The following is a 55,208-nucleotide window of genomic DNA, read 5'->3' as shown; positions in this document are numbered from 1 at the left end:
GATTGTCTGAAGCTGCACCTTGAAGAAACGGCGCACCTCCTTCACATAGAGCGTCTTGAGGCCGAACCAGTTGACGCTCCTGATTATCGGGACGCCAGGATCGGACCTGACCCGATATGTTGGCTGGTCGTTCATGCGCCGTCGCTAGAGACAGACGCATCGAGCCGCAAGCCGCAACGCCTGTAAGGAAGAACAATGTCGTGGACCGATGAACGCATCGACCAGCTCAAGGAGCTTTGGAGCAAGGGCATGACCGCGAGCCAGATCGCGGACGAGCTCGGCGGAGTGAGCCGCAACGCGGTCATCGGCAAGGCGCACCGTCTGGGCCTTCAGTCGCGACCCTCGCCGGTCAAGCCGAACGAGGCCGTAGTTGTCCGGGCCAAGCCCAAGCCGGCCGCACCGGCCGCCGAGGAGCATACTGGAGAGGAAGCAGCGCCTGCGCCACGCGCGCCGCAACGCGCGCCCGAGCCGGCACCCGTCCAGGCTGCCGCCCCTGCCCCGCAAGCGCCGCCGCAGCCGCAGATCCGCTCGGTCGGCCCCGGCGGATTCCTCCGCCAGGGCCCCGGCGATCAGCAGCCGCCGATTCCGCCAGCGCCGCCCCGCCGCCTCGTGCCCGCCAAGCCGAGCGCCGAGGTCGCCGACAAGACCAGCCTGCTCGATCTCAACGAGAAGATCTGCAAATGGCCGATCGGCCATCCCGGCGAGCCCGATTTCCATTTCTGCGGCAAGCAGGCCAATCCCGGCTTTCCTTATTGCATCCAGCATTGCGGCGTCGCCTATCAGGCGCAGCTGCCGCGCCGCGATCGCCGGCCGCCGCCGCCGCTCCCGTTCGGCGGTCCGCGGATCCGCTGACCGGCCGAAGCCGGCGCCGCTCGAGGGGCGCGCCGGCACGGTGGCCCGGATTGATTTATGCCGATTGATCTGAGGCAGTAAGATTACGGGAACGCGCCGCTCGGGTGCGTGTTGATGGGTCACAGCATCGGTCACCGGCTCGGCCGGGCCGGAAGATGGAGGACCCTGAACAAGAATGTCGCACGAAGACGTCGCTTATTACGAACGACGCGCAGAAGCTGAAATCGAAATGGCCGCCAAGGCCACCCATCCCCCGGCCGTCCAGGCCCATTACCAGCTGGCCTGCGCCTATCTCGACAGGATCTATCCTGACAATCCGCGGGAGCCCTCGGCCGACAGCTGAGGGCCTTCAGCGGATTCGCTTCATTGCGGCCTGCGCGGTGACGCCCTTCAACGTCGCCGCGCGTGACCGCCGTACGAACCGCCATAAGAACCGGTAGCGAAGCCGATCGTCGAACGGCCGGAGCCCGCCGCACGCGGCGCGTGGGTGAGCGGTCCGGTCGACGCATAAAGGCTGGCGATCTCGATCCTTTTCCCCAGCCAATCGGCCAGGTCCTCGAAGCGCAGCGGGCGATTGAAGACGATCCCGGCAAAACCGTCCTGATACCAGCGCACGACGCCCTTGATCGGGCGCAGGCTCTCGACCGCGACGACCACGGCCTTACCGACGCAATTGTTGTCGTGGAGCTCGAGCTTGATGCCGCCGAGCGAAATATCCTGGACCTCGACCCGATGGTAGCGGCGACCGATCCGCACCGTGGCGCCGCACCTGATCGCGAGCCGTGTCGGTCGCGGGCGATAACCGATCCGCGGCCGGCGGTGGGCGAGGATCTCGCGAACGTCGACGTCCTCGTTGAACTTGATTCCGATGGTCGTACCGCGGGTCCACAGGATCGAGGCTTCGATCTGCTGCTCCGAATGCAATTCGACGATCACCGCAGCCCCGGCGCCGTGGCTGCCGCCGGTGTCGCCCATCAGCCCTCCCGCCGAGATGGTGCGGATACGGCAAAGATCCTGCCATTCGTCCGTGATCAGCTGGGCCACCGGCAGCAAGCTCAGCAGCCGCTGATCGATGTGGTCCTCGGTCGGCCGGGGCACGTCCGTGGTCAGCGAGAAGCGGGTCGATTCGAGCCCGAATTCGCTCGCGACCGGCTCGTGCCCCGTGATTTTCCTGCGGATCAATTCGCCCAGCATGATCGTCCCTCCACCCGAGTCGAAAATCTAGGCCCTGAATCGTAAAAAACCGTTAAGCTTTTGCGCCGGCGAGGCTTTCATCCGTGCTTGCCGAGCATCCGCGCTTGGCAGATTCCGCCGCTACGCTATAGCTGATCCATGTCAGATTTGTTCGCCGGCAACGGTCACCCCCCGCAGGATTATGATGCGCATTCGATCGAGGTTCTCGAGGGCCTCGAGCCGGTGCGGAGACGACCGGGCATGTACATCGGCGGCGTCGACGAGCGCGCGTTGCACCATCTCGCCGCCGAGGTGCTCGACAACAGCATGGACGAGGCGGTTGCAGGCCATGCCAGCCGCATCGAAGTATCGCTCGAAGCTGGCAACCGGCTGACGATCACCGATAACGGGCGCGGCATCCCGACCGCGGAGCACCCCAAATATCCCGGAAAGTCGGCGCTCGAGGTCATCCTGACGATGCTCCATTCGGGCGGCAAATTCTCGGACAAGGCCTATGCCACGTCCGGCGGCCTCCACGGTGTCGGCGTGAGCGTGGTCAATGCGCTGTCGGTCGAGACGATCGTCGAGGTGGCGCGGAACAAGGAGCTTTTCCGCCAGACCTTCTCGAAAGGCGATCCGACCTCGGCGCTGGTCAAGCTCGGCTCGACTCCGAACCGGCGCGGCACCACGATCACGTTCACGCCCGATCCCGAGATCTTCGGCGAGGATGCGAAGTTCAAGCCGGCGCGGCTGTACCGGCTCGCCCGCTCGAAGGCCTATCTGTTCGCCGGCGTCGAAATCCGCTGGCGCTGCGATCCATCGCTGATCGGCGACGAGACGCCGGCTGAAGCGGTGTTCCAGTTTCCCGGCGGCCTCGCCGACCATCTCAAGGAGCAGATCGGCGATCGCGAATGCGCGACCAGCGAGTTCTTCACCGGCCGCCAGGATTTCGCCAATGGCCAGGGGATGGTCGAATGGGCGGTCGCCTGGCCGCTGTGGAGCGAGGGCGGCTCCTCTTATTATTGCAACACGATCCCGACCCCCGACGGCGGCACCCACGAGCAGGGCATACGCACGGCGCTGGCGCGCGGCATCCGCGCGTTCGGCGAGCTGGTCGGCCAGAAGCGCGCCAAGGACGTCCAGGCGGACGATATCGTCACCGGCGCCGAGATCATGCTGTCGGTGTTCATTCGCGACCCGCAGTTCCAGAGCCAAACCAAGGACCGGCTGACCAGCCCCGATGCGGCACGGCTGGTCGAGACGGCGGTGCGCGACCATTTCGACCATTTTCTCGCCGACCACATGGATCGCGGCCGCGCGTTGCTCGGCTTCGTGCTCGATCGCATGGACGAACGGCTCAAGCGCCGGGCCGAACGCGAAATCAAGCGCAAGACCGCCACAAGCTCGCGCAAGCTGCGGCTGCCGGGCAAGCTGACCGACTGCGCCAACGACGATCCGGCCGGAACCGAATTGTTCATCGTCGAAGGCGATTCGGCGGGCGGCTCGGCCAAGCAGGCGCGGGACCGCAAGACGCAGGCGATCCTCCCGATCCGCGGCAAGATCCTCAACGTCGCCTCGGCCACCGCGGACAAGATCCGCTCCAACCAGGAGATCGCCGATCTGATCCAGGCGCTCGGCTGCGGCACGCGCGAGCGTTGCCAGGTCGAGACGTTGCGCTACGAGCGGATCGTGATCATGACCGACGCCGATGTCGATGGCGCGCATATCGCGACCTTGCTGATGACCTTCTTCTTCCAGGAAATGCCCGAACTGGTCCGCAGCGGCTCGCTCTATCTCGCGCAGCCGCCGCTCTATCGCCTCTCTGCAGGCGGCACGATCGCCTACGCGCGCGACGATGCTCACCGTGCCGAGCTCGAGCAAAGCCTGTTCAAGGGTAAGAAGGTCGAGGTCTCGCGCTTCAAGGGCCTCGGCGAGATGAACCCGCAGCAGCTGCGCGAGACGACGATGGATCCGAAGTCGCGCTCGCTGATCCGCATCACCCTGCCCCAGGAATATGAGGAACGGGCGGCGGTCCGCGATCTGGTCGACCGGCTGATGGGCCGCAACCCCGAGCATCGCTTCGCCTTCATCCAGAGCCATGCCGCCGATGTCGACGAGGAAGAGATCGACGCATGAGCCGGCGGGGCGGCGGTCTCTCCCTCCCCCTCCTCGCAGCTTTGCTGCTGATCTCCTGCTTCGCTTCGCCGGCCCATTCATTGCAACCTGGCCCCGCTGGCTCCGGCCAGGCGGGGCCCGCGCTGCGCGCACGCGCGGCCGCGCTCGTCCCGTTGTTCAACCGAAGCACCAAGCCCGAGCGCATCCTCGCGCCCTCGTTCCTCGCGCAGATCCCAGCGAGCCAGATCGACTCTCTCGCACTGCGCCTCGCCGGCCAGTACGGGCGGGCCAGAGCGGTCGAAAGGCTCGTCTCAAAATCCGCCACTGCCGGAACCGCGTTCATCGCGTTCGAACGGGCGGTGGTGCGAGTCGAGCTCGCGATCGAAGCAAGGCCTCCGCACCGCATCACGGCGCTGCTGGTCAGCGCCGCGGAGGTCAAGGGAGACAGTCTCGCCAAGGTCGCGCAGGAAATCTGGAGCCTGCCCGGCGAGGCATCGCTCGCGGTCGCGCGGCTTCGCGGCAGCGACGCCGCGCAATTCAGCATCGCCCACAAGGCTGGCAAGCCGCTCGCGGTCGGCTCGGCGTTCAAATTGTTCATCCTTGCCGAGCTCAGCCGGTCGATCGCCGCGGGAGAGCGCAAGTGGGGCGACGTCGTGCCGCTCGACCATTTCTCGATCGGCTCGGGTGCGCTCGAAAGCTGGCCGGCCGGATCGCCGATGACGCTCCACACATTGGCGGTGCTGATGATCTCGCAAAGCGACAATGGCGCGGCCGACACGTTGCTCCACCTGCTCGGCCGTGAAAAGGTCGAGCGGCTGCTGCCCGAGCTCGGCATTGCCGCACCGGACAGGCTGCGCCCGTTGCTGACGACTCGCGAATGGGCGCTGCTCAAGGCGGGCGACAGCGGTGCGCTCCTCCGGCGCTGGGCGGGCTCCTCCGAAGCCGAGCGGCGCGCGCTGCTTGCCGGGCCGATGGCGGCGCTGAAGGCCGACCAGGTCGATCTCAGCAGGTTGATCGCCGTGCCCAACGCGATCGACACGGTCGAGTGGTTCGCGTCGACCGGCGACCTTGTCAGAGTGATGAATTGGCTGCGCCGCCACGGCGACCGCGAGACGCTTGGCATCCTTGCGGTCAACCCGGGGATCGGCCGAGTCCCGGCGGAGGAGTTCGCCTATCTCGGCTACAAGGGAGGATCGGAGACCGGCGTGCTCAACATGACCTTTCTGCTCCGCGGCAAGGACGGCGAATGGCGCGCCGTGTCGGGAACCTGGAACGACCCCGCGCAAAGCGTCGACGAAGGCCTCTTTCAGCTGCTGATGAGCCGCGCGATCGCGCTGGTGCGCTGACACGGCGCGGGGAGATGCACGGCCCGTCGACGGAACGCCTCGGCTCGGCGCACGTTATGGGTCGAGTTGCAGCACTTTTGGTCGGCTGCGGCACTCTGTCGCATCTGGCCTGGCCCGGCTTTCGGGCAATTTTTCGGAATAGGGGGAACTTGCTTTGTCGAGATCGTCAATCGTGGGCAGCGCGCCCATCACGTTGCGTGTCCTGAGCCGAGCCACGGCCGCGGCGGTGGCGCTCGCCGGAGCGGCAGTGCCCGCTTTCGCCCAGGATGCAGGCGCGGCAGGAACCCAGGATGAAGACCGCGGCTGGACGATCCGCGTCGGCGCGGGGCCGCAGCTGATCCCGACCTACCCGGGCTCGGACGAATATCAGGTCGGTTTCTTCCCGGTGCTTGGCTTCCGCAAGACCGGGGACCCGCTCCCGTTCGGCGCCCCCGGCGACAGCCCGGGCCTCACGATCAATCCCAACAAGCCGCTCGAGTTCGGCCCGGTCGCCAATTTCGCGCCCGAGCGCAAGGCGGTCGAGGACGGCGTGCCGATCGGCAAGGTCGACTTCACGCCTGAGGTCGGCGCGTTCGCGCAATTCCGGCTGCACCCGAACATCCGGGTGCGCGTGGAAGGGCGGAAAGGCCTCGGCGGCCATAAAGGATGGATCGGCAGCGCCGGCGTGGATTACATCGTCCGCGATGCGGACCGGTTCGTCTTCTCGATCGGCCCGCGCGCGACCTTCGTCAACCAGCGCTATCAGCGCGCTTATTACGGCGTCTCGCCGACCGTCGCGGCGGCGACCGGGCTCGCGGTCTATGATCCCGACGGCGGCCTCAACTCGTTCGGAGCCGCCGCGGGTCTGCTCTATCAGTTCAACTACAATTGGGGCGTCCAGGGATTCGCGCGCTACGAACGGCTGGTCAAGGATGCGGCGGAATCGCCGATCGTGCGCGACATCGGTTCGCGCAACCAATATTTCGCCGGGGCCGCGCTGACCTATACGTTCGACATCGGGAAGATCTTTTAGGCAAGGTCGCGGCGCGCGGCGCGCGAGCTAGCTCAGGACAGTCGGCGCCACGAGCGGGAAGCGTGGAATCGCGACCGCGAAGCCGGTGCCGTCGTCCCCGATCATGTGATAGCGGCCTTCCATATAGCCGCTGGGGGTGTTGAGCGGGCAGCCCGAGACATAATCGAACGCGGCACCGGGCTCGAGCACCGGCTGCTCGCCGACCACGCCCTCGCCCTGCACCTCGTGACGCGCCCCACGCCCGTCGACGATCGACCATTCGCGGCTGATCAGCTGGACCGCCCGCTGCCCCTCGTTCTCGATGCGCACATGATAGGCCCAGAACCAGCGCCCCTTGCCCGGCTCCGATTGCTCGGGAAGGAAGCTGACCGAGACCCTGACGGTGACCCCCCGGGTAGTAGCGCTGTGGGGGAAGAGAGCTTTCACCGAGACGACTTTCCAGATCTACGTCGCGGCATCAACGCGTGACTCGCCTTAGCCGCTCCACAAGCCGATCTCGCGCAGCCAGTATGTCGGCCTGCCGATCGATCAAGATGTCACGCGCGAGGAAATAGCCGGTGAGGCGGAGGCCGTCAAAAATATCCTCCCAGCCGGCGGGACTGTTTTCGAGCAGGAAGCGCGGCAGGACGAAAAGCCGGTCGCGATAGGCGCCCGCCGCGCCGGCGCTGACCGCACGGCCGCTCTTCGGGCTGACGAAAGCGAGATCCTCGGTCGTGCCGGTCGCGGCGCATTGCGAGAGGTCGAGGCCGAAGCCGAGCTCGGCCAGGATCATATATTCGTAGCGCACCAGCGCCGCGCCCCAGCCGCTTGCCGCCGGCGCCGCCTCGACCGCGCCGAGCAACGCGTCGAGGCCGTCGTAGAGCCGCGGATAATGCTGCCCCTCGGGCAATGTCGCCGCCGTCAGCGCGCACACCCAATCGACGGCTGCCGCCGGCAGCGGTTCGGCCAGCAGCGGGGCGCGGCTGTGGATGAGCTCGACGCTGAGCTGCGCGAGCTGCTCGTCGGTCCGCGCGCGAAGCTCCGCCTGCACCAGATTGCCCGGCACCAGGATCGGCCTCAGCCGGCGCGAGCGGCCGCCGCGCACATAGCCGGCATGGATGCCGTCGGCCGGGGTCAGCAGCCGGACGATCGCGCCATGCTCGCCATGCGAGCGCACCGAGCAGACGATCGCCTCGCTCTCCAGCCGCATGCCGCGCTGTCCTCAGCCGCTCGGGTGGAAATAATCGTAGATGCCGCGCGCCATCGCGCGCGAGATCCCGGGCGCCTTCTCCAGATCCTCGAGCGCCGCGCCGCGCACCGCCCGCGCGGTGCCGAAATGCATCAGCAGGGCGCGCTTGCGGCTGGGGCCGATGCCGGGGACGTCGTCGAGCGGGCTCGAGGTCATGCTCTTCGCGCGCTTCTGGCGGTGCGCGCCGATCGCGAAGCGGTGCGCCTCGTCGCGCAGCCGCTGAAGATAGAAGAGCAATGGCGAATTGGGTGCGAGCGTCGCCTCGCGCCCGCCCGGGAAGTGGAACACCTCGCGTCCGGCATTGCGATCGGGCCCTTTCGAGATGGCGACCACCGGCACGTCGTGGATGCCGGCATCCTCGAGCACCTCGCAGACCGCGCTGAGCTGGCCCTTGCCGCCGTCGATCAAAAGCAGATCGGGCCAGTCGCCGCGGGTCCGGTCGGGATCCTCCTTCTCGAGACGCGCGAAGCGGCGGCTGAGCACTTCGCGCATCATCGCGAAATCGTCCCCCGGGACGGTCTCCTCGCGCTTGATGTTGAACTTGCGATAGGCGTTCTTGCGAAAGCCCTCCGGCCCGGCGACGATCATGGCGCCGACCGCATTGGTGCCCATCACGTGGCTGTTGTCATAGACCTCGATCCGCTGCGGCGGCCCCTCGAGCTCGAACAGTTCCGCGAGCGCACGCAGATTGCGGTTCTGGGTGCTGGTCTCGGCGAGATGGCGCTCGAGCTCCTCCTCGGCGTTGCGCGTCGCTTGGCGCATCATCGCCGCCTGGTTGCCGCGCTGCGGCACCTTGAGCGTCACCTTGCGCCCGGCGCGTTCCGACAGCGCCTCGCAGAGCAGGTCGGCCTCGGCGAGGGCGCGGTCGAGCAGGATCAGCTTGGGCGGCGGCAGCTCCTCGTAGAATTGGCTGAGGAAGCTGGTCAGCACCTCCTCTTCGGGGACGTCCTGCGTGTGGGCGGGAAAGAAGCTGCGATGACCCCAATTCTGGCCGCCGCGGATGAAGAAGGCCTGGATGCACATGATCCCGCCGCGGCAGGCGAGCGCGAAGATGTCGGCATCGCCGAGGCCCTCGCCGTTGACCGCCTGCGTCCCCTGGATGAAGGTCAGTGCGCGCAGCCGGTCGCGAAGCACCGCGGCGAGCTCGTAATCCATTGCCTCGGCGGCAAGGTTCATCTGCGCGCCGAGCTTGGCCTGGACCTTGGTCGATTTGCCCGCGAGGAAGTCTTTCGCGTCGCCGACCAGCTCGCCATAAGCCTGATTGTCGATGCGCCCCACGCACGGCGCCGAGCAGCGCTTGATCTGGTAGAGCAGGCACGGGCGCGCGCGATTGGCGAAGAAGCTGTCCGAGCAGCTGCGCAGCAGGAACAATTTCTGCAGCGCGTTGAGCGTCCGCGTGACCGAGCCCGCGCTCGCGAACGGACCATAATATTGGCCCTTGGCGCGGCGCGCGCCGCGATGCTTCTGGACACGCGGGAAATCATGATCCTCGCGCAGCAGGATGAACGGGAAGCTCTTATCGTCGCGCAGCAGCACATTGTAGGGCGGCCGGTAGCGCTTGATCAGCTGCGCCTCGAGCAGCAGCGCCTCCGCCTCGGTGTTGGTCGTGACGATCGTCATCGCGCGGGTCTGCGCGACCATGCGCTGCAGCCGCTTGGTCAGCCGCGCGACCTGGGTGTAGTTGGTGACCCGGTTGCGCAGCGCGCGCGCCTTGCCGACGTAGAGCACCTCGCCGCGCGCATCGAGCATCCGATAGACACCGGGTCGCACCGGCAAGGTCCGCGTCACCTGCCGGATCGCCGCGACGCCCGTCTCGAGATCGGGCTTGTCGGCACCGCGGACGGTGTAGACGGATTTCTCTTCGTTGAAACGGTCGGTCGGCTGGTCGGTCACGGGGGGAATCTAGGGGGTGGCGCGCTGTGGTGCCAGTCCTAAGGGAGGGCACCATCTCCCCTCCCGCTTGCGGGTCCGCTGCAAAAGTCCCGAGTCACCCAAAAACCGTTCGGCCTGAGCTCGTCGAAGGCCCTTCCTTCTCTGAGCAAGAAAGGAAAACGGTTCGACAAGCTCACCGCGAACGGAGTTTAGAGCGCTCCCGCGTGCGGGAGGGGTAAGTCGCTCAGTGCCGACGCCCCAGGTCGGCGATCGCGTTGTCGACCATCGCCTTGTTGGCGTTGGCGTCGAGCTCTTCGGAGATGAGCCGTTCGGCGGCGACGGCGGCCGCGGCGGCGGCGCGGGCGCGGACTTCGTCGATCGCCTGGCGCTCGGCGGCGGCGATCTTGTCTTCGGCCATGCGGGCGCGACGCTCGAGCAGAGCGGCGGTGTCCGCCCTCGCCTGCGTGACGATCGCTTCGGCCTCGTGACGGGCGCGCTCGAGCATCGTCTCGCGCTCCTTGTCGGCAGCCGCGGTCTTGGCTTCATATTCGCCGCGGAGCGCCTCGGCCTCGGCACGCAGCTTGGCGGCCTGGTCGAGCTGCTCGCGGATCACCGCGATCTTCTTGTCGAGCGCGCTTCCGATCGCCTGCGGCACCCTCTTCCAGAGGATGATCGCGATGATGAACAGGATCGCGAGCGAGATGAACGCCGGCGCGTCGAGGCCGAAAGCGGTCGGCTCGGGCCCATGGCCGCCGCCGGCATCCTCGTGGATCCCCGGCACGGGCTCGCCGTGCGAGGGCGTCGCATCCTTCTGGTTCATGCGCTCGCTGGCGGTGTCGAGCGGGGCATGCGGATTAGCCATTGTTGAGCGCACCCTTCACGGCCTGGGCCGCACGATCGCGCGACACGGTCACGCCGGCGAGCTTGGCCACCATTTCCTGCGCCGCTTCGGCGGCGACAGTCTCGATCTCGGCCATCGCCGCTGTCGTCGCGGCACGGATCCGCTCCTCGGCTGCCTGGACGCGGGTGCCGATCTCGGCATCCGCCGCCTTGACCCGGGTTTCGGATTCGCGGCCGGTTTCCTGCTTGGAAGCCGCGGCCACGCGCATCGCCTCGTCCCGGGTCTCATCCATCCGCCGCCGATAGGCCGCTTCGATCTCGTCCGCGCGGACGCGGGCCTGCTCGGCGAGCGCGAGATCCTCGGCGATCCTCCGGTCGCGCGCGTCCACCGTCGACTGGATCTTCGGCAGCATGCCGCGTCCGATCACGAAGAAAATCGCACCGAAGACGATCAGCAGCCAGAAGAGCTGCGAGGCGAAGATGAAAGGAAGCTGGGTGATCTGAGGCATTGGTCAATCCTGTGCGGCCGGAGCGCGGATGCGCTCCGGCCCGCCGGAGCTTAGATGGCGTAGAGGATGATCATCGCCACGGCGAAGGCAATCAGGCCCAGAAGCTCCGCCGCGGCGAAGCCGATGAACAGACGGCCCTGCTGGCTGTCGGCCGCGGCCGGGTTGCGCAGCGCGCTCTGCAGGAAGTTGCCGAACACCAGGCCGACGCCGATGGCGGCGGCGCCCGTTCCGATCGCCGCGAGACCGGCACCAATGACTTTCGCTGCTTCGAGATCCATGATGAACTCCTTTGAATAGATAGGTTTAGTGAAGGTTGATCGCGTCGTTGAGATAAAGCGAGGTCAGCAACGCGAACACATAGGCCTGGATCGCACAGACGAGGATCTCGAGCGCGACCACGCCGGCAATGAAGAAGAAGCTGATGATGCCGATGCCCCAGCCCATCGGGCCGCCGTTGAAGCCGGTGACGATGAAGCTGCCGAACACTTCCATCAGGATGTGACCGGCGATCATCGCGACGAACAGACGCAGGCCGAGGCTGAACGGGCGCACCATGAACGAGACGAACTCGATCGGCGCGATCAGAGGCAGCATCACCTTGGGCGTGCCGTGCGGCACGAACAGGGAGAAGAAATGGAGGCCGTGGCGCCAGAAGCCGATGATCAGCACGATCGAGAAGCTCATGATCGCGAGCACGCCGGTAATGCTGAAATGGCTGGTCGTAGTGAAGGCGTGAAGGCCGGGGATGATCGCCAGCGGCATCAGCCCGAGGAAGTTGGCGACGAGGATGAACATGAACAAAGAGAAGATGAAGGGAATGTACTTCTGCCCTTCGGGCCCGATGTTCGCATCGACCATGTTCCGGATGAAGCCGGTGAAGCCTTCGACCGCCACCTGCCAGCGGCCGGGGACCAGCTCGCGCTTCATGCCGCCAAGCATGAAGATCCAGATCAGGACGAGCGTGATCACCATCCACAACGAGCTGTTGGTGAAGCTGATGTCGAACGCGCCGAGCTGCAGCCGAGGCCCGAGGGGCTCGACCAGGAACTGGTGCATCGGATCGATCTTGCTTTCGGCCGCCACGCGCGAGAAACCCTTGTTATCCAGCACCCGGACCGGAGCCCGGGGGCGTCTTTGAAATTCGAATGACGTTCCTGATGCCGACCACGAAGCCCAGGAACAGCAACGCCAGCATCAGCAAGGGAGCCGTCTCCAGCCAGCGGTCGAGCAGCCAGCCGATGAGCGCCCCCCCGAACGGAGCCCCAATCAATTCACCAAGCACGCGCATGCCGAGACGATAATTGTCGTCCCGCTTGACCGGCCCGGACCTGATCGCCTCCGTCTGCTGCGCTGCCTTGAGCCGCTCTTCAAGCGACGTCAGCCGTGCATCCTCGGGAAGCTCAGGGTCCCTTCGCGGCTCATCTTCCGCCATGCCGCTCTCCCAGGTGAATGCCCCGCGCAAAGCGAGTGCAACAGGGGCGAGGAACATGCCAGCGGACGAGCCCGCCAAGGCGCGGTTCCTTTAGGTAGCGGCCACGCAGGAGTCAACAGCCGTGCTGCACTGCGAAAGCCCTGCCGCACAGCGGTTTTCGGGATCGCGCCGGTGGCACCAGATGGGGCCCGCCCACCCCTCGCGCGGCGCGCGCTTTGGTTAGCCGCAATAGGTCGGGCGAGCCACCGGCGTGTTGCCGTCGCGCTTGCGCCAGACGCCGTCCGGAAGGCGATAGAATTGGCCCGGCAGGACGCGCGTGGCGAGGATCTCGCAGGCGGTGGTCGCGGCGACTTCCTCGATCTTGGCGCCGCGCTTCGCGGCCAGCTGCGTGTAGAAGGCGCGGCGCTTGATGTTGACCGCGTCGACCTGCGCGCGGATGTCGCCCGAAGCCGAGCCGACGACGCCGAGATAGCCGTCCGCCTGCTCGCCGGCCTGGCCGGTGGCGCGCAGCTCGGCGCTGTTGTCGGCCTGATAATAAGCATAAGCCGCGCCGGCACCGCCGACGACCGCGGCCAGGCCGATGCCTGCGGCGAGAACGATCTTGAAGGTGCGGCTCATGTCAAAACACTCCTGGATTCTCTTTGATGAGGTCGCGCACGTCCTGCTGCAGCCGTACGACGACCTCTTGCCTGATATTGATGTTCAAGTTGATCTCGATCGGCTTCTCCGGCGCGCTCACCTGAACGCAGGCCGCGAGCATCGCCGGAAGCGCGGCGGCGGTCAGGATCTGCGTCCCTTTCATCGCCTTCAGCCTCGCACCGGGGCCAACTCTCGTCAATATCGACGCTGTCATCGCATATCCTCGCTTTCCGCAGGCTGAACGCTTTCGGGGTTGTCTTTGGGAACATTCGTGGTCGGCTGATCGCGCCATTCCGGCGGCAGCACCGATTGGATGAGCTGGGTGGGATCGTGCAGCGACCGCATCGTCCCGAGCAACGCGCGGAACGGCCCACGCACCATGATATTGAACTCGAACGGAATCTTGGCGAGCTGGCCGAGCGCACGCGCCGCGACCATGCCGCTGATGCCGCTCCCGCCGACCGGCGTCGCGCTCGGCTCGCGCGCGATGCCGTCGAGCTGGATCCGCGTCAGGAACTCGGCGTCGAGCGATCCGTCGAGATCGACCTCGAGGCGGCTGTAGCGGAGCGCCTTGAGCGCGTCGAACGCGAGCTTGCCGTAGGTGCCGAGCTGCTTGTCGGTCAGCTCGCCGATGTAGGAGACCACGCCTCCCCCAGGCCGCGCCTCGAGATGGCCGTTGGCGATCCGCCCGCCGCGCTCGTCGAAGATCATCGGGACGACGCCGTCGAACGTGCCGGTCGCCGAGATATTGCTGAACTCCATCTGCTGGACGAATGCGGCGGCATCCATGCCGACGACGCGGAACGTGAGCCGTTTCTCGCTCGGCTGGCTGAAGTCGAGGATCGTCTCCTCAAGGATCAGCTCGCCACCGGCGAACGGCCAGTTGCCGGCCTCGACCTTGACGCGAAGGCCGGGGAGCAGCTGATAGCGCACCCGCCCGTCGAACACGTCGAGGCCCGCCTGGATCTGGTCGATATCGGCCTGCTGGCCCGGTGCCGTCTCGAGGCCGAGCAGGTCGCTGAAGCGGATCGTCGTGGCGAGGCCCGTCACCGGGCCGAAGGTCGCAGCGAAATTGGCCTTTTCGGTCGAGAAGGTGCCGCTGCTCGTCGTGCCCTCCGGTCCCCAGCCGATCTCGCCCCTTCCCTTCAAGGTTGCGTCGACCAGGGCGACCACGCCGAGGGTGAGCCGCGTCAGCTCCTCGGGCTGATAGCGTTCGTCGAACTTGATCCCAGGAACGTCGAGGACGGCCTTGCCGCGGCCGCTGTCGAGCGCGTGGGCGACCGTGACGTCGGTGACGTGCGTACCGGTCTCCGGATCGGTCAGCGCGGCGGTGGCGCTGATGTCGTTGCCAACCAGGGTCAGGCGCAAGTCGCGCGTCGCGAGCGGGTAGAAGCGCGGCGGATTCGCCTCGTCGGCGACGGTCAGCGCGCCGGTGACGGTGGCCTTGCCGCCGATCACCTGCCACCGCCCGTTCCCCGCCGAGAGCAGCAACGGCACCGCCGCAAGCTTGCCGGAGCCGCCCGCGAAGGTGCCGGTGACCCCGCCGTCGCCGATCCTGCCGCCGAGCTGCGCGAGATCCAGCCGGCTGATCCCCCCGGGCTGGCCGAGCCGAACCGCGACGTTGCTGCCGGCGAAGGATTGCGAGGCGAGGTCGAACCGGAACTGCTGCGAGGCGAGCGCGATCGGCGAGGTACCGAGCCGGCCGGCGAGGCGGAGGGACGCGACCCGAGCGCCGCCCCGCATATCGCGGCCGGGCGCTTTCGAGACGAGGGCAGGGCCGTCGGGGCAGAGATTGAGCCTGGTCGGCCCAAGCTGCAGGCTCGAATAGGCCAGCGCGCGAAACGCGGCCGGCGTGCAACCCTCCCCGAACGCGAAAGCGCCGCCCCCGAACCGGCCGCGCACCGGCAGCACCAGCCCCGTGACGCGCCCATCGGGCAGCGGCCCGTCGATCGTCGCGACCGTCTCGATCCGTGTCGCGCCGCCGGGCGCGGCGAGCAGGCGCACGTCGCCGAGCGCGAGCCGGGCGCCGCCGGCCGCGAAGGGCGCCATGCGGATCACGCCGCTGATCGGCGCACCCGCGCTCTGCTGGGCAAGGCTTGCCTGCACCGTCGGCAAGCCGCCGCCGCCGAGCTGGAAGCTGCCGTCGCTGCGCAGCGCGCCGCTCGGCCAATAATAAGTCACACCTTTGCCGCCGAGGAGGAAGAGGCGTGCGCCGCTGCCGCTGGTCGCGCGCAGCCGCTCGACACGGGCACCGCCGCGTCCGGCGCCGTTCGCAACCACGATCCGCCCCTCGAGATCGACATTGCGCCCGGCCCGAAGCGCGGCTTCCGAAACCGCATTGGCCAAAGGCGCGAGCGGCGACCCGGCGGCGGCGGCCAGGGCGGCGGTGAGCGGGCGCAGGGCCTGTACGGGCGCGCCCACCCGCCTCGCCGACACATCGCCCGCGAACGCGAAGCTGCCGCGGGTCGCGGAGACATCATAAGCGCCGTCGACCGACAGCGGCCCGGCGGTGGTGGCGCCGCTGCGCCCGCCGGCGGCGGCAAGCGCGAGCGTGCCGCGGGTCCGTGTCGGGTTCCCCGCATAGGACAGGCGGCCCCTCACCCCGGCAAGCGCGCTGCTCCCCGATCGCAGCGAAGCCGACTGGACTGCGGCGCGGCCGACCCAGCCGTCGAGCGCCGGAGCGAGCGTGCCGTCGAGCGAAACCAAAGCGTCGCGGACGTCGAGCGCGTCGCCGCACGACAGGCGCGGGCTGCGCAGCGGCCCATCGAGCGACGGCCGGCGGTCGGAGATCGACACGTCGAGCAGGCCGGCAGGCGCGAGCATGACACAATTGCCGAACGCGAGCCGGCGCGAGCGGACCGCCATCTTGCCGGCGAAGCCCGAGGCGAGATTGCCGTGTCCTTCGAGCGCGAGCGCCACCCTGCCCGCGCCCGTTCGCAAGGAGAGCGCCGTATCGGAGACGTCGATCGCGAGGTCGGGCAAGCTGAACGGCGCTCCGCTCGGCGGGGGCAGCAATTTGTCGATCTGGCCGAGCGAGATCCTGCCGCCGGCGAGCCGGCCGAACATCCGCACGCCGCGCGCGCGGATCAGCGCGACGCGGGGGGTGCCGAAGCCGTAGGAGAGATGGACCTCGACCACGCGCGCGGTGAGATCCGGCCGCGCCGGATCGCCGATCACGACATTATCGAGCCGCTGCATGCCGACCCCGAGCCGCCCGATCTCATAGCGCGCCTGGACGCCGCGGCGCTCGAGCTCGCGGTTGATATAATCGGCAGCGATCGTCTTGCGCTGCAGCCAGATGACCAGCAGGAACAGCAGGATGACGAGGCCCAGCGCAAGCACGGCGATGCGCCCGCGCGAGAGGCGCCTGGAGACGACCTGCGCTTCCTCCTCCACTGCCTCGCTAGCCGACGAGTGAAGCTGGGGCGATCGAGCGGATAAGGATCATGGCAGCCAAACCTCCTTGCGTCCGGCTTCGTTCCGCCTGCGCACCAGTTTGCCTATGACCATAAGGAAGCTTAATCCAGCCTGATGGCGGACGAGCATCCCGATGCCGGCGGCAAGGCAGATCGCGCAAAGGCCGACGCGACGGGCGACGAGACGATCACGCTTTGGCGACCAGTCGGCCCCGCCGAGCTTCGCCTCATCGAAGCATCGGAGATGAAGGCCTTTCCGCCTCGGCTCCCCGAGCAGCCGATCTTCTATCCGGTGACGACGGAAGACTATGCCGTGAAGATCGCGCGCGACTGGAACGTACCTGCGAGCGGTGCGGGGTTCGTGACGCGGTTTCAGGTCCGGCGCGATTATCTGTCACGCTACGATGTTCAGAACGCGGGCGGAAGCGCACATCAGGAATATTGGATCCCCGCCGAAGATATGGAAGCTTTCAATGCGGCGATCATCGGTAGGATCGAGGTGACCCGAGAGTTCCGCTGAACGTTCCGTGACGGGCGGAAAGCAGACATTCTCTACTGCCAGTTTGCGGACCAGCGAAGCTGAACCAGAAACATTAGGACCCAGAGTGCACATCCGGCTACGAAGCCCGCGAGCGCACCAAGAGATACACCTTTGCGCCTACCTACCACGCTCGCGACTGCCACGCCGAATAGGAGACAGAGCGCCTCCAATAACAATCGCGAAATCTCGCTGTCAGACTACATATCAGTCGAAGGTTACTGACCTCGGGCGTCCTCAATTTTAAAGGAGAGCGGGGTTCTCCAAAACCACCTCGCGTCGTCCGCGCCAAAAAGGAACGAAGATGAACCGCACTTCCGAGACTATGCCCCACGCGCCATCTTCGAAAGCTTCAAGAACCGCCTTTTGCGGCAAACTGCCTCGCCACATTTCCCGGACGCGCGCTCCACCTGAGTAGCACCAGGCGACGAAGGTCAGAACTTCTTCCGCAGAGGTGAAGCTTTCGTGAAACCCAGCGTCGCCGAGGTAGACCGTAAATTCTCGCTCCGCACTGCGGAGTTCGACAGCGAAGCCGTGCGAAGTTGGAGGTTCGATTCGAATATAACCCGGCGCCTCGCTGTAGACGAGCTCCGGATGCTGCTGGAGTTTCTCCGACAGTGCGGTGCATGGGTCCATACTCACAACCTGTCTCGCTTCATAAAGGTGGAGTAAAGGTCACTCGCGGCAATGCCCTCTTTAGATCGGAAGCGGACCGTGATGTCGAGAGAGAAGAAGAGTTCCGAAAGGACTTTTGATTAGGCTGCAATGATGGCCAAGAAGACATATTCTGACGAGCTTCAAAGGGCACTTGCTCGGCCAGATGCGGACCGGATGCGCCAACAGCTTTATGCCTATGCTCTACATCACGATGGCGATTTTGACGATTTGCCAGAGGATTTCGAAGAGATCATCGCCTGTCACGTCCACGATCCAGAAAAGGCACTAGCCTATGTGATCATCGCGGCCTCGCAATCGGATGACGCCGCGTTTCTTGGGTCAATGGGCTGCGGTCCGCTTGAAGATATCCTTCGTGATCCGTCAGCAGAGCTGCTGGAACGTATCGTCGCCGAAGCGCGCAAGTCTGCACGGTTCCGCTGGTTACTCAGTAATCCATTCAAGGTCGCGATTGCTGCGAGAGCTTGGGAAGCGATCGAGAAATTCCGGATGACTGGCCCGCATGAGGAAGCGCCGTACGAGGCCCTGCCACCACGACTCTAATGCGAGCAACGCCGTGTTTGCCCGCAATGGGTAATGGGTTGAATCGATCTACTGTGTCTGCTCGGACCCCATAACGCGCCCATCATGTTTCGTGATCGCCATCCTGATTCCGCCCCCCACGCTACCCTGGGCGCCAAACTCCGCGATCCAGATATCCCCGTGGTCCTCGACGAACCACTGTCGCTCCAAACCTTCCGGAACCTGCCCTGGATAGTGGCTCCCGCGCATAATTCTCGGCAATCATGAGCGGGTTTAGCGGGTCCTCCTTCGGGGTCGGCGCGCCGCAAGCCCCAAGCCCCGCTAGCCAAGTCATTATTACTGCACGTCTGAAGGAGAACATCGTCGCACATTGTCGCATTGAACTAATGTGGGCAACTATTGGGCATTTACTCGACGGCCGCATATTATAGCTGCCTCAGCTGAGCGACGAGAGTCCTGAGCGGACGAGTCGACATGTTGCAGCGCTAAGCGCGGACCCTGTGAATATCGGGACAAAAGCGACGAAGCGTTGGATGATCTCTTGTTTCACTCCCAAGTCGCGCGGACAATGGCCTTACCACGCATCGGGAGGCGGCATTCCAACGCTGTGACCGGGTGGGTGGTAGCGGATAGGCTGACGGTGGAGACCAGCGGCCCCTTCCAGAAGGGCCAAGGCTGAGACGTCGGCCTATCCGCGCACGTCATTATGTCCGACTTCGGCTTCGACTTCCACGACTCAATGCGCTCATCGACCGCAACCTCCTCGCATCGTTTCTTCGAGTCACCGCACCGATGCGGTGCACGAGATGACCGAGGTGCCTCCGTTCGAGGAACTGTTAGAGCTAGTCGCCGAAGGACCGCCCTGCCAGCGGTTCACGGCTTCCGTTCGTGGAGCACATCGACAAGGCGGGTGACCTTGTCCGTGAGGCCATCGAGAGCCCGGATGATGTAGAAGCTGCTTATCGTGATGGTCATCGCGATCAGGATGGCATCTTTGCTCATCAGACCGTGAACCGCTGACCGTCCATCGTGACGTCGTCTAGGTCGCGCGTCTGCTCGGCCACCAGTAAGCCTGTCTCGCTAGTCTGCATTATGGGAGGCTAAGCGATCTGTGCCAACGTCCGCAATGGGCGATGCTAGTTGATGACACCGGGCGGAGCGTTCCGGAGTGTCGATTACGCACAGCTTCGTTCCGCCTGCAGGTTTGCCTATGAACATAAGGCAGCTTAATCCAGCCTGATGGCGGACGAGCTTCCCGATGCCAGCGGCCACCGCGCCCGGCTGCGCAAGCGCTTGATCGAGGGTGGGCCGGATGCGTTGCTCGATCATGAGCTGGTCGAATATCTGCTCGCGCTGGCGCTGCCGCGCCGCGACACCAAGCCGCTCGCGAAGAAATTGATCAAGCAATTCGGCGGCTATGGCGCATTGCTCGCCGCCGATGCCGAGGCGATCGCGCGGGTCGGTGGCATTTCCGAGGGCGCGGTCGCGGCGCTCAAGATCGCGCAGGCCTCGGCGCTGCGGCTGCTCAAGTCGCAGCTCGCGGAGCGGCCCTTGCTCGGCAGCTGGCAGGCCCTGCTCGACTATCTCCACGCCGACATGGCGCACAATCCCGTCGAGCGCGTGCGCGTGCTCTACCTCAACAGCAAGAACATGCTGATCCGCGACGAGGCGATGTCCGAAGGCTCGGTAGACGAGGCCGCGGTCTACGTCCGCGAGATCATGCGCCGCGCGCTCGATTGCCACGCGACCGCCCTGATCATCGTCCACAACCATCCGAGCGGCGATCCGCAACCGAGCCAGCAGGACATCCGCCTGACCCGCGACATGATCGAGGCCGGCCGGCACCTCAAGATCACGATCCACGACCATGTCATCATCGGGCGCAAAGGTCACAGCAGCCTTCGGGCCCTCGGGCTGATCTGAGCACTCCGCGTGGCGATTGCGCTGTGTTCCGTGCCGGACGCCGCGTAAACGGCGATCATGCAGCTGGGTCCCGACATCATCGCATTCTTGATGGCGGTCGCGTTCGTCGCGGGGATGATCGACGCCATCGCCGGCGGCGGCGGGCTGCTGACCATCCCCGCGCTGATGGCGGTCGGAGTTCCGCCGGTCGCGGCATTGGCGACCAACAAGCTGCAAAGCACGTTCGGGACGGGAGGAGCGGTGTTCGCGTTCGCGCGCAAAGACCACATTGACCTGCGGCGCTTCGCACTGCCGGCCGCGGCGGCCTTCGCGGGCGCGGCGGGCGGCGCGTTCACGGTGACGCAGATCGACCCAAGCTGGCTCGCAGGGCTCGTGCCGATCCTGCTCGTCGCGATCCTGCTCTATTTCCTGTTTGGCCCAAGGCTGGGCGACGAGGACCGGCACAGCCGCGCCGGGCCGCCGCTGCTGGTCGTCACGGCGCTGCTGATAGGCGCCTATGACGGCTTCTTCGGACCGGGCACCGGCTCATTCTTCACGACCGCGCTGGTGGCGGTGTTCGGCCTGGGGATGGTGCGCGCCATCGCCCACACCAAGCTGCTCAACTTCGCGAGCAACCTGGCCGCGCTGATCATCTTCGTCGCGAGCGGCGAGATCTTGTGGGTAGCAGGCCTGGCGATGGCGCTGGCGAACATCGCCGGCGGCCAGGTCGGCGCTCATGCCGCAATGCGATTTGGCGGCCGCATGGCGAGGCCATTGCTGATCATCATGTCGCTCGGGCTGACGGCGAAGCTTCTTTCAGACCCCGCCAATCCGCTGACCGCGCTGATCCTCTCTCGGCTCTCATAGCGCCGCGGGTCACCAGCCGAAGGCAACCCCTGCGCGGGCGCCGGTGGTGCCCTTCACGGTCGACCCGGCGATACCGGCATTGACCCAGATATTCTTGGTGACACGGGTCACCGCGGATCCGGAGAAGCCCTGCACCCCCTGGAAGGTCGCGAGGTTAAACGAGACCGCATGATTGCTGTCGGGCGGGATCATCGTGCCGCCGAGCGCGATCGCCACCGCCACGCCGCCGTAGCTCCGGCGCACGTCGCGCTCGAGGCCGGCGACCGAACCTTCGAGGCCGAGCGTGCGATCGCGCAAAGTTGCGATTTCGCCTGGCCCGATGTTGCTGACGCCGAGGTTTCCGCCCGCATCGGAGGTGACATAGCCGATCGGGCCCGACTGGGCGGATTGGCTGGCGGATGAGCTGAGGCCGGGGAGCGTGTAGGTCGCATCAGCCGAGCCCAGCGCGATCTGGCCGTCGCGGTTGGCGACCGCATTGGCGCCGAGCGCGATCGCGGCGGCGCCGTTGGCTTGCGACCGGTCGCCGATCGCGATCGCGCCCTGGCCGACGGCATTATTGGTGTTGCCGATCGCAACCGCGCCGGTGCCGGTCGCGACATTGTCCTTCCCGACCGCGACAGCGCCGTCACCGGTTGCCAAATTGGGATCGCCGATCGCCACCGCGCCATTGCCGGATGCGACGTTGGCGAGGCCGATCGAGACCGCCGCGCCATCCTTGGCGACCGCCCCGGATCCGATCGCCACCGAACTGTTGCCCGACGCGATGCTGCCGGGGCCCGCCGCGAACGAATCCGCGCCTGTCGCCTGCGGCGCCGCTCCGGCCGAGTTCGTCCGGATGTAAGCGCTGTTCGCATATGCGGTGTCGGCGGTGGCTTGCGCAGCCGCAGCCTTGGCGTCCGCAGCGGCAGCGTCGATCAAGGCGGTGTCGGCGGTGACTTGCGCCGAGGCTGCATCCGCGAAGGCGGTGTCGGCGACCAGCCGCGTCGCGGTCTCGCTGACCTGCACATCCTGGGCGAGCGCGAACGCGGTGTTGGCCGTCGCCTGCGCGCCATCCGCCGCGACCTGCGCAATCGCCGCATTGGCGATGCCGATATTGGCGGAGCTCTGCGCAGCGGCAGCATCGGCGACGGCACTATCGGCAGTCGCCTGCGCGGAGATGCCCTGCGCCAGTGCTGTCGCAGCAGCGACGACGGCACCATCGGCCGTGACTTGAGCGCCGGCAGCGTCAAGCAGCGCCGTGTCCGCAGTCAGCTGGGCGGCATCGGCGCTGGCCTGCGCCGCGGCACCCTGCACGAGCGCGCTCGCAACGCCGGTGACCGCAGTGTCGGCGGTTGTTTGTGCGGTGGCGGCGTTCGCTATCGCCGTGTCGGCGCTGGCCTGGGCCGCGGCTGCGTCGATCACCGCGCCATCGGCAGTGACTTGAGCGCCGGCAGCATCGAGCAACGCCGTGTCTGCAGTCAGCTGGGCCATGCCAGCGAAGGTGATTGCGCTATCGGCCGTCGTCTGGGCGGTGCCTGCGGCGGTGAGGGCAGTGTCGGCGGTGGTCTGCGCCGTACCCGCGGCGACCACCGCCGTATCGGCGGTCGTCTGGGCGGCGTTTGCGGCCGTTGCTGCGCCATTGGCGGTCGTCTGAGCCGTGGCAGCGGCGGCCACCGCTGTATCGGCGGTGGTCTGCGCCGTTCCCGCGGCGGCCACGGCCGTATCGGCGGTCGACTGGGCCGTGCCTGCGGCGGTCAGCGCGCTGTTCGCGGCGGTTTGCGCCGTTCCCGCGGCCGTCACTGCTCCATTGGCGGTGGTCTGGGCCGCGCCCGCGGCGGTCAGCGCGCTGTCGGCGGTGGTTTGAGCCGTGGCTGCGGCCGTCGCTGCGCCATCGGCGGTCGTCTGAGCCGCGCCTGCGGCGGTCAGCGCGTTGTTCGCCGTCGTCTGTGCCGCACCTGCGGCCGTCGTTGCGCCATCGGCCGTCGTCTGAGCGGTGCCCGCAGCGGTAAGCGCGCTGTCCGCCGTCGTCTGTGCCGCGCCTGCGGCGGTCGCTGCACCATTGGCGGCCGTCTGAGCGGTGCCCGCGGCGGTCAGCGCGTTGTTCGCCGTCGTTTGAGCCGCGCCCGCGGCCGTCGTTGCGCCATTGGCGGTTGTCTGGGCCGTGGCCGCGGCCGTCGCTGCGCCATTCGCCGTCGTCTGGGCCGCACCCGCGGCGGTAAGCGCGCTGTTTGCCGTCGTCTGTGCCGCGCCTGCGGCGGTCGCTGCACCATTGGCGGTCGTCTGAGCGGTGCCCGCGGCGGTGAGCGCGCTATTGGCGGTGGTCTGGGCCGCGGTCGCGCTGGTTTGCGCAGCGGTCACATTCTGGTTGGTCGCGTAGAGCTGCGAGCCGTTGACCGCGTCGGTGCTGAGGCTGGTGACCGCGCCAGGCGCCACATAGACGAGCTTTCGCTCCGCGCCCGCCGCCCCGAACGAGACGGTATTGGCTGCCGAGGCGATCGATCCGCTGCCGATTGCGACCGAGTTGGTGCCGGTCGCCTGCGCGCCCTGCCCTACGGCGGTGCTGTCGGTGCCGGTCGCGGTCGCGAGCACACCCACTGCGGTCGCCCTGTCGCTGGTGGCGACCGACGACGAGCCGCAGGCGAAGCGGTTGGTCGGGACCTGCTGGCGGCACCATGCACCATTGTAGGTCGCACCGACATTGGCCGAGACGATCTGGGCCGAAACTTGTGTCGGAGCCGCGAGCGCCGCGATCAATGTCAGCCGCGACAGGATATGTGTCGGCGAGCTATTTGGCTTGGGGACATATCTGCAGTGATCGAGACGTTTCATCGAAACCCCCAGGGTTGGTTTTCCGCTGCTGCTTCGTCGTTCAACTACCGCTTCAAAAATAACCTAGAATTCATCCAATACGGTGCTATCCCTAAGAATTAATTAAGAGATTCTTAGCCTTTCGAGGGCGCACATGCTTGTGCTGAAGCGCTCCTTGATGCATCGGTTTGCGCGCGGAAGGCCGGGCGCAGCAATTGTCCTGCTGGCCAGCATCAGCCGGCGATCCTTGCCTTGGGGCTGTTGCCGACCACGGCAAAGTCTGCGAAGCGACCATAGCTCCTGAACCTTCGTCGTCCCCTGTGAGTAGCCGAATTTGAGCAAGCCCCGCCTTAGCGCCGCCTGGCATTCAGCCTATCTGCTGTTGACGCTCACCGCCTTGTTCTGGGCCGGCAATTCGGTCGTCGGCCGGGCCGCGCGCGAGTTCGTGCCGCCGGTGGCGCTCTCCTTCTGGCGCTGGGTGATCGCGTTGCTCATCCTGCTGCCGTTTGCCTGGCCGCACCTCAGGCGCGACTGGCCGGTGCTTCGCCGCCACTGGAGGCTGATGCTGCTGTTCGGGATCTTCGGCATCGCCGCCTTCAACACCCTCCTCTACACCGGCCTGCAATATACGACCGCGCTCAACGCCGTGATCCTGCATGCGGCGCAGCCGGCGATGATCATCATCGTCGGGATGCTGATGTTCCGCGACCCGCTCTCGCGGTGGCAGTTCTTCGGCGTGCTGCTGTCGCTCAGCGGCGTGGTGATGATCGTCTCGCGAGGCGACATCCAGGCACTGCTCGCGCTGCGGCTCAACATCGGCGACGCGCTGATCCTGCTCGCCGGCCTGCTGTGGGCGATCTATTCCGTTTTTCTCCGCAAGCGCCCCAAGGTCCACCCGTTGAGCCTGCTCGCCGCGAGCATGATCATCGGCGTGCCGGTGATCCTGCCCTTTTATCTGCACGAGCTCAGCCAGGGCCGCTTGATCGTTTCCGCTCCGCAGAGCTGGATGATGATCTTTTATGTGTCGCTGTTCCCCTCGCTCATCGCCTATCTTTTCTTCAACCGCGGCGTCGAGCTGATCGGCTCGGCGCGCGCCGGCCAGTTCATCAACATCACGCCGGCGTTCGGCGCGTTCCTGTCGATCGGCCTGCTCGGGGAGCGGCTCGGCCTCCACCATGTCATTGGGGTCATCCTGATCGGCGGAGGCATCCTCCTCGCCGAGCGCCGCGCTGCCGCAAATCAACGGGCGGGGCAGCCTCCTAGCGCGCGCACCGCCAGCGAGTAGCCGAATTTGAGCAAGACACGCTTCGGCGCCGCCTGGAACTCAGCCTATCTGTTGCTGACGTTCACCGCTTTGTTCTGGGCGGGAAATTCGATCATCGGCCGCGCCGCGCGCGAGTTCGTGCCGCCGATCGCTTTGTCCTTCTGGCGCTGGCTGCTCGCATTTCTGCTGCTGCTCCCGCTCGCCTGGCCTTATTTGAAGAAGGATTGGCCCGTCCTGCGCCGGCGCTGGCCGATCCTGCTGCTGTTCGGGAGCTTCGGGATCGGCGCGTTCAACACCCTGCTCTATTCAGGCCTCCAATATACCACCGCGCTCAACGCGATGATCCTGAGCGCGGCGCAGCCGGCGATGATCCTCGTCGCGGGCATGCTTCTGTTTCGCGACAGGACGACGCGATCGCAGCTGCTCGGCATCCTGCTGTCGCTCGTCGGCGTCCTGATCATCGTCTCCCGCGGCGTACCGGAGGTCCTGCTCAGCCTGCGCCTCAACTTCGGCGACGCTCTGATCCTGCTCGGCGGCCTGTTGTGGTCGGTCTACGCCGTCTATCTTCGCAAGCGGCCGCAGGTTCACCCGCTGAGCTTCCTTGCGGCGACATTGTTCGTCGGCGTGTTGGTGGTGCTGCCCTTCTACCTGCACGAGCTCAGCCGCGGGCGCCTGATCGTGCCGGCGCCCGAAAGCTGGCTGACGATCGCCTATGTCTCGCTGTTTCCGTCGCTGATCGCCTATCTGTTCTACAATCGCGGCGTCGAGCTGATCGGTTCGGCGCGCACCGCGCAATATCTCAACATCACACCGGCGTTCGGTGCCATCCTCTCGATCCTGCTGCTCGGCGAGCTGCCGGGTGCCTATCACGCGGTCGGCGTGATCCTGATCGGCGCCGGCATCGTCCTCGCCGAGCGGCGCACGGCCGCCAATCAGCAGCCGTCGATACAGCCTGCCGGCCCAGTGCCGTGAGCGTCTCCAGGCGACCGGGTCTCCTTCTGGCGGGTCTCCTTCTGGCGGGTCTCCTTCTGGCCGGTCTCCTCCTGGCGCTGCTGGTCGCTGCCGGCTCGTCCGCTTTGCTGTTCGCCCAGGACAATCCACCCGTCCCGATCGCCGGCGCGCGCGACTCCTATCGACGCGATTATGGCGCCGACATCGCGGCGGAGACGATCGCCTGCCGTGCCCGCGCAGGCACGATGGCCTATCGCGGCCGGACGATCGAGCCGGTGTGCGTCATCCAGACCAAGGATGCCGGCAAGACCTGCAGCGCCAGCGCCGAATGCGAGGGCCGCTGCTTGATCGACATCGACAAAGCGAAGGACGAGGAGTGGCGAGCGATCGCCGTCGGCGCCGCGGCGACGGGCGTCTGTTCGGCGGAGGAATTGCATTTCGGCTGCTATATTCCGATCGAGCGCGGCACGGCGGGCCATCCGGTCTGCGCTGACTGAGACGCGGCGCGCAGCCTGTGCCGCGCGCGTTGAAGGCCCGGTGCGACTTTGCTACCCGCAGCGCACAACCCCAATAGGAAGTGTCGATGATCCCACGCTACGCGCGGCCCCAGATGGCGAGCATCTGGGAGCCGGAGGCCAAATTCCGCATCTGGTTCGAGATCGAGGCGCATGCGCTCGATGCAATGGCGGAGCTCGGCATCGTCCCGAAGGAAGCGGCGCAGGCGGTGTGGGAGCGCGGCGCGTTCGAGGTCGAGCGGATCGACGCGATCGAAGCGGAGGTGAAGCACGACGTGATCGCCTTCCTCACCAATGTCGCCGAGCATGTCGGGCCCGAGGCGCGTTTCCTCCACCAGGGCATGACCAGCTCCGACGTGCTCGACACCTGCCTCGCGGTGCAGCTCGCGCGCGCATCGGATCTGCTGATCGCCGACCTCGATGCCTTGCTCGAGGCGATCAAGCGGCGGGCCTACGAGCATAAGCTCACCCCGACGATCGGCCGCAGCCACGGCATCCATGCCGAGCCGGTGACCTTCGGCCTGAAGCTTGCCCAGGCCTATGCCGAGTTCGACCGCAGCCGCAGCCGCATGATCGCCGCGCGCGAGGAGATTGCGACCTGCGCGATCTCGGGCGCGGTCGGCACTTTCGCCAACATCGACCCTTATGTGGAGCAATATGTCGCGGCCAAGATGGGGCTCTCGATCGAGCCCGTCTCGACCCAGGTCATCCCGCGCGACCGCCATGCGATGTTCTTCGCGACCTTGGGCGTGATCGCATCGTCGGTCGAGCGGCTCGCGACCGAAATCCGCCATCTCCAGCGCACCGAGGTGCTCGAGGCGGAGGAATATTTCTCGCCGGGGCAGAAGGGCTCGTCGGCGATGCCGCACAAGCGCAACCCCGTGCTGACCGAGAATCTCACCGGCCTCGCGCGGATGGTGCGCGGCTATGTCACGCCGGCGCTCGAGAATGTCGCCTTGTGGCACGAGCGCGACATCAGCCATAGCTCGGTCGAGCGCTACATCGGCCCCGATTCAACGGTGACGCTCGACTTCGCGCTCGCCCGCCTCACCAACGTCGTCGACAAATTGCTCGTCTACCCCGAGCGGATGCAGAAGAACCTCGACCGCATGGGCGGCCTCGTCCACTCGCAGCGCGTGCTGCTCGCGCTCACCCAGGCCGGCGCGAGCCGCGAGGACAGCTACCGGATGGTCCAGCGCAACGCGATGCAGGTGTGGGATTCGGACGGGGAGCTGTCGCTGCTCGAATTGCTCAAGGCCGATGCCGAGGTTTCGGCCTTACTCTCCGACCAGGAGCTCGAGGAGAAGTTCGACCTCGGCTACCATCTCAAGCATGTCGACACGATCTTCGCGCGGGTGTTCGGCGAAGAGGCACCCTGACCCGAACCGTCATCCGCGAACCCGCGAATGACGTCGCACGGCGTGGTCCCTGCCTCGCGTGCTTAGTGGGAATGCGGCGCGGGCGGCGGGTTGCTGAGGCTCGTGTAGACCGTCTCGACGAACTGGTCGGGCTTCACGAAACCGTCCGGCATGGCGTAGCGCGCGACCGGCTTGCTCGCCTGGAGCTGCGCCAGCGTCTGCTTCGCAGCAATCGCAGCCGCGACCTTGGCGCGAACATCGACCAGCATGTCGCGATAGGCGACCAGGTCGGCGCGGGTGGCGACCGGGCCATGGCCGGGGATGATCCTGGTGCTCGGCTTGGCCAAAGCGAGGCCGCGGTTCGCGGCGGCGATCAGGCCATCGATCGAGCCGCCCGAGCCGAGATCGATGAACGGGAACGAATCGCGCAGCATGAACGCATCGCCCATGTGAAGCACATCGGCCTTCTGCCAGTGGACGAGCGCATCGCCGTCGGTGTGGGCATGGGCGAGATGGATGACGTGCAAGGTGTCGCCGTTGATGTGCAGGGTCACGCCATCGCCGAACGTGACGACGGGCAGCGCATCCTTGGGCGACGGCGGCACCGTCATGTTGAATGCCTTCATCACCTGCGCGGTCGTCATCCGCGTGCGGACGTTGTCATGCGCGAGAATCACCGCACCGCGCTTGCCGAAGTTCTCGTTCCCGCCGGTGTGGTCGCCATGCCAATGGGTGTTGATCACGAATTTGACCGGGTCAGGATCGAGCGCCGCGATCGCCGCGACGATCTTGTCGGTCAGCGGCGCATATTGATCGTCGATGAGGACATTGCCGTCCTCCCCATAGGACAGGCCGATGTTGCCGCCCGGCCCGAACAGCACGGCGACACCAGGCGCAAGCAGCTCGGTCTTGATCTCCGCCTTCGAGAAATCCTGCTGGGCGGCGGCCGGCGCGGCGATGGCCGCGAGAAGCAAAGCGACGAAATGGGCACGCATGGTCGATCCCTCCTGTTTTTCCCCATCCTAACGAGATTTCGATGGGCCCGCCAAGCAGGGATCGGCGACGCGCGCAACTTCATCGCAATGGCAGGCGGGAATCCCGACCGCGCCCCCGGATTTAGTCGGTGAGATCGTCCCACATCGTCTTGAGCTTGGCGAAAAAGCCCGATGAAGCGGGACACTCCTCGCCGGTCTCGGTCTTGCGGAACTCCTCGAGCAGTTCCTTTTGCCGACTCGAAAGCCGCGTCGGAGTCTCGACCTCGATCTGGATGACCATGTCACCGAAGCCGCGACCGTTGAGGACCGGCATTCCGGCGCCGCGCTGGTGAAGCTGCTTGCCGGTCTGCGTCCCGGCCGGGATCTTGATCGCGTGACGCTCGCGGTCGAGCCCCGGCATTTCGATCGTGCCGCCGAGCGCGGCAGTGGTGATGCTGACCGGGCAGCGCGCGAACAGGGTCGTGCCGTCGCGCTGGAATATCCGGTGACGCTGGAGATGGACGAAAATGTAGAGGTCTCCGGCGGGACCGCCGCGCGCGCCGGCCTCGCCTTCGCCGGACAATCTGATCCTGGTGCCTTCATCGACTCCAGCCGGAATCCGGATTTCGAGCCCGCGCTGCTTCTCGACCCGGCCGTCGCCGCGGCAGGCTTCGCATGGTTCGGCGATCACCTGGCCGGTGCCGCGGCAGCTCGGGCAGGTCTGCTCGAGCACGAAGATGCCTTGCCGCGCCCTTACCTGCCCGCGCCCATCGCAGGTGCCGCAGGTGCGTGCGCTGGTCCCGGCCTTGGCGCCGCTGCCGCCGCACGGCTGGCACGCCACCGTCGTATCGATCTTGACCTCGACGGTCTTGCCCGCGAACGCTTCCTCGAGCGTGATCTCGAGATCATAGCGCAGGTCCGAGCCGCGTAGCGCGTTCGAGCGCCGGCCGCCCTGCCCGCCCATGAATTCGCCGAAGATATTCTCGAAGATGTCCGAGAAGGATCCGAAATCCTGCGCCCCTCCGCCCATTCCGCCGTGGCCGCCGTTCTGGAATGCGGCGTGGCCGAAGCGATCGTAAGCGGCGCGCTTCTGCGGGTCTTTCAGGCAGTCATAGGCGGCGCTGATCGCCTTGAAGCGCGCTTCGGAATCGGCGCAGCCGGGATTGCGATCGGGGTGACATTCCATCGCAAGCCGGCGGTATGCGGACTTGATCGTCCTCTCGTCCGCCGTCCGTTCCACCTGGAGCAGTTCATAATAATCAGTATCGAGCATCGAAATCCCGGCTCCCCCAAACGTGCGGCTCCCGCCCTTCCTTGCCGGTCACAAAGAAGAGCGGGAGCCGAGCCACGATCTTATGCCTTGTTGTCGTCGTCTACCTCGGAGAATTCCGCGTCGACGACTTCCTCGCCGCCTCCGGCCTCGGCACCCTGGCCGGCGCCGGCGTCGCCCGGAGAAGCAGCAGCGGCCTGCTCCTTCTCATAGATCGCCTGGCCAAGCTTCATCGCCACCTGCGCGAGCGCCTGCGCCTTTTGCGTGGTCGCATCGACATCCCCGCTCTCGACCGCCGAACGGGTCTCGTCGATCGCCGCCTGGATCTCCGACTTGAGCGAGGCATCGACCTTGTCGCCATGCTCCTCGAGCTGGCGCTCGGTCGTGTGGATCAGGCTCTCCGCATTGTTCTTCGCCTCGGCGGCGGCACGGCGCTTCTTGTCCTCCTCGGCGAACCGCTCGGCATCCTTGACCATCTGATCGATGTCGGAATCGTTGAGGCCGCCCGAGGCCTGGATGCGGATCTGCTGCTCCTTGCCGGTCCCCTTGTCCTTCGCCGAGACGTTGACGATGCCGTTGGCGTCGATGTCGAACGTGACCTCGATCTGGGGCACGCCGCGCGGCGCGGGCGGGATTCCGATCAGGTCGAACTGGCCGAGCATCTTGTTGTCGGCGGCCATTTCACGCTCGCCCTGGAAGACCCGGATCGTGACCGCATTCTGATTGTCGTCCGCCGTCGAAAAGGTCTGCGACTTCTTGGTCGGGATCGTCGTGTTGCGATCGATCATCCGGGTGAAGACGCCGCCCAGGGTCTCGATACCGAGCGACAGCGGCGTGACGTCGAGCAGCAGCACGTCCTTGACGTCGCCCTGCAGCACGCCCGCCTGGATCGCTGCGCCCATCGCAACGACTTCGTCCGGGTTGACGCCGGTGTGCGGCTCCTTCCCGAAGAAATCCTTCACCACCTCACGAACCTTCGGCATGCGGGTCATGCCGCCGACCAGCACGACCTCGGCGATCTGGTCGGCCTTGAGGCCGGCATCGGCGAGCGCCTTGCGGCACGGTTCGAGCGTGCGCTGGATCAGCTCGGCGACCAGGCGCTCCAGATCGGCGCGGGTGATCGTCTTGACGAGATGCTTGGGGCCATTCTGGTCGGCCGTGATGAACGGCAAATTGACCTCGGTGGTCTGCGCCGACGACAGCTCGATCTTGGCTTTCTCGGCAGCTTCCTTGAGCCGCTGCAGCGCAAGCCGGTCGTTGCGAAGGTCGATGCCTTCGGCCTTCTTGAAGTCGTCCGCGAGGAACTCGACGATCTTGGAATCGAAATCCTCACCGCCGAGGAAGGTGTCGCCGTTGGTCGCCTTCACCTCGAACACGCCGTCGCCGATCTCGAGGATCGAGACGTCGAACGTGCCGCCTCCAAGGTCGTAGACCGCTATCGTCTTGCCGTCCTGCTTGTCGAGCCCGTAAGCGAGCGCGGCCGCGGTCGGCTCGTTGATGATGCGCAGCACCTCGAGGCCCGCGATCTGGCCGGCGTCCTTGGTCGCCTGGCGCTGAGCGTCGTTGAAATAGGCCGGGACGGTGATCACCGCCTGGCTGACCGTCTCGCCGAGATAGGCCTCGGCGGTTTCCTTCATCTTCTGGAGGATAAACGCCGAAATTTGCGACGGCGAATAATCCTGGCCGCCGGCGTGCACCCACGCATCGCCATTCGGGCCGCGGACGATCTTGTACGGAACCAGCTCGGTGTCCTTCTTGGTCACCGGATCGTCGAAGCGGCGGCCGATCAGGCGCTTCACCGCGAAAATCGTGTTGTCGGGATTGGTGACCGCCTGGCGCTTGGCCGGCTGGCCGATGAGCCGCTCCCCATCCTTTGCGAAAGCGACGATCGACGGCGTCGTGCGCGCGCCTTCCGCATTTTCGACGACCTTGGGCTTGCCACCTTCCATCACCGCGACGCAGCTGTTGGTGGTGCCGAGATCGATACCAATTACTTTTGCCATATGACCCTCTTATGCCCCTCAAAAATAACAAGACCCGCGCCCTGCAAACAAGGCACGCGAGTGTTTCGCATGCGATATAGGTGCCGTTTGCGTTGCTACAAGAAGTCGCCGCGCCTAAGGGCCGGCCGGTGAACGACATCATTGCTCGCCCTTTGGTCACCGCCGCAGCCGTGGCTTCCGTCTGCCTGCTTTGGGGATGCGAGCGCCCGCCCAAGACGGTCAAAGTGACCGTCGAACAGGCCTGGGTCCGCCTTCCGGCTGCAGCCGGCGTGCCCGGCGCCGCTTACTTCACCCTGCGCAGCAACAGCAGCCCGATGGCGCTGGCGAGCGTCAGCAGCCCCCAGGTCGACCGGATCGAGCTGCACGACAGCCAGATGGACCGGGGCGTGATGCGGATGCGACCGATCGCGACCGCCGAATTTCCCGAAACGGGAGAGATGGAGTTCAAACCCGGCGGCAAACATGCGATGCTGTTCGGCATCGACCCCTCGGTGAAGCCGGGCGGCAAGATCAGCCTCACGTTCCGCTTCAACCCTCCGCGGCAGATCGTTGCCGATGCCGATGTCGTCGGCCCAGCCGGAACGGCGCCCGGGCACGGCGGCCACTGACGCGGGAATCGCGCATGAGACACGGACGCTGAATGACGTCGCGCGCGCTGACCCAGGGCGAACGCGCCCTCGCCCGCTCGATCTTCGGCGATGCGCTCGATTGTGCGCCGGTGACGGTGCGGCGGCGGCGGTGGTTTCCGTTCCAGCCGCGCGGCATCGTGATGGCTCCGACCGGCCATATCCATGTCCACCCGGCTGGCGAGCAGTGGAGCGAGGATTACAGCCGCGAGCCGCTCCGGCTGCAGGCGCTGTTCGTCCACGAGCTGACCCATGTGTGGCAAAGCCAGACGCGCGGGAAATATTATCTGCCGCTGATGCGCCACCCTTTCTGCCGCTACAGCTACCGCCTGAAGCCTGGCCGGCGCTTCGAGGATTACGGGCTCGAGCAGCAGGCGGAAATCGTTCGCCACCTCTTCCTGCTCAGGAACGGCCAAGACGTCGCCGGCGCTCCGTCGCGCACGGCGCTCGAGGCGCTTGTCCCGTTTGGAGGCGCCTATCACCAGGATGGGGCGAATTCGTCACCGCCGCGCCCGAGCGGATAGACAAGCGGTTCGCGCGGCTTAGAGTGCACGCGGGGTAGAGCAGGAAGGGGCCTGGTGACGGTGCACAAATCGAAATCGCGCGCGGCACGCCTGCCTTCGTCATTGCTCGCTATCCCGATGCTTTCGGCCCTGATGCTCGGCGCGTGCGGATCGTCTGGCTCCGAGCCGACGGCGAAAGAACAAGCCACCTCCGGAGTCACGGTCGAGCTTCCCGCGCCCGAGCCTTATCGGCCCGACCCCGATCGCAACGTGAGCATTCCCGAAGCTCCAGCGCCTGTCGCCGAAAATGTCGTTGCCGTTGCGGCGCCCGAGGCGCCGGAAGCCGCGCCGGCGGAAACCAAGGCCGCGGAGAAGAAAGCACCCGAGAAAAAGGCCGCTGAGACGAAAACGGACGACGAGGAGCGCAGCACAACATCCGCGGGCGCTGCGCCCGGCGAGGAGAAGAACGCGGCCAGTGCCGGGCGCAACAAGAGCGACACGGATGCGGTCCCGACGCGATCGGGCCGCCCGCCATTGGGCGACGCCGAGATCGCGCGCACAATCGATCGGATCGGCTTCGCATGCGGCCGTGTCGTCTCTTCCGAGGCGGTCGCAAGCGCACAGGGAATCTACAAGATCAACTGCTCGTCGGGCGAATCCTATCAGGGCACGACCAAGCAAGGGCATCTGTTCTTCCGCCCGTGGACCGGCAAGCTCGAGCGCGACTGACGGCGGTCGCGCGTTCGGCGATGTCCGAGGGTCGGGCCACTGCACCCGGCTTGGTATCACGCTATCTGGCGAAGGTTGAAATCGCCTCCCAGCGCAGACGGCCGAGGTCGCAGCCGCGCGACGCGGCGACGGCGAGGATCGGCGCGCGCGGCGCGGCGATGCCCAGCCGGCGCAGCTCGCGTCCGACGAAATATTCGCTCAGCGGCAGCAGCTTGGGCGCGCGATCACTGACTCGGCCACGATAGACGAAATGGAGCGGGCCGACCGGCCGCGCGAGCCGCGCATAGGCCTGCGCGAGCGTGCCGTGCGGCGGATAGTTGCGGATCGCGAGGCGGCAGCCGTCGCGCCGCGCTCTGACCATCATCCCCAGCGGGCGCAGCTCGGCGGCGGTCGAATAACCCTCGCGCTCCAAGAAGCGCGAGACCTGGCTTGCGAAAAGCTGTTCGTCCGGCACGGGCTCGCTTCGCGAGGCGCCGAGCTTGAGGCCCAGGCTGAGGACGAGCAGCCCGACCAGCGCGCCTTCAAGCGCGTTGGGAAATTTCACGCCGCGCGCCGTAGAGGCAAATTCCCGCAACCGAAATCAGGGTCAGCCAGGAGAAGACGTGCCAGCCGATGCCGGTATGGATCTCGTCGAAATGGGCGGGGAAGAGCCCGATGGCGCCTATCCTGAGCACGTTGATCGCGACCGTCGCCGCAAGCGCGGCCAGCAGCGCGACGAGCGCCGCACGACTGAACGGCACTTCGAACCATTGGTTGACCAGAGCCCACATCACGATCGCGACCGACATGCCCTGAAGCGACGAGCAGCCCGGCGCGACCGCGAATTGACCGCTGCCGTCGGCAAAGCTGATGAAGTTGCTGACCCTTCCCATGCCGAACAGGCTCGCGACGAGGAAGCTGTCGGCGTCGAGCAACGGTCCGCTGAACAGCGCAAGCGCCAGCCTCCCCCAGATCAGCATGCCGGTGATCGCGAGGAAGATGATCGCCGCGCGGCGCAGCGTGGATCCCGGCGCGCTGGTCAGGATGGCGTAGATCGACAGCAAAGTCAGCGCCACGGAGCTTGCCGGACCGAGCGGGACCAGCACCGCCACGGCGGTCATGGCCGCGATCGCCCAGTCGAGCCGCTCGACCGGCGCCGGCGCCGTCGGCTCCGCGAGAAGCGCGATGCCAGCAACGGCGGCGACCCAGACGACAGCGCTGATCCCGAACAGATTGCCGAGCGATGAAGCGAGATCATGCTCGTGGAAAAATTGCAGCGCGAAGCCCGCCAGCGCGTTCCCGATGGCGAGCAGGAAAAGCCAGAAAAACAGCCGTGACCGGGTCTGTCGCGCGCCGGCGATCGCAACCGAGCCTTGGCTTGGCGCCATCATAATGCGCGTCTAGCGGCCAGTGACGGACGTCGAGAGTGTCAGCGCTTGCGCCGCTTGCGCATTGCCCAATATCCGCCTGCGAAGGCGATCAGCGCGGGAATGCCTGCGCCGACGATGGGTGCCGGGACCGCTACGGTTTGTTCACCTGCGAAGGAGGGCTCTATTGCGACGACGGTGGCCATCCCAATCGCGGCGATCGTGCGAATAACAGCGGTCATTGCTTGCACTGGGGTCATCTCCTTATCGACGCCGCCGCCCGGAAGATGAGCGAGGCAAGAAGCTGACGTTGTAGGCCCAACCAGCCGTTGGTCAACGGCCGAAGATGCGTCCCCGCGTCGATGTTTCTACCTGCGGCGCTTGCGGATTGCCCAATATCCGCCTGCGAAGGCGATCAGCGCCGGCACGCCCGCGCCGAGGATCGGCGCCGGAACGGCTGGCGGATCGATGCCGGCAAGCGCCGGCTCGACGGCGGCGATCAGCGCGACACCAAGGGCCGCGACGCAACGGATTGCGGGGATGAAAGACGGCATTCGAGCCTCCTCTGGAGATGAAACCGCGCTTGCGCTAGACTGACCAAACAGGGCTAATTGCTCGTCGTTGGACTGTCAATTCGCTCTCTCTGGAGAGAATGTGCCCGCATCAGCAACCGACAGCATCGCTGGAATACCAATGGAATGGCTGCCGTTCGCAGCATTCTGGCTGTTGTTCCTCGCCATCGCGATCGTCGAGCTGGCGCTGCCGATCCACCGCGAAGCGGTCGAAGCCAAAGGCCGCCTCTTCACCAATTTCAGCCTCGGCGTCGCCACCTTCGCGATCGCGGCGATCCTTCCGCTGTCGACGATCCTCGCCGCGCAATGGGCGGCCAATGCATCGATCGGCCTGCTCAATCTGGTGGCGATGCCTGCGGCCCTCCCCTTCGCATTGACCATCGCATTGAGAAGCCTCGCAGCTTACGCGCTCCATCGTCTCGAGCACAAAGTGCCGGTGCTCTGGCGGATCCACCAGATCCATCACTGCGACACCGCGATCGATCTTTCGACGAGCTTTCGAAACCATCCCGTCACGCCCCTTGTCCAGGCGGCGATCCTGGGGTCGGTGGCGGTGCTGTTGGGACTCTCGGTCCCGGCGCTCATCCTCTATGAGATCCTATCGGTCGGATTGGTGCTGCTGACCCATGCCAATCTGCATCTCGGCCGCGCCGAGCCGTATCTGAGATGGCTGATCGTCACGCCGCAGATGCACCACGTTCATCACTCGGCGGTCCAACGCGAGACCGACAGCAATTTCGGGGACGTGTTCAGCGTCTGGGACCGGCTGCTCGGCACCTATTGCGCCCGCAATGTGGAAGAAGTGCGCGCGATGCGGATCGGGCTGGGAGACTCGCACGACCTGGCCGCGGGAAGCCTGGTCCACCAGCTCAAGCTGCCGCTGCTCGGCTCGACGACAACCCGCGGCGCGTCACCCGCCCCTCCTCCTTCGGCGCCTCCTCCTTCAGCACGGGCCCAAGGAGGAGGTTGAGCAAAGTTACGGCCTCTTGGCGACGCCGACCAGTGCCGGCCTGAGCAGGCGGTCCTTGATCATATAGCCCGACTGCATTTCCTGGACGATCGTGCCGGGTTCGGCTTCCTCGCTGGGGATTTCGACCATCGCCTGATGGCGATTGGGGTCGAGCGGCACGCCCATCGCGTCGATGCGGGTGATGCCGTTGCGCTGGAACACCGCGTCGAGCTCACGTGCGGTCGCCTCGATACCGGCAAGCAAGGCGGCGAGCTTGCCGTCCTGGCGCAATTCCTCGGGCACCGACCCGAGCGCACGATCGAGGTTGTCCTTCACCGACAGCATCTCGCGCGCGAAGCCGGTCACCGCATAAGCGGAGGCATTGAGCTTTTCCTGCTCGAGCCGGCGGCGGACATTGTGAGTCTCGGCCTGCGCGTAAAGCGCGTGCTGCCGCACTTCCTCGAGCTCCTTCTCGAGCTCGGTGAGCCGGTCGAGCTCACCGCCTGCCGTTTCCGGCGCGGTTTCGCCTCCGGCGGCGTCGCCCTGATCGGCTTGTTCGTGCAGCTTCTGGTCGTCGTTCATGTCATCAATCTCGATAATGCTTGAGCAGTGAAATCCACCATGGGAACGACGCGGGCATAGTTCAACCGCGTCGGCCCGATAACCCCGACCACGCCAACCACCTTTCCGTCGCCGCCACGATAGGGCGCAGCGATGACCGACGAGCCCGAAAGCGCGAAAAGCTTGTTTTCCGATCCGATAAAAATTTTCATGCCCTGGCCGGCGTGCGCGCGCTCGAGCAACCGAGCGATCTCTTCCTTGCCCTCGAGCTCATCGAGGAGCTGGCGGACTCGTTCGAGGTCGGCCGCAGCTTCCTGGTCGATCAGATTGGCCTGGCCGCGCACGATCAACACCGGCCGGGATCCGTCCCGCGACCAGATTGCGAGACCCCGCGCCACGAGCTCCTGCGCAGCCCTGTCGAGCGCGGCTTCGCCGGCCTTGATCTCTTTTTCGAGACGCGCCTGCGCCTCCCCCAAGGTCAGTCCCGCCAGGCGCGCGCTGACATAATTGCCGACCTCGTTGAGCGCGGCGGCGGTCACCCCCGGCGGCAGGTCGACGACCCGGTTTTCCACGCTGCCGTCGCCGCCGACCATCACCGCAAGCGCCTGCGTCGCGGACAAAGGAACGAAGCCGAATTGCTTGAGCACTGGCTCGCGCTTGGGCACCAGCACGATCCCTGCGCAGGCCGAGAGTCCAGACAGAGCCGCGGTCGCGGCCACCAGTGCCTCCTCGATCGGCCCACCCTGCCCGATCCGGCCCTCGATCGCCGCGCGCTCCTCGGCGCTCGGCTCGGCCGCCTGCATCATGCCGTCGACGAACAGGCGCAGCCCGCTTTCGGTCGGGATGCGCCCCGCCGACGTATGCGGATGGCTGAGCAGTCCGAGCTCCTCGAGATCCTGCATGACGTTGCGGATCGAGGCCGGCGAGAGATTGATTCCGGGGAGCTTCGAGACGGTGCGCGAGCCGACCGGCGTTCCCGAATTGAGGTAGCTTTCGACCACCAGCCGGAAAACGTCGCGCGCGCGTTCGGTGATTTCCGTGACCGGAGTGCTGCCCATCGCCCGCTATGTAGGCGCACGCTCTCCGCCACTCAACAGCGCTGCATTTGCCTCGCGCCCGATGCAGGCGGAAGATGCGGCCTTTCAGGGAAGCGGCCCGATCAGCGCGCCGATCGGCAGCAGCGACGGCGCCTGCCCGACGCGGTCGGAGACCTCGCGATTGCGTTCGGCGTTGCAGCCGAAATCGTAGAGCAGATTCTGGCGAGGTCCGGAGCGGCCGCGCCAGCTGATCCGCACCGACGGGAAGCCCTCCGCTTTGGTTTCGCAGCCGCGCCGGCTGTCATAGGGCGACAGCCCCTCCTTCGGCCGCACCGGCGCGAGCGCGGCGGCGAATGCGGAGAATGCCTCGGCCGGAACCGCGAAATAATGCCGGCCAGCCGCCGCCGTGTTGCGTACGCCCTCGAACAGACCTTTGCCGTCGGTGCCGACGGTGACGCGGTAGACCGGACAGAGGGTGCTGCACGGCCCCGCCTCGTAAGCGATCGACTTCAGCTCCGTCGGCTGGTGCTCGGCCACACCCTGCGGATGGGGAATGATCGCGCATCCGCCGAGCAGCGCTGCCGCGCCGAGCAGCAAGGCAAAAGCTGTCCGTGCCATATTCGTGCCTTCCGACGTGGCGCGACCGAGGTCAAGCGGGCGCAAGTCGAGCCCGACGGGCGCGGTGAGCCGGCCTTCGCGCTGGACCGTCATCGGGCCACTGTCTAAAGCCGCCGCACATTGCAGGAGTGAATTTATGCGCCCATCCGGCCGCGCCCCCGATCAGATGCGACCAATCACGATGGAAGCGGGTTTCACCCGCCACGCCGAGGGAAGCTGCCTCGTCAGCTTCGGCGACACCCGCGTGCTGTGCACCGCCTCGGTCGAGACGTCCTTGCCCTCGTGGCTGCGCGGCAAGGGCAAGGGCTGGGTGACCGCCGAATATGGCATGCTGCCGCGCGCGACCCACACGCGCGGATCGCGCGAGGCGGCACGCGGCAAGCAATCGGGCCGAACCCAGGAGATTCAGCGGCTGATCGGCCGCTCGCTGCGGGCGGTGGTGGACCTCGAGGCGCTCGGCGAGCGGCAGATCACCCTCGATTGCGACGTCATCCAGGCGGACGGCGGCACGCGCACCGCGGCGATTTCGGGCGCCTGGGTGGCGCTCCGCATTGCGATCGACGGGCTGATCACGCGCGAGCTGCTCCAGACCGATCCGATGCTGCAGAAGGTTGCGGCGGTCAGCTGCGGCATCCACGGCGGAGCCGCGGTGCTCGACCTCGACTATGACGAGGATTCGACCGCCGGCGCCGACGGCAATTTCGTGCTCACCGAGAATGGCAATATCGTCGAGGCGCAGGTCACCGCAGAGGGCGAAAGCTACGACGAGGAAGGGCTGCTTCGCCTGCTTCGCCTTGCCCGGATCGGCTGCACCGAGATTTTCGCGGCCCAGGCCAAGGCGGCGGGCCGATGATGCGGCGGCTCGGGCCCGGCAAGCTCGTCATCGCCAGTCATAATCAGGGCAAGGTCCGCGAGATCGCCGAGCTGCTCGGCCCCTACGGCATCGAGCCGGTGTCCGCTGCGGCGCTCGATCTGCCCGAACCTGAAGAGACCGGCACCAGCTTCGTCGACAACGCCGACCTCAAGGCGCGTCTCGCGGCCGATCTGTCCGGCCTTCCGGCGCTCGCCGACGACAGCGGCCTGTGCGTCGACGCGCTCGAAGGGCGGCCCGGCATCCACTCGGCGCGCTGGGCCGGGCCGGATCGCGATTTCCGCATCGGCATGGAGCGCATCTGGGAAGAAGTGCTCGCCAAGGGACCGGAGGCCGGCCGCGACGCTCATTTCGTCTGCGCGCTTGCGGTCGCCTGGCCCAACGACGGCCAGTGCGAGAATTTCGAAGGCCGAGTCTATGGGCAGCTGGTCTGGCCGCCGCGCGGCGAAAAAGGGTTCGGTTACGACCCGATGTTCCAGCCGATCGGCCACCAGCAGACGTTCGGCGAGATGGACCCCGCCGAGAAGCATGCGATGAGCCACCGCGCCGAAGCGTTCCGCAAGCTGGTCGCCGACCTGGTCCAGTGACGATCGCGCTCGCCTCCGGTGCCGAGACGGGAGCCAAGCCCGCCGCCGCCGTAGCGGGAGAACAGCGAGACACATCGGGTTCGGCACTGGCGGAACCGCTGGCGCTCTACATCCACTGGCCGTTCTGCATCTCCAAATGCCCTTATTGCGACTTCAACAGCCATGTCCGCGCTTCGGTCGATCAGGAGCGTTGGCGTGACGCATTGCTCGCCGACCTCGCCCATGAGGCGGCGCGCGAGCCGGGGCGCAAGCTCGGCTCGATCTTCTTCGGCGGCGGCACGCCCTCGCTGATGCCTCCCGCGACGGTCGCGGCGCTGATCGAAGCGGCCGACGCCCATTGGGGCTTCAGCGACGAGGTCGAGATCACGCTCGAGGCCAATCCCTCCTCGGTCGAGGCGGCGCGCTTCGCCGACCTAGCGCTCGCCGGGGTCAACCGCATCTCATTGGGCCTGCAGTCGCTCGACGATCGGGCGTTGCGCTTCCTTGGCCGCGCGCACGACGTCGCCGAGGCGCTGGCAGCGCTCGAGACGGCGCAATCCCGCTTCGCGCGGGTGAGCTTCGACCTCATCTACGCATTGCCGGGTCAAACCGAGGCGGCGTGGCGCGCCGAGCTCGAGCAAGCGCTCGCGTTCGGCACCGGCCATCTGTCGCTCTACCAATTGACGATCGAGCCTGGAACCAAGTTTGCGGCGCTCGCCGCCAAAGGGGAATTGGCGGAGACCGATCCCGACCATGCGGCGGCGCTCTACGAGCTGACTCAGAAGATGACCGAGGCGGCCGGTCTCCCGGCTTACGAGACGTCGAACCATGCCCGGCCCGGCGAGGAAAGCCGCCACAATCTCGCTTATTGGCGCTATCAATATTATTGCGGCATCGGCCCCGGGGCCCATGGCCGGCGCGGCAATGCGGTCGTCCAACGCCACAAGAAACCCGAGAACTGGCTGGCCGCGCTGACGCGCAACGGACACGGCATCGCGCTCGAGCAGCCGATTTCCGGCCCGGATCGCGGCGTGGAGGCGCTGCTGATGGGCCTGAGGCTGCGCGAAGGCGTCGATCTCGAGCGCATCGCGCGGCTGAGCGGCATGGCTCCGCAGGACCTGGTCGACGATGGTGCGGTCGCGCGGCTCGAGCGCGGGCAATTGCTTGTACGCGATGGCAATCGCCTGCGGGTGACGAGCAAGGGGAGCCTGCTGCTCGACGCGATCCTGCCCGAGATCGTCACCCTCCCCGCCTGAAAAAACGTTCGGCCTGAGCCCGTCGAAGGCCTTTCCTTCTCCGAGAAAGAAGGCGAGCGGTTCGACAAGCTCACCGCGAACGGAGTTTTGCAGCGGTCGCGCGAGCGGCAGGAGGGCGACGCTGATCCGGCTCGACGCCTAGTCCGAGAAACCGCGCGGCGCCGGCGAAATCACCGTCAACCCTGCGGGCCCGATCTCCTGGACCTGGAGCGCGCGCTCCGCGACGCCGTTCGGCCGGAACCGGAACGCGCCGTCGACTCCTGCGAAGCCGCCGGGATCGAGCAACGCCCGTTCCGGGAAAGGCCAGCCGATCCGCCAGTCCGCGGCGACTCTGACGGAAAGCAGCACCGCGTCGTAACCGAGGCTCGCCAGCCGGTACGGCGTCTTCCCGTAGCGTGCGCGGTAACGGGTCTTGAACTGATTGAACATCGTATCGGAGGCGCTCGCGAACCAAGCGCCGCGCAGCGGCGGAAGCGCGGCAAGCCCCGCTTCGGTCGACCAGAGCTCGGTTCCCAGGATCCGGGCGCGGCCCGACGGGCCGGTCCGAACCAGAGCCGCGACCGCGGCGGCCGACTTGCCGCTGTCGGCGATCAGCACCGCGTCATAGGCGCCCTGGCCGTTGAGGGTGGTGACCGCCGCGCGCATCGCGGCCGGCGTGCGACCGAATTCCTGCATCGCCACCATCCGGCCGCCGGCGCGCTCGACCGCGTCGATCATCGCTTGCGACGCGCGCCGGCCATAGACGCCCTGCGGCGTCAGCGCGGCGAAGCGCTGGACCCCGCGTTCGATCGCAAAAGACACCGTTCTGGTTATGGATTGTGTAGGTGTGAAGCCCATCAGGTACATGCCGCTGCCGGCAATACTGCTGTCGTTGGAGAAAGCGATCACCGGAACACCGCGGCTGCGTGCGACCGTCGCGATCGCGCGCGCATCGTCGGCAAGCAGCGGGCCGAGGAACAAGCCATTGCCGTCGGCGAGCGCTTCGTTGGCCGCCGCCAACGCGCCGCCTTTGGCGGTATCGTAGACGGTGATGCGGATCCGCTCGCCGCCGGTGTCGAGCAATGCCAGATTGGCGGCGTTGGCGATCGATTGGCCGACCCCGGCATTGGTGCCCGAGAGCGGCACGAGCACCGCGACCCGGTTGCGGGTCTCGTCGGGCGGCAGGTTCGGCGAGATCGGCGGGCGCACCGGGCCGGTCGGCTCGGGCGGCGGCGGCGGCGCCGGCCGCCTCGGAACGACCTGGCAGCCGGCGAGCGCGATCGACAGCAGGCCGGCTCCGGCGAGTGCCAGGAATGACCGCCGCGCTTGCGGGTGATGCAACTGCTCTGCCATGACCGGAATCCTATGAGCGATAGATTGTTACCAGGCCTCTATATCGTCGCGACCCCGATCGGCAATCTCTCCGATCTCAGTCCGCACGCCGCCTCGGTTCTTGCCGCGGCGGACCTGCTCGCCGTCGAGGACAGCCGGGTCACCGCCAAGCTGCTCGCCCATATCGGCGTCAAGCGGCCGATGACCCCCTATCATGATCATAATGCCGATCGCGTCCGCCCCGGGCTGGTCGCGGAGATGGCGCACAAGGCGATCGCCTTGGTCTCCGACGCCGGGACTCCATTGATCTCCGATCCCGGCTATAAATTGGTCCGCGAGGCGCGTGCCGCCGGCCGCCACGTCACCACCGTCGCCGGGCCGTGCGCGGCGGTCGCCGCCCTGACCCTGGCCGGGCTACCGACCGACCGCTTCCTGTTCCTCGGATTCCTTCCCGCCAAGGCGGGCGCGCGCGCGGCGGCGATCGCGGAGGTCGCGGCCATCAAGGCGACCCTCATCCTCTACGAAAGTGGCCCGCGCCTCGCCGCCACCTTGCAGGCGCTCCATCAGGGGCTGGGCGACAGGGATGCGGCAGTGGTACGCGAGATCAGCAAGAAGTTCGAGGAAAGCGTCACCGAGCGGCTGAGCGTCCTTGCCGCGCGCTACGCCGAGCAGCCGCCGAAGGGCGAGATCGTCATCGTCGTCGGCCCGCCCGCGCCCGCAGAGCCGGCCGACGAGCGCAGCATCGACGACGCCTTGGCCGAAGCGATGCGGCGTCTCCCCGTCTCGCGCGCCGCGGCGGAGGTGGCAGCGATGCTCGGGCTCCCGCGCCGCCGCGTCTATGAACGCGCGCTCGCGCTCAGCGGACCGGGCAAATGAGCGTGCCCGACGAGGCGGCGACATGAACGGGTTCGCATGAACCGCAGGCGCTCCGAGCGCGGCGGCAGGCGTGCGGAGCTGGTCGCCGCCCTGTGGCTGCAGCTCAAGGGGTGGACGATCCTCGGCCGACGGATGCGCACACCGGTCGGCGAGGTCGACCTCGTCGCCCGCCGTGGCCGGACCCTGGCGTTTATCGAGGTCAAGGCGCGCGCGAACGCCGCGACCGCCGCTTTCGCGCTCGATCACTACCGGCTGCGCCGCGTCGCGGCTGCGGCCGAGGCGCTCGCGCCGCGGTTCATGCGCGCCGACGACGACGTGCGGATCGATGCCATCTTCATCGTGCCGTGGCACTTTCCACGCCATCTCGCCGACGTCTGGAGCGGGTGACCGGGACCCGACGCCCGCCCCGACCCATGACCGCCTCATTTTTCCTGAGCCGGTTCACGCACCCGGCTGACGAGCAATAAGCGCTTGCGCGTTGCGGCCGGAACATCAATCAGAAGCCTCGGCAGCGGTGGGCCCCCCCGCTTCGCGTGCCGAACGGATCAGCCGTCGAGGATGTGAACATTATGGCCCTGCGCGTCGCCGTCCAGATGGACCCGATGGAGAAGATCAACATCGCGGGCGATTCGACCTTCGCGATCATGCTCGGCGCGCAGCAGCGCGGCCACAGCCTCTATCATTATACCGCCGGCGACCTCAATTATCGCGACGGCCGAGTCACCGCACCGGCGCGCCGGGTGACCGTCCAGAGGGTCGATGGCGACCATTTCGCGTTCGGCGAGCAGGTGATGCTCGATCTTGCCGACGACGTCGACGTCGTGCTGATGCGCCAGGATCCGCCGTTCGATCTCGCCTATATCACCGCGACGCACCTGCTCGAGCGCATCCAGCACCGCACCCTGGTGGTCAACGATCCGGCGGCGGTGCGCAATGCCCCCGAAAAATTGTTCGTGCTCGATTATGCGCGTTTCATGCCGCCGACCTTGATCACCCGCAGCCTCGACGAAGCCCGGGCCTTCCATTCCGAATATGGCGAAGTCGTCGTCAAGCCGCTCTACGGCAATGCCGGATCGGCGGTGTTCCACGTCGGTCGCAAGGACGCCAATCTGGCGGCGCTGACCGAGCTGTTCGGCCAGGTGTGGCGCGAGCCGTTCATGGTCCAGGCGTTCCTTCCGCAGGTCAGCGAGGGCGACAAGAGAATCGTCCTGGTCGACGGCAAGGCCACCGGTGCGATCAACCGCCTGCCGCGCGACGGCGAGATACGCTCGAATCTCGCCGCAGGCGGACGCGCCGCAGCGACCGATCTCACGGAGCGCGAGCATGAGATCTGCGCCGCGCTCGGCCCCGAGCTTGCGCGCCGCGGATTGGTGTTCGTCGGCATCGACGTGATCGCCGGCCATCTCACCGAGATCAACGTCACCTCGCCGACCGGCATCGTCGCGATCGACCGCTTCAACGGCACCGACACGCCTGCGCTGATCTGGGAGGCGATCGAGGCCAAGGCGAGCGCGCTGCATGGCTGACTGGTCCTTCCGGCTGATCGAACAGACCGGATATCTCGGCGTCTTCTTCCTGATGTTCCTCGAGACCATTTTCCCCCCGATCCCGTCGGAGGTGATCATGCCGCTCGCCGGAATAAGCGCGGCGCGCGGGACGCTGACGCTGTGGGGGGTGATCGCCAGCGGCACCGGCGGCGCGATGGTCGGCAATCTTTTCTGGTATCTCGCCGCGCGGGTGGTCGGGCTGCGACGTTTCAAGCCGTTCATCGACCGGTACGGCCGCTGGCTGACGATGGACTGGTACGACGTCGAAAAAGCCGAGCGGCTGTTTGGCCGGTTCGGGCCAGTGGTGGTGTTCGTCGGCCGTCTGTTGCCGACGGTGAGATCGCTGGTGTCGGTGCCGGCCGGACTGCTCAACATGCGCCTCAGGACGTTCGTGATCTGGTCGACTGTCGGCACCGCCGGCTGGACCGCCTTGCTCGCGACCGCGGGCTGGGCTCTCGGCCGCCGCTTCGGCGAGATCGAGAAGGTGCTTGGGCCGCTGTCGACCGCGGTGATCTTCGCGATCGTCGCGGCCTATATTTGGCGGCAGCTCACCTGGCGCCACCGGCACCCGCCGGCGTGAGAATCTCCCCCTGCTCCCGAGGCTTCAAGAGGCTCGCGGGTGCGCGGTGCGGTAGACGTCGAGCAGATGGGCCATGTCGACCGCCGTGTAGATCTGGGTCGAGGAGAGGCTGGCGTGGCCGAGCAATTCCTGCAGCGAGCGCAGGTCCGCGCCGCGCCCGAGCAGGTGCGTCGCGAAACTGTGCCGCAGCGCATGCGGCGTCGTCCGGTCGGACAGACCGAGCTTGACCCGCGCAGCCCGCACCGCGCGCCGGACGATCTCACCACGCAGCGGCCCTCCCCTCGCGCCGCGGAACAGCGGCTCGTGCTTGTCCGGGCGATAGGGGCAGAGGGCGACATAACGCTCGATCGCCTCGCGGACCGCCGGCAGCAAAGGGACGATGCGGGTCTTGTTGCGCTTGCCGGTGACCATGAGCACCTCGCCGAGCGGAAGCGCGGCGCCGGTGATGCCGAGCGCCTCGGCGACCCGCAGCCCGGCCCCGTAGAGCAGAAGCAGCACCGCGAAATCGCGGGCCGCGATCCACTCCAGATCGGCGGCATCGGAGACTTCGTCGGCGAGCGACAAGGCTTCGGCCGGCGAAATCGGGCGCGGTACGCTGCGCGGACGCTTGGGCGCCCTGATCCGCGGAACGCCGCCCTCGCCGCCATGCTCGGCGACGGCGAAGGCAAGGAAGCCGCGCACCGCCGAAAGCTCGCGGGCTGCGCTGTTGTTGCAGAGCCCCTCGGCGCGGCGCATGGCCAGGAAGGCGCGAAGGTCGGCCGGCTGAAGGCGGCGCAGTGCCGCAGCTTCGACCGGGCCTCCGCCGTGTTCGGCGAGGAAATCGATCAGCCGGTGGGCGGTTGCGACATAGGCGCGGACAGTATGCTCGGAGCGACGACGGTCGCGCGCGAGATGATCGTGCCAGGCCAGCGCGGTCGCGCGCGCCGGGTGAACTTCTAGGGGATCAGCCACCGGCCCATGCAGCGTGTCAGCACGCGCCCGAGGAAAACGAGCAATTCGGAGCCATGGCGCGTCTCGAAGCCTTGCTCCTCGCGCTGGCCGAGCGCGAGCAGGCCGTTGGGCAGCGGCGGCTCGCTGTCGAGCCGGATCAATGCCTCGGCACGGATCAAGGTGCAGGCCGGGCCGAACAGCGGGTGGCCGCGCTTGACGCCGCGCAGCACGACGCCTTCGAAACCAGCGATCGAGCGCTCGATCACGCGGCGATCGACGAATTGGAGGCCGGAGGCGTCGGCGCGCATGCCCTTGTCGCCCGCGAACAGCGCGACAGCGACGGCGTCGAGCCCGAGGATCTGCGGCCACAGCTGGGTGACGATATGGATCAGATGATCGAAGCCCTCGGCCTCGACCGCGGCGAGCACTGCTTCGTGGATCGACGCGACCGCTCCGGAATGGCCGCGCGCGAACGCGATGAGGTCCTGATTGGCCTCTTCGACCGCCTGGACGCGCGCGCGCAGATTAGCGACCGCCCGATCCTCGAAGTTGATGACTTTACCCATCCCGCCCGCAGCTTATCCCCACTGTGGTTAATAAGCGATGGAAATAAATCCTCGCCGGGGCGGGCGACGCCTGCCGGCGTTGGAATGGCTGCGAGGAACGTGAACGATGGTGCCGTGCGCCTGAGCGGCTTAGCCGATCGTCTGGCCGGTCTTCGCCCAGTCGGCGGCGAAGCTCTCGAGGCCGCGGTCGGTGAGCGGGTGCTTGAACAATTGCCTGATCACCGCCGGCGGAGCGGTGATCACGTCGGCGCCGATCTTGGCCGATTCAAGCACGTGAATCGGATGGCGGATGCTCGCCACCAGGACCTGCGTCTCATAATCGTAATTGTCGTAGATCAACCGGATCTCGGAGATGATCTGCATGCCGTCGAAGCCGATATCGTCGTGGCGGCCGACGAACGGCGAAATGAAGGTCGCCCCCGCCTTGGCGGCGAGCAACGCCTGGTTGGCGGTGAAGCATAAGGTGACGTTGACCATCGTGCCGTCGCCGGTCAGCGCCTTGCACGTCTTGAGGCCATCGATCGTGAGCGGCACCTTGACGGCGATATTGTCGGCGATTCGGCGCAGGATCTCGGCCTCGCGCATCATCGTCGCATGGTCGCCGGCCACGACCTCGGCCGAGACCGGACCCGGGACGACGCCGCATATCTCCTTGACGACCTCGAGGAAGTTGCGCCCCGATTTGTGGATCAGCGACGGGTTGGTGGTGACCCCGTCGAGCAAGCCGGTTTCCGCGAGCTCGCGAATGTCATTGATGTCGGCGGTGTCGACGAAGAACTTCATATGGGGCATGCCTTGGTCAGGAGATTCGCACCTTACTAATGGGAGCGAGCGGCGGGCGCGAGTCATCAGCGGGACGGGGTCTTGATCAGCCACAGCGACAGCGGCCTGCACCGCGCAATCTGGGCGATCGCCCTCCCCTCCATGCTGACCAACGTCGCGACCGCCTTGTTCGGTCTCGCCGATCTGTGGGTGATCGGCCAGCTTGGCGAGGCGGAGGCCCAGGCCGGAGTCGAGCTCGGCGCCAAGTTCATGATGGGCCTGCTCGTCGTCTTCAATTTCCTGCGCAGCGGCACGGTGGCGCTCACCGCGCAGGCCGCCGGCCGCAACGATCCCGCCGGCCAGGCGGCGACCTTGGTGCGCGCGCTCGGGCTGGCATTGATGATCGGCTTCATCCTGCTGCTGCTGATGCCGATCGCGATCCCGTTCGGGCTCGACCTGCTCTATGCGCGCGGCGGCGTCGCCACCGAGGCTTCGACCTATGTCGGCATCCGCTATTGGGGTGGCGCCTTGTGGCTGGTGAACGCGGTGATCGTCGGCTGGCTGATCGGCCGCAGGCGGGTGCGTGCGGTCCTGGTGATCGAGGTTGCCGCCAATCTGATCCACATCGCGCTCGACATCATTTTCGTGCTGGTGTTCGATTGGGGCGTCGCCGGCGTCGCCACCGCGACCCTCATATCGGAAGCCGGCAAGCTCATTGCAGCCGCCATCGTCGCGGCGCGCGAGGAGCCGGCGGCGCTCGCGCTCCGCCTTGCGCGGCAACGCGTCACATGGGAGCGGTCCGCGCTGAGCGCGCTGCTCCGCCTCAACCGCGACCTGTTCCTGCGCACCCTGCTGCTCACCGGCGCGATCCTGCTGATGACCAGGGTTGGCGCGCACCATGGGCCGGTGGTGCTCGCGGTCAATGGCATCCTCTACCAGTTGTTCATCCTGTCGGCGCTGATCCTCGACGGCTTCGAAAGCGCAGCGCAGGTGCTGTGCGGCGAGGCGGTGGGCGCGCGCGACCGCACCCGCTTCGAGCGATTGGTCCGGGCCTTGCTGCTCTGGGGCATTGCCGGCGGACTGCTGATCACGATCGTCTACGCCGTGGTGGGCGGGCCGTTCGCGGCGAGTTTCAGCACCGATCCGGCGGTTGCCGGCGCGGTGCTCACCTATCTCCCCTGGGCAGTGTTGCTGCCGGTGCTCGGAGTCACCTCCTATGTCTTCGACGGCATCTACATCGGCGCCGGCTGGACGCGGTCGCTGCTGACGACGATGGTGATCGCGATCGGCGTCTACGGCGTGCTGCTGGTGGCGGCGGAGCCGCTCGGCAATCACGGGCTGTGGCTCGCGTTCAGCTTCTTCCTGCTCGCCCGCGCGGCAAGCCAGGCTTTGCTCCTGCCGCGGCTGGAACGACGCACGTTCGAAGGGCCTGCGCTTACCGCGACAGCCTGACGAGTGCGTTGAGCCGCGATCCGCGGTTCAACCCGGCACGATCAGGCTCTAGAGGGGGGCATGAGCCGCGTCCGCGTCGTCCTTCTCAACGCAGCCCTTGGTCCCCTCGATTATCGCGTCCCTGTGGATGCGGCGGTCGAGCCGGGCTCGATCGTGCTCGCGCCGCTCGGGCCGCGCCAGATCACGGGCGTCGCCTGGGAGGCGGACCGGCTGCCGACCGACGAGATTGACGAGAAGCGCCTGCGCCCGCTCGCGCACGTCTACGATCTGCCGCCGCTTGCGGCGCCGCTGCGGCGCCTGATCGAATGGACCGCCGATTATTATCTGGCGCCGATCGCGGCGGTGCTGCGCATGGCTCTGGCGTCGGCGAGCGCGCTCGACGGCAGCCGCACGATCACCGAATATCGCGCCACCGGCCGCGTCCCGGAACGGCTGACGCCGCAGCGCGCGCAGGCGCTCGAGCGGATCGGCGAGCGCCAAGGCCTGGTGCGCGAGCTTGCGCTTGCGGCGGACGTCTCGGACAGCGTCATCCGCGGGCTCGTCAAGGCAGGCGCTATCGAGGCGGTCGAGGTGGCGGTCGACGATCCCTTCCCCAGCCCCGATCCCGATCACGATCCGCCGGCGCTGGAAGCGGCCCAGGCCGCGGCGGCGGCAGAATTCGTCGAGGCGATGCGCGCCGAGCGCTTCGCGCCGTTCCTCCTCGACGGCGTCACTGGATCGGGCAAGACCGAAGTCTATTTCGAAGCGATCGCGGAGGCGCTTCGCCTGGGCCGGCAGACGCTGGTGCTGCTTCCCGAGATCGCGCTGACCGAACCGTTCCTGAAGCGCTTCGCCGCGCGCTTCGGCTGCGATCCGGTGCCCTGGCATTCGGGGCTGCGCCAATCGCAACGCCGCCGCGCGTGGCGGGCGATCGCGACGGGCGACGCGCAGGTCGTGGTCGGCGCGCGCTCCGCTTTGTTCCTGCCTTATGCGAAGCTCGGCCTGCTGGTCGTCGACGAGGCGCATGAGACCAGCTTCAAGCAGGAGGACGGCGTCCAATATCATGCGCGCGACGTCGCGGTGATGCGCGCCAAGCTCGAAGCGATCCCGGTCATCCTGGCATCGGCGACGCCGGCGATCGAGACGCGCCAGATGGCGGAGATCGGCGTCTACAAGGAGGTCGCGCTCCCGAATCGTTACGGCGACGCCGAAATGCCGGACATCGCCGCCGTCGATCTGATCCAGGACCCGCCTCCCCGCGGCCGCTGGCTCGCGCCAAGCCTGGTACGCGAGCTCGAGGCGAACCTCGAGCGCGGCGAGCAGAGCCTGCTGTTCCTCAACCGCCGCGGCTACGCGCCGCTGACGCTCTGCCGCTCATGCGGCCACCGCTTTCAATGCCCCAATTGCACCGCCTGGATGGTCGAGCATCGGCTGGTCGGGCGGCTCGCCTGCCACCACTGCGGCCATGTCATGCCGCCGCCGCGCGCCTGCCCCGAATGCCATGAAGAAGACAGTTTGGTCGCTTGCGGTCCTGGGGTCGAGCGGATCGCCGACGAGGTGGCGGCATTGTTCCCCGAGGCGCGCTCGATCATCGTCACGTCGGACACGATCTGGTCGCCGGCCAAGGCGGCGGAGTTCGTCGGGCGGATGGAGCGCGGCGAGGTCGACATCGTGATCGGCACCCAGCTCGTCACCAAGGGCTATCATTTCCCAAACCTCACGCTGGTGGGGGTGGTCGACGCCGATCTCGGCCTCTCGGGCGGCGATCTTCGCGCCGCGGAGCGCAGCTTCCAGCAGATCATGCAGGTCGCGGGCCGCGCCGGTCGGGGCGAGAAGCCAGGGCGTGTGCTGGTCCAGACCCACGAGCCGGCAGCGCCGGTGATCAGCGCGCTGGTCAGCGGCGACGCCGAAGGCTTTTACGAGGCCGAGACGCAGGCCCGGCGCGAGGCAGCGATGCCGCCGTTCGGCCGGCTCGCGGGGATCATCATCTCCTCGGAAGACCTGGCCGAGGCCGCAGAGACCGCGCGGCTGATCGGCCGCACCGCGCCGCAAGTCGAGGGAATGGCGGTCTTCGGGCCGGCGCCAGCCCCGCTCGCGATGCTGCGCGGGCGGCACCGCCAGCGGCTGCTCGTCCACGCCGCGCGCTCGCTCGACGTCCAGGACGTGATCCGGGAATGGCTCGGCGCGCTCGAATGGCCGCGCGGCGTCCGCGTCGCGGTCGACGTCGATCCCTACAGCTTTCTCTGAGCCTTTATTGCGAGCCGACTCCGTTGCCGGTCACGTCGCTGTCGGCGCTCGGCAGCGGTGCCCGCGTGTCGGTACGGTCGTCGGCGCCATATTGGAACGCGCGCACCGCGAGGTAGAGGATGACGAGCAGGAAGACGATCCCGATCGTCCACGGGATCCAGCGCGGCGTACCGGGTTCGCGGCCCTGCACGGGGCGGCCAGACGGGCGTTCGCCATCGGACATCGGCTCACCTTCCTGCCTTGTTGTCGCTCGATCGGCCAATGTCCGTGCGCCGCTTAGGTTCCGCCGGACGTTCGCACGCTCAGAGCAATTTCGACGAGCGGCTTTCCTGCTCGATCAGCCGTGCCTTGCGCTCCAGCCCATAGGCATATCCTCCCGCCGAACCGTCGCCGCGTCGCGCGCGATGACAAGGGATCAGGATCGCGACCGGGTTCGCCCCGCAGGCGGTGCCCGCGGCACGCGCGGCGCCGGGCTTGCCGGCCTTTGCGGCGAGCGCGGCGTAGCTCAGATTCTCTCCCGGTGGGATCCGCGAAAGCTGGTGCCACACCGCCTCCTGGAATGCGGTGCCCTGGACGTCGAGCGGCAGGTCGTGCGCGCGCTCCGGCGCCTCGACGGCAGCCACCGCCCGCGCCGCGAGCTGGTCGAGCGCCGCGCCGCCGCGCTCGATTCGGGCATTGGGAAAGCGCCGCCGCAGCGCCGCTTCGTCCTCATCGAACGAGAGGCGGCAGATGCCCTTTTCGGTGGCCGCGAGGAACATCGGCCCGAGCGAAGTCTCGGCGATGGTCCAGCGAATCGTCTCGCCGCGCCCGCCATCGCGCCATGCCGACGGGGTCATGCCCAGCCTCGACTTGGCTTCGGCGTAGAAACGTGCCGGGCCCGAATAGCCTGAATCGTAAATGGCATCGGTGATCCTTTCGCTTTGCCGCAGATTGGCGGCCATCTTCCGCGCCCGTTCGCCGCGCGCATAATTGGCCGGCGTGACTCCGGTGGCGCGTCGGAACAGCCGGTGGAAATGGTGCGGCGAATAGCCCGCGGCCTCGGCGATTCGCTGCAGCGAGGGCGGCTCCTCGGCCTGTTCGAGCAGGCGCAGCGCCTTTTCGATCGCCGCCTGCTCGCGGGAAATCTCGTCCGGCTTGCACCTCAGGCACGGGCGCAGCCCGTCGCCGCGCGCATCCGCGGCCGAGGAATAGAAGCGCACATTCTCGCGCTTAGGGTGCCGCGCGGCGCAGGACGGACGGCAATAGATGCCGGTGGTGAGCACGCCGGTGACGAAACGCCCGTCCGCAGCGCGGTCGCGGCGCATCACCGCGGTCCAGGCAAGGTCGGCGTCGATCGCGGTCGGGGCATGAGGTTGGTGCGTGTCCATGCACCTTTCTATAAAGGCCCGGCGGACAGGCCGCATCCCGATCCTTGCTTTCAAAGCGCCCGATGCTTGCCTTCCAACGATGCGCGCTTTCCAAACTTGGCTATCTTGCAACGCAGCAACGCCCCTGCTAGGGCGCGCGGCGACCCAAATGGGGTGCTCGGCGCCCCCCTTTCGTTTGGGCAAATATCCGATCTGGGAGTTGAAGAGCCCGTGGAGTATTCCAGCGGCATTCAGGCAAGCTTGGCAGGGCGCTACGCGATGGCGCTGTTCGAACTCGCGCGCGATGAAAAGGCGCTCGAGAAGGTTGGCGAAAGCCTCGATTCCCTCAAAAGCGCGCTGGCTGAATCGGACGATTTCCGTCAGCTCACGGCGAGCCCGTTGATCAGCCGCGAGGAGGCGCTGCGCACCATCGCCGCCACGGCGGAGGCGATGCGGCTCGATCCGATCACCCGCAATTTCCTCGGCGTTCTCGCCCAGAACCGCCGCTTGTCGCAGCTCGGCGCGATCATCCGCGCGTTCAACATGCTGGCATCGCATCATCGCGGCGAGACCACCGCCGAAGTCACCTCCGCGCATCCGCTCGACCAGGAGCAGATCGACGCGATCAAGCAAAACCTCCGCGCCCGCACGGGCCGTGACATCAACGTCGAGCTCAATGTCGATCCGGGCATTCTCGGCGGGCTGGTCGTCAAGATCGGCAGCCAGATGATCGACGGGTCGATTCGGACGAAGCTCAACACCCTCGCGCATGCGATGAAAGGCTAACAATGGACATTCGCGCCGCAGAAATTTCGAAGGTCATCCGCGATCAGATCGCCAGCTTCGGCACCGAGACCCAGGTCTCTGAAGTCGGCACCGTGCTGTCGGTCGGCGACGGCATCGCCCGCATCCACGGGCTGGACAATGTCCAGGCCGGCGAGATGGTCGAATTCGCGAACGGCATCAAGGGCATGGCGCTCAACCTCGAGGCCGACAACGTCGGCGTCGTGATCTTCGGCAATGACTCGGCGATCCGCGAGGGTGACACGGTCAGCCGCACCGGCACGATCGTCGACGTTCCGGTCGGCAAGGGCCTGCTCGGCAGAGTCGTCGACGGCCTCGGCAACCCGATCGACGGCAAGGGCCCGATCGAATCGTCCGAGCGCCGCCGAGTCGAGGTGAAGGCCCCCGGCATCATCCCGCGCAAGTCGGTGCACGAGCCGGTGCAGACCGGCCTCAAGGCGCTCGACGCGCTCGTTCCGGTCGGCCGCGGCCAGCGCGAGCTGATCATCGGCGACCGCCAGACCGGCAAGTCCGCCGTCGCGCTCGACACGTTCATCAACCAGCGCGAGATCAACAAGACCGGGTCGGAGAGCGAGAAGCTCTACTGCATCTACGTCGCGATCGGCCAGAAGCGCTCGACCGTGGCGCAGATCGTCCGCGCGCTCGAAGAGAATGGCGCGATGGAATATTCGATCGTCGTCGCCGCGACCGCTTCGGAGCCCGCGCCGCTGCAGTTCCTCGCGCCCTACACCGGCTGCACGATGGGCGAATATTTCCGCGACAACGGCATGCATGCCGTGATCGTTTATGACGATCTGTCCAAGCAGGCCGTCGCCTACCGCCAGATGTCGCTGCTGCTGCGCCGTCCGCCGGGCCGCGAAGCCTATCCGGGCGACGTCTTCTATCTCCACAGCCGGCTGCTCGAGCGCGCCGCGAAGATGAACGAGGCGAACGGCGCCGGATCGCTGACGGCGCTGCCGATCATCGAGACCCAGGCCGGCGACGTTTCGGCCTATATTCCGACCAACGTGATCTCGATCACCGACGGCCAGATCTTCCTCGAGACGGAGCTTTTCTACCAGGGCATCCGTCCGGCCATCAACGTCGGCCTCTCGGTCAGCCGCGTCGGCTCGGC

60 protein-coding genes (1 of these 60 running past the window's edge) are annotated in these 55,208 nt (G+C 66.9%); 28 read left to right on the top strand and 32 right to left on the bottom strand.

Going from position 1 to position 55,208, the window contains the following annotated elements; translation table 11 throughout:
* Positions 1-135, bottom strand: partial view of an ABC transporter permease gene (locus V6M48_RS07980; RefSeq protein ID WP_332812003.1) — the beginning only. 693 nt of this gene lie to the left of the window's left edge; the window shows 135 of its 828 coding nt (coding positions 1-135); it begins with the start codon at positions 133-135; its stop codon lies beyond the left edge, outside the window.
* A gap of 60 nt (positions 136-195) precedes the next feature.
* Between V6M48_RS07980 and V6M48_RS07975 the strand changes: the two genes are divergently transcribed.
* On the top strand, positions 196-852 hold the full coding sequence (locus V6M48_RS07975; protein ID WP_332812002.1) for a GcrA family cell cycle regulator: 657 nt from the start codon (positions 196-198) through the stop codon (positions 850-852).
* A 175-nt stretch (positions 853-1,027) separates the two neighbouring features.
* Entirely contained in the window at positions 1,028-1,195 is a 168-nt protein-coding gene (locus tag V6M48_RS07970; protein WP_332812001.1) for a hypothetical protein, read from the top strand.
* Between the two features lie 47 nt (positions 1,196-1,242).
* Here V6M48_RS07970 and V6M48_RS07965 read toward each other — a convergent pair whose 3' ends face one another.
* Positions 1,243-2,046, bottom strand: coding sequence for a hypothetical protein (locus V6M48_RS07965; RefSeq protein ID WP_332812000.1), 804 nt, complete (start codon positions 2,044-2,046; stop codon positions 1,243-1,245).
* A gap of 138 nt (positions 2,047-2,184) precedes the next feature.
* Between V6M48_RS07965 and parE the strand changes: the two genes are divergently transcribed.
* The 3 genes from parE to V6M48_RS07950 all read left to right on the top strand — a co-directional run bounded on the left by parE (position 2,185) and on the right by V6M48_RS07950 (position 6,498).
* A complete protein-coding gene (gene parE / locus V6M48_RS07960; protein ID WP_332811999.1) occupies positions 2,185-4,161 on the top strand; it encodes a DNA topoisomerase IV subunit B in 1,977 nt (658 codons plus the stop codon).
* Positions 4,158-5,486 (top strand): serine hydrolase, encoded by a 1,329-nt coding sequence (locus V6M48_RS07955; protein WP_332811998.1) that lies wholly within the window; start codon positions 4,158-4,160, stop codon positions 5,484-5,486. Before parE ends, V6M48_RS07955 begins: the two co-directional genes overlap by 4 nt.
* A 172-nt stretch (positions 5,487-5,658) precedes the next feature.
* Complete coding sequence (locus V6M48_RS07950; protein ID WP_332811997.1) at positions 5,659-6,498, top strand: MipA/OmpV family protein; 840 nt, start codon at positions 5,659-5,661, stop codon at positions 6,496-6,498.
* 27 nt (positions 6,499-6,525) lie between these two features.
* Here the strand turns inward: V6M48_RS07950 and apaG are convergent, their stop codons facing one another.
* From apaG to V6M48_RS07895, 11 genes are all read right to left on the bottom strand, one after another.
* Positions 6,526-6,924 (bottom strand): Co2+/Mg2+ efflux protein ApaG, encoded by a 399-nt coding sequence (gene apaG / locus V6M48_RS07945; RefSeq protein WP_332811996.1) that lies wholly within the window; start codon positions 6,922-6,924, stop codon positions 6,526-6,528.
* 31 nt (positions 6,925-6,955) lie between these two features.
* Positions 6,956-7,687, bottom strand: a complete 732-nt coding sequence (recO, locus tag V6M48_RS07940) for a DNA repair protein RecO (protein ID WP_332811995.1) — start codon at positions 7,685-7,687, stop codon at positions 6,956-6,958.
* 12 nt (positions 7,688-7,699) lie between these two features.
* A complete protein-coding gene (gene uvrC / locus V6M48_RS07935; RefSeq protein ID WP_332811994.1) occupies positions 7,700-9,619 on the bottom strand; it encodes an excinuclease ABC subunit UvrC in 1,920 nt (639 codons plus the stop codon).
* A gap of 223 nt (positions 9,620-9,842) precedes the next feature.
* The gene (locus V6M48_RS07930) at positions 9,843-10,460 is read right to left on the bottom strand and encodes a F0F1 ATP synthase subunit B family protein (RefSeq protein ID WP_332811993.1); all 618 of its coding nucleotides are present in this window, start codon (positions 10,458-10,460) and stop codon (positions 9,843-9,845) included.
* Entirely contained in the window at positions 10,453-10,947 is a 495-nt protein-coding gene (locus V6M48_RS07925; protein WP_332811992.1) for a F0F1 ATP synthase subunit B family protein, read from the bottom strand. The genes V6M48_RS07930 and V6M48_RS07925 overlap by 8 nt, the downstream gene beginning before the upstream one ends.
* Positions 10,948-10,997: 50 nt before the next feature.
* Positions 10,998-11,225 carry a F0F1 ATP synthase subunit C gene (locus V6M48_RS07920; protein ID WP_332811991.1) on the bottom strand — a complete coding sequence of 76 codons (228 nt, stop codon included), beginning with the start codon at positions 11,223-11,225 and terminating at the stop codon, positions 10,998-11,000.
* A gap of 25 nt (positions 11,226-11,250) precedes the next feature.
* On the bottom strand, positions 11,251-12,030 hold the full coding sequence (locus V6M48_RS07915; protein WP_332812054.1) for a F0F1 ATP synthase subunit A: 780 nt from the start codon (positions 12,028-12,030) through the stop codon (positions 11,251-11,253).
* A gap of 16 nt (positions 12,031-12,046) precedes the next feature.
* Complete coding sequence (locus tag V6M48_RS07910) at positions 12,047-12,379, bottom strand: AtpZ/AtpI family protein (RefSeq protein WP_332811990.1); 333 nt, start codon at positions 12,377-12,379, stop codon at positions 12,047-12,049.
* Positions 12,380-12,598: 219 nt separating this feature from the next.
* The gene (locus tag V6M48_RS07905) at positions 12,599-12,997 is read right to left on the bottom strand and encodes a YdbL family protein (protein WP_332811989.1); all 399 of its coding nucleotides are present in this window, start codon (positions 12,995-12,997) and stop codon (positions 12,599-12,601) included.
* A gap of 1 nt (position 12,998) precedes the next feature.
* The gene (locus tag V6M48_RS07900) at positions 12,999-13,181 is read right to left on the bottom strand and encodes a YnbE family lipoprotein (RefSeq protein ID WP_443019058.1); all 183 of its coding nucleotides are present in this window, start codon (positions 13,179-13,181) and stop codon (positions 12,999-13,001) included.
* A 47-nt stretch (positions 13,182-13,228) separates the two neighbouring features.
* Positions 13,229-16,414 (bottom strand): intermembrane phospholipid transport protein YdbH family protein, encoded by a 3,186-nt coding sequence (locus tag V6M48_RS07895; RefSeq protein WP_332811988.1) that lies wholly within the window; start codon positions 16,412-16,414, stop codon positions 13,229-13,231.
* A 135-nt stretch (positions 16,415-16,549) separates the two neighbouring features.
* On the opposite strand from V6M48_RS07895, the gene V6M48_RS07890 reads away from it, so the two are divergent.
* Positions 16,550-16,954: a hypothetical protein gene (locus V6M48_RS07890; protein ID WP_332811987.1), complete on the top strand. Its 405-nt coding sequence runs from the start codon at positions 16,550-16,552 to the stop codon at positions 16,952-16,954.
* Between the two features lie 261 nt (positions 16,955-17,215).
* Here the strand turns inward: V6M48_RS07890 and V6M48_RS07885 are convergent, their stop codons facing one another.
* Positions 17,216-17,614, bottom strand: coding sequence for a hypothetical protein (locus V6M48_RS07885; RefSeq protein ID WP_332811986.1), 399 nt, complete (start codon positions 17,612-17,614; stop codon positions 17,216-17,218).
* Between the two features lie 243 nt (positions 17,615-17,857).
* Here V6M48_RS07885 and V6M48_RS07880 point away from each other — a divergent pair, with 243 nt between their 5' ends.
* On the top strand, positions 17,858-18,190 hold the full coding sequence (locus V6M48_RS07880; RefSeq protein ID WP_443019057.1) for a DUF6869 domain-containing protein: 333 nt from the start codon (positions 17,858-17,860) through the stop codon (positions 18,188-18,190).
* A gap of 852 nt (positions 18,191-19,042) precedes the next feature.
* On the opposite strand, the gene V6M48_RS07875 is transcribed toward V6M48_RS07880, so the two are convergent.
* Positions 19,043-19,171 carry a hypothetical protein gene (locus tag V6M48_RS07875; RefSeq protein WP_332811984.1) on the bottom strand — a complete coding sequence of 43 codons (129 nt, stop codon included), beginning with the start codon at positions 19,169-19,171 and terminating at the stop codon, positions 19,043-19,045.
* A 237-nt stretch (positions 19,172-19,408) separates the two neighbouring features.
* Here V6M48_RS07875 and radC point away from each other — a divergent pair, with 237 nt between their 5' ends.
* Both radC and V6M48_RS07865 read left to right on the top strand, forming a co-directional pair.
* Positions 19,409-20,092: a RadC family protein gene (gene radC / locus V6M48_RS07870; RefSeq protein ID WP_332811983.1), complete on the top strand. Its 684-nt coding sequence runs from the start codon at positions 19,409-19,411 to the stop codon at positions 20,090-20,092.
* 57 nt (positions 20,093-20,149) lie between these two features.
* Positions 20,150-20,938, top strand: a complete 789-nt coding sequence (locus V6M48_RS07865) for a TSUP family transporter (RefSeq protein WP_332811982.1) — start codon at positions 20,150-20,152, stop codon at positions 20,936-20,938.
* A 9-nt stretch (positions 20,939-20,947) separates the two neighbouring features.
* Here V6M48_RS07865 and V6M48_RS07860 read toward each other — a convergent pair whose 3' ends face one another.
* On the bottom strand, positions 20,948-23,746 hold the full coding sequence (locus tag V6M48_RS07860) for a hypothetical protein (protein WP_332811981.1): 2,799 nt from the start codon (positions 23,744-23,746) through the stop codon (positions 20,948-20,950).
* A 313-nt stretch (positions 23,747-24,059) separates the two neighbouring features.
* Between V6M48_RS07860 and V6M48_RS07855 the strand changes: the two genes are divergently transcribed.
* From V6M48_RS07855 to purB, 4 genes are all read left to right on the top strand, one after another.
* Complete coding sequence (locus V6M48_RS07855) at positions 24,060-25,010, top strand: DMT family transporter (RefSeq protein ID WP_332811980.1); 951 nt, start codon at positions 24,060-24,062, stop codon at positions 25,008-25,010.
* Between the two features lie 6 nt (positions 25,011-25,016).
* Complete coding sequence (locus V6M48_RS07850; protein WP_332811979.1) at positions 25,017-25,961, top strand: DMT family transporter; 945 nt, start codon at positions 25,017-25,019, stop codon at positions 25,959-25,961.
* Positions 25,958-26,437, top strand: a complete 480-nt coding sequence (locus tag V6M48_RS07845) for a hypothetical protein (RefSeq protein ID WP_332811978.1) — start codon at positions 25,958-25,960, stop codon at positions 26,435-26,437. Before V6M48_RS07850 ends, V6M48_RS07845 begins: the two co-directional genes overlap by 4 nt.
* Before the next feature lie 86 nt (positions 26,438-26,523).
* Positions 26,524-27,834, top strand: coding sequence for an adenylosuccinate lyase (gene purB / locus V6M48_RS07840; RefSeq protein ID WP_332811977.1), 1,311 nt, complete (start codon positions 26,524-26,526; stop codon positions 27,832-27,834).
* 62 nt (positions 27,835-27,896) lie between these two features.
* Here purB and V6M48_RS07835 read toward each other — a convergent pair whose 3' ends face one another.
* The 3 genes from V6M48_RS07835 to dnaK form a co-directional block, all read right to left on the bottom strand.
* The gene (locus V6M48_RS07835) at positions 27,897-28,808 is read right to left on the bottom strand and encodes an MBL fold metallo-hydrolase (protein ID WP_332811976.1); all 912 of its coding nucleotides are present in this window, start codon (positions 28,806-28,808) and stop codon (positions 27,897-27,899) included.
* Positions 28,809-28,929: 121 nt separating this feature from the next.
* A complete protein-coding gene (gene dnaJ, locus V6M48_RS07830; protein ID WP_332811975.1) occupies positions 28,930-30,060 on the bottom strand; it encodes a molecular chaperone DnaJ in 1,131 nt (376 codons plus the stop codon).
* A gap of 80 nt (positions 30,061-30,140) precedes the next feature.
* Complete coding sequence (dnaK, locus tag V6M48_RS07825; protein WP_332811974.1) at positions 30,141-32,060, bottom strand: molecular chaperone DnaK; 1,920 nt, start codon at positions 32,058-32,060, stop codon at positions 30,141-30,143.
* 128 nt (positions 32,061-32,188) lie between these two features.
* On the opposite strand from dnaK, the gene V6M48_RS07820 reads away from it, so the two are divergent.
* From V6M48_RS07820 to V6M48_RS07810, 3 genes are read left to right on the top strand one after another with little or no spacing between them, the layout of a single operon-like run.
* Positions 32,189-32,668 carry a copper chaperone PCu(A)C gene (locus tag V6M48_RS07820; RefSeq protein ID WP_332811973.1) on the top strand — a complete coding sequence of 160 codons (480 nt, stop codon included), beginning with the start codon at positions 32,189-32,191 and terminating at the stop codon, positions 32,666-32,668.
* Positions 32,669-32,700: 32 nt separating this feature from the next.
* Positions 32,701-33,210 (top strand): vgr related protein, encoded by a 510-nt coding sequence (locus V6M48_RS07815; RefSeq protein WP_332811972.1) that lies wholly within the window; start codon positions 32,701-32,703, stop codon positions 33,208-33,210.
* Between the two features lie 54 nt (positions 33,211-33,264).
* Positions 33,265-33,918, top strand: a complete 654-nt coding sequence (locus V6M48_RS07810; protein ID WP_332811971.1) for a hypothetical protein — start codon at positions 33,265-33,267, stop codon at positions 33,916-33,918.
* 61 nt (positions 33,919-33,979) lie between these two features.
* Here V6M48_RS07810 and V6M48_RS07805 read toward each other — a convergent pair whose 3' ends face one another.
* The 4 genes from V6M48_RS07805 to V6M48_RS07790 form a co-directional block, all read right to left on the bottom strand.
* Positions 33,980-34,462 (bottom strand): hypothetical protein, encoded by a 483-nt coding sequence (locus V6M48_RS07805; RefSeq protein WP_332811970.1) that lies wholly within the window; start codon positions 34,460-34,462, stop codon positions 33,980-33,982.
* On the bottom strand, positions 34,440-35,285 hold the full coding sequence (locus V6M48_RS07800) for a hypothetical protein (protein WP_332811969.1): 846 nt from the start codon (positions 35,283-35,285) through the stop codon (positions 34,440-34,442). The genes V6M48_RS07805 and V6M48_RS07800 overlap by 23 nt, the downstream gene beginning before the upstream one ends.
* A 41-nt stretch (positions 35,286-35,326) precedes the next feature.
* Complete coding sequence (locus tag V6M48_RS07795; protein ID WP_332811968.1) at positions 35,327-35,515, bottom strand: hypothetical protein; 189 nt, start codon at positions 35,513-35,515, stop codon at positions 35,327-35,329.
* Between the two features lie 117 nt (positions 35,516-35,632).
* Positions 35,633-35,818 (bottom strand): hypothetical protein, encoded by a 186-nt coding sequence (locus V6M48_RS07790; RefSeq protein WP_332811967.1) that lies wholly within the window; start codon positions 35,816-35,818, stop codon positions 35,633-35,635.
* A gap of 139 nt (positions 35,819-35,957) precedes the next feature.
* Here V6M48_RS07790 and V6M48_RS07785 point away from each other — a divergent pair, with 139 nt between their 5' ends.
* Positions 35,958-36,806, top strand: coding sequence for a sterol desaturase family protein (locus V6M48_RS07785; protein ID WP_332811966.1), 849 nt, complete (start codon positions 35,958-35,960; stop codon positions 36,804-36,806).
* Positions 36,807-36,812: 6 nt separating this feature from the next.
* Here the strand turns inward: V6M48_RS07785 and grpE are convergent, their stop codons facing one another.
* The 3 genes from grpE to V6M48_RS07770 all read right to left on the bottom strand — a co-directional run bounded on the left by grpE (position 36,813) and on the right by V6M48_RS07770 (position 39,001).
* Entirely contained in the window at positions 36,813-37,367 is a 555-nt protein-coding gene (gene grpE, locus V6M48_RS07780; protein WP_332811965.1) for a nucleotide exchange factor GrpE, read from the bottom strand.
* The gene (gene hrcA, locus V6M48_RS07775) at positions 37,364-38,404 is read right to left on the bottom strand and encodes a heat-inducible transcriptional repressor HrcA (protein WP_332811964.1); all 1,041 of its coding nucleotides are present in this window, start codon (positions 38,402-38,404) and stop codon (positions 37,364-37,366) included. Before hrcA ends, grpE begins: the two co-directional genes overlap by 4 nt.
* Before the next feature lie 84 nt (positions 38,405-38,488).
* Positions 38,489-39,001 carry a DUF6438 domain-containing protein gene (locus V6M48_RS07770; protein WP_332811963.1) on the bottom strand — a complete coding sequence of 171 codons (513 nt, stop codon included), beginning with the start codon at positions 38,999-39,001 and terminating at the stop codon, positions 38,489-38,491.
* A 136-nt stretch (positions 39,002-39,137) separates the two neighbouring features.
* Here V6M48_RS07770 and rph point away from each other — a divergent pair, with 136 nt between their 5' ends.
* The 3 genes from rph (at position 39,138) to hemW (ending at position 41,694) form a co-directional block, all read left to right on the top strand.
* The gene (gene rph, locus V6M48_RS07765; RefSeq protein ID WP_332811962.1) at positions 39,138-39,854 is read left to right on the top strand and encodes a ribonuclease PH; all 717 of its coding nucleotides are present in this window, start codon (positions 39,138-39,140) and stop codon (positions 39,852-39,854) included.
* Positions 39,851-40,459, top strand: coding sequence for an RdgB/HAM1 family non-canonical purine NTP pyrophosphatase (rdgB, locus tag V6M48_RS07760; RefSeq protein ID WP_332811961.1), 609 nt, complete (start codon positions 39,851-39,853; stop codon positions 40,457-40,459). The genes rph and rdgB overlap by 4 nt, the downstream gene beginning before the upstream one ends.
* Positions 40,460-40,545: 86 nt before the next feature.
* On the top strand, positions 40,546-41,694 hold the full coding sequence (gene hemW / locus V6M48_RS07755; protein ID WP_332812052.1) for a radical SAM family heme chaperone HemW: 1,149 nt from the start codon (positions 40,546-40,548) through the stop codon (positions 41,692-41,694).
* A 138-nt stretch (positions 41,695-41,832) separates the two neighbouring features.
* Here hemW and V6M48_RS07750 read toward each other — a convergent pair whose 3' ends face one another.
* Entirely contained in the window at positions 41,833-43,026 is a 1,194-nt protein-coding gene (locus V6M48_RS07750; RefSeq protein ID WP_332811960.1) for a penicillin-binding protein activator, read from the bottom strand.
* A gap of 12 nt (positions 43,027-43,038) precedes the next feature.
* Between V6M48_RS07750 and rsmI the strand changes: the two genes are divergently transcribed.
* From rsmI to V6M48_RS07730, 4 genes are all read left to right on the top strand, one after another.
* A complete protein-coding gene (gene rsmI, locus V6M48_RS07745) occupies positions 43,039-43,881 on the top strand; it encodes a 16S rRNA (cytidine(1402)-2'-O)-methyltransferase (RefSeq protein ID WP_332811959.1) in 843 nt (280 codons plus the stop codon).
* A gap of 36 nt (positions 43,882-43,917) precedes the next feature.
* Positions 43,918-44,268: a YraN family protein gene (locus tag V6M48_RS07740; protein ID WP_332811958.1), complete on the top strand. Its 351-nt coding sequence runs from the start codon at positions 43,918-43,920 to the stop codon at positions 44,266-44,268.
* A gap of 182 nt (positions 44,269-44,450) precedes the next feature.
* Positions 44,451-45,407 (top strand): glutathione synthase, encoded by a 957-nt coding sequence (gshB, locus tag V6M48_RS07735; RefSeq protein ID WP_332811957.1) that lies wholly within the window; start codon positions 44,451-44,453, stop codon positions 45,405-45,407.
* Entirely contained in the window at positions 45,400-46,008 is a 609-nt protein-coding gene (locus V6M48_RS07730; protein WP_332811956.1) for a DedA family protein, read from the top strand. Before gshB ends, V6M48_RS07730 begins: the two co-directional genes overlap by 8 nt.
* A gap of 24 nt (positions 46,009-46,032) precedes the next feature.
* Here V6M48_RS07730 and V6M48_RS07725 read toward each other — a convergent pair whose 3' ends face one another.
* The 3 genes from V6M48_RS07725 to fsa all read right to left on the bottom strand — a co-directional run bounded on the left by V6M48_RS07725 (position 46,033) and on the right by fsa (position 48,287).
* Positions 46,033-46,959 carry a tyrosine recombinase XerC gene (locus tag V6M48_RS07725; protein WP_332811955.1) on the bottom strand — a complete coding sequence of 309 codons (927 nt, stop codon included), beginning with the start codon at positions 46,957-46,959 and terminating at the stop codon, positions 46,033-46,035.
* Positions 46,944-47,504, bottom strand: a complete 561-nt coding sequence (locus tag V6M48_RS07720; RefSeq protein WP_332811954.1) for a DUF484 family protein — start codon at positions 47,502-47,504, stop codon at positions 46,944-46,946. Before V6M48_RS07720 ends, V6M48_RS07725 begins: the two co-directional genes overlap by 16 nt.
* A gap of 129 nt (positions 47,505-47,633) precedes the next feature.
* Entirely contained in the window at positions 47,634-48,287 is a 654-nt protein-coding gene (gene fsa, locus V6M48_RS07715; protein WP_332811953.1) for a fructose-6-phosphate aldolase, read from the bottom strand.
* A gap of 81 nt (positions 48,288-48,368) precedes the next feature.
* On the opposite strand from fsa, the gene V6M48_RS07710 reads away from it, so the two are divergent.
* Together V6M48_RS07710 and V6M48_RS07705 are read left to right on the top strand one after the other, a co-directional pair.
* Positions 48,369-49,718: an MATE family efflux transporter gene (locus tag V6M48_RS07710; protein WP_332811952.1), complete on the top strand. Its 1,350-nt coding sequence runs from the start codon at positions 48,369-48,371 to the stop codon at positions 49,716-49,718.
* Between the two features lie 60 nt (positions 49,719-49,778).
* On the top strand, positions 49,779-51,944 hold the full coding sequence (locus V6M48_RS07705; RefSeq protein ID WP_332811951.1) for a primosomal protein N': 2,166 nt from the start codon (positions 49,779-49,781) through the stop codon (positions 51,942-51,944).
* Positions 51,945-51,948: 4 nt separating this feature from the next.
* On the opposite strand, the gene V6M48_RS07700 is transcribed toward V6M48_RS07705, so the two are convergent.
* Both V6M48_RS07700 and ada read right to left on the bottom strand, forming a co-directional pair.
* Positions 51,949-52,167 (bottom strand): hypothetical protein, encoded by a 219-nt coding sequence (locus V6M48_RS07700; RefSeq protein ID WP_332811950.1) that lies wholly within the window; start codon positions 52,165-52,167, stop codon positions 51,949-51,951.
* Between the two features lie 79 nt (positions 52,168-52,246).
* The gene (gene ada / locus V6M48_RS07695) at positions 52,247-53,311 is read right to left on the bottom strand and encodes a bifunctional DNA-binding transcriptional regulator/O6-methylguanine-DNA methyltransferase Ada (RefSeq protein ID WP_332811949.1); all 1,065 of its coding nucleotides are present in this window, start codon (positions 53,309-53,311) and stop codon (positions 52,247-52,249) included.
* 210 nt (positions 53,312-53,521) lie between these two features.
* Between ada and V6M48_RS07690 the strand changes: the two genes are divergently transcribed.
* On the top strand, positions 53,522-54,076 hold the full coding sequence (locus V6M48_RS07690; protein ID WP_332812051.1) for a F0F1 ATP synthase subunit delta: 555 nt from the start codon (positions 53,522-53,524) through the stop codon (positions 54,074-54,076).
* A gap of 2 nt (positions 54,077-54,078) precedes the next feature.
* Positions 54,079-55,208, top strand: a 1,130-nt coding sequence (gene atpA / locus V6M48_RS07685; protein WP_332811948.1) for a F0F1 ATP synthase subunit alpha, incomplete at its 3' end; no start/stop codon positions are given.

The organism is Sphingomonas sp. (assembly GCF_036677245.1).
Lineage (GTDB): Bacteria > Pseudomonadota > Alphaproteobacteria > Sphingomonadales > Sphingomonadaceae > Allosphingosinicella.
Note: the sequence above shows the minus strand (reverse complement) of the source record. Positions and strands in the feature narration are given on the sequence as shown.

Excerpts from the sequence above, each read along its gene's own strand:
- V6M48_RS07975 (WP_332812002.1), top strand. The coding sequence starts at position 196 with ATGTCGTGGACCGATGAACGCATCGACCAGCTCAAGGAGCTTTGGAGC.
- V6M48_RS07970 (WP_332812001.1), top strand. The coding sequence starts at position 1,028 with ATGTCGCACGAAGACGTCGCTTATTACGAACGACGCGCAGAAGCTGAA.
- V6M48_RS07965 (WP_332812000.1), bottom strand. The coding sequence starts at position 2,046 with ATGCTGGGCGAATTGATCCGCAGGAAAATCACGGGGCACGAGCCGGTC.
- parE (WP_332811999.1), top strand. The coding sequence starts at position 2,185 with ATGTCAGATTTGTTCGCCGGCAACGGTCACCCCCCGCAGGATTATGAT.
- V6M48_RS07955 (WP_332811998.1), top strand. The coding sequence starts at position 4,158 with ATGAGCCGGCGGGGCGGCGGTCTCTCCCTCCCCCTCCTCGCAGCTTTG.
- recO (WP_332811995.1), bottom strand. The coding sequence starts at position 7,687 with ATGCGGCTGGAGAGCGAGGCGATCGTCTGCTCGGTGCGCTCGCATGGC.
- V6M48_RS07930 (WP_332811993.1), bottom strand. The coding sequence starts at position 10,460 with ATGGCTAATCCGCATGCCCCGCTCGACACCGCCAGCGAGCGCATGAAC.
- V6M48_RS07925 (WP_332811992.1), bottom strand. The coding sequence starts at position 10,947 with ATGCCTCAGATCACCCAGCTTCCTTTCATCTTCGCCTCGCAGCTCTTC.
- V6M48_RS07920 (WP_332811991.1), bottom strand. The coding sequence starts at position 11,225 with ATGGATCTCGAAGCAGCGAAAGTCATTGGTGCCGGTCTCGCGGCGATC.
- V6M48_RS07910 (WP_332811990.1), bottom strand. The coding sequence starts at position 12,379 with ATGGCGGAAGATGAGCCGCGAAGGGACCCTGAGCTTCCCGAGGATGCA.
- V6M48_RS07905 (WP_332811989.1), bottom strand. The coding sequence starts at position 12,997 with ATGAGCCGCACCTTCAAGATCGTTCTCGCCGCAGGCATCGGCCTGGCC.
- V6M48_RS07900 (WP_443019058.1), bottom strand. The coding sequence starts at position 13,181 with ATGAAAGGGACGCAGATCCTGACCGCCGCCGCGCTTCCGGCGATGCTC.
- V6M48_RS07890 (WP_332811987.1), top strand. The coding sequence starts at position 16,550 with ATGGCGGACGAGCATCCCGATGCCGGCGGCAAGGCAGATCGCGCAAAG.
- V6M48_RS07875 (WP_332811984.1), bottom strand. The coding sequence starts at position 19,171 with ATGAGCAAAGATGCCATCCTGATCGCGATGACCATCACGATAAGCAGC.
- radC (WP_332811983.1), top strand. The coding sequence starts at position 19,409 with ATGGCGGACGAGCTTCCCGATGCCAGCGGCCACCGCGCCCGGCTGCGC.
- V6M48_RS07865 (WP_332811982.1), top strand. The coding sequence starts at position 20,150 with ATGCAGCTGGGTCCCGACATCATCGCATTCTTGATGGCGGTCGCGTTC.
- V6M48_RS07860 (WP_332811981.1), bottom strand. The coding sequence starts at position 23,746 with ATGAAACGTCTCGATCACTGCAGATATGTCCCCAAGCCAAATAGCTCG.
- purB (WP_332811977.1), top strand. The coding sequence starts at position 26,524 with ATGATCCCACGCTACGCGCGGCCCCAGATGGCGAGCATCTGGGAGCCG.
- V6M48_RS07835 (WP_332811976.1), bottom strand. The coding sequence starts at position 28,808 with ATGCGTGCCCATTTCGTCGCTTTGCTTCTCGCGGCCATCGCCGCGCCG.
- dnaJ (WP_332811975.1), bottom strand. The coding sequence starts at position 30,060 with ATGCTCGATACTGATTATTATGAACTGCTCCAGGTGGAACGGACGGCG.
- dnaK (WP_332811974.1), bottom strand. The coding sequence starts at position 32,060 with ATGGCAAAAGTAATTGGTATCGATCTCGGCACCACCAACAGCTGCGTC.
- V6M48_RS07815 (WP_332811972.1), top strand. The coding sequence starts at position 32,701 with ATGACGTCGCGCGCGCTGACCCAGGGCGAACGCGCCCTCGCCCGCTCG.
- V6M48_RS07800 (WP_332811969.1), bottom strand. The coding sequence starts at position 35,285 with ATGGCGCCAAGCCAAGGCTCGGTTGCGATCGCCGGCGCGCGACAGACC.
- V6M48_RS07790 (WP_332811967.1), bottom strand. The coding sequence starts at position 35,818 with ATGCCGTCTTTCATCCCCGCAATCCGTTGCGTCGCGGCCCTTGGTGTC.
- V6M48_RS07785 (WP_332811966.1), top strand. The coding sequence starts at position 35,958 with ATGGAATGGCTGCCGTTCGCAGCATTCTGGCTGTTGTTCCTCGCCATC.
- grpE (WP_332811965.1), bottom strand. The coding sequence starts at position 37,367 with ATGAACGACGACCAGAAGCTGCACGAACAAGCCGATCAGGGCGACGCC.
- hrcA (WP_332811964.1), bottom strand. The coding sequence starts at position 38,404 with ATGGGCAGCACTCCGGTCACGGAAATCACCGAACGCGCGCGCGACGTT.
- V6M48_RS07770 (WP_332811963.1), bottom strand. The coding sequence starts at position 39,001 with ATGGCACGGACAGCTTTTGCCTTGCTGCTCGGCGCGGCAGCGCTGCTC.
- rph (WP_332811962.1), top strand. The coding sequence starts at position 39,138 with ATGCGCCCATCCGGCCGCGCCCCCGATCAGATGCGACCAATCACGATG.
- rdgB (WP_332811961.1), top strand. The coding sequence starts at position 39,851 with ATGATGCGGCGGCTCGGGCCCGGCAAGCTCGTCATCGCCAGTCATAAT.
- V6M48_RS07750 (WP_332811960.1), bottom strand. The coding sequence starts at position 43,026 with ATGGCAGAGCAGTTGCATCACCCGCAAGCGCGGCGGTCATTCCTGGCA.
- rsmI (WP_332811959.1), top strand. The coding sequence starts at position 43,039 with ATGAGCGATAGATTGTTACCAGGCCTCTATATCGTCGCGACCCCGATC.
- V6M48_RS07740 (WP_332811958.1), top strand. The coding sequence starts at position 43,918 with ATGAACCGCAGGCGCTCCGAGCGCGGCGGCAGGCGTGCGGAGCTGGTC.
- gshB (WP_332811957.1), top strand. The coding sequence starts at position 44,451 with ATGGCCCTGCGCGTCGCCGTCCAGATGGACCCGATGGAGAAGATCAAC.
- V6M48_RS07730 (WP_332811956.1), top strand. The coding sequence starts at position 45,400 with ATGGCTGACTGGTCCTTCCGGCTGATCGAACAGACCGGATATCTCGGC.
- V6M48_RS07720 (WP_332811954.1), bottom strand. The coding sequence starts at position 47,504 with ATGGGTAAAGTCATCAACTTCGAGGATCGGGCGGTCGCTAATCTGCGC.
- fsa (WP_332811953.1), bottom strand. The coding sequence starts at position 48,287 with ATGAAGTTCTTCGTCGACACCGCCGACATCAATGACATTCGCGAGCTC.
- V6M48_RS07705 (WP_332811951.1), top strand. The coding sequence starts at position 49,779 with ATGAGCCGCGTCCGCGTCGTCCTTCTCAACGCAGCCCTTGGTCCCCTC.
- V6M48_RS07700 (WP_332811950.1), bottom strand. The coding sequence starts at position 52,167 with ATGTCCGATGGCGAACGCCCGTCTGGCCGCCCCGTGCAGGGCCGCGAA.
- ada (WP_332811949.1), bottom strand. The coding sequence starts at position 53,311 with ATGGACACGCACCAACCTCATGCCCCGACCGCGATCGACGCCGACCTT.